The organism is Winogradskyella epiphytica, from assembly GCF_003217215.1.
Lineage (GTDB): Bacteria > Bacteroidota > Bacteroidia > Flavobacteriales > Flavobacteriaceae > Winogradskyella > Winogradskyella epiphytica.
In genome coordinates this window covers 57,672-115,342 of sequence record NZ_QJTD01000007.1, presented here as the reverse complement: position 1 = coordinate 115,342, position 57,671 = coordinate 57,672, and the positions used below count along the sequence as shown (strand labels likewise).

The 57,671-nt window shown below is 34.0% G+C and carries 48 protein-coding genes, 5 tRNA genes and 1 other RNA gene (1 of these 54 only partly in view); 43 read left to right on the top strand and 11 right to left on the bottom strand.

From position 1 onward, the window contains the following. Positions 1–51: 51 nt before the first annotated feature. Both DFQ11_RS13065 and DFQ11_RS13060 read left to right on the top strand, forming a co-directional pair. A complete protein-coding gene (locus DFQ11_RS13065; RefSeq protein ID WP_229791299.1) occupies positions 52–495 on the top strand; it encodes a hypothetical protein in 444 nt (147 codons plus the stop codon). A 97-nt stretch (positions 496–592) separates the two neighbouring features. Then, positions 593–1,546, top strand: a complete 954-nt coding sequence (locus tag DFQ11_RS13060) for a hypothetical protein (protein ID WP_110476323.1) — start codon at positions 593–595, stop codon at positions 1,544–1,546. A gap of 202 nt (positions 1,547–1,748) precedes the next feature. Here the strand turns inward: DFQ11_RS13060 and ssrA are convergent. Continuing rightward, positions 1,749–2,145: a transfer-messenger RNA gene (gene ssrA / locus DFQ11_RS13055) on the bottom strand. Positions 2,146–2,516: 371 nt separating this feature from the next. On the opposite strand from ssrA, the gene DFQ11_RS13050 reads away from it, so the two are divergent. Together DFQ11_RS13050 and DFQ11_RS13045 are read left to right on the top strand one after the other, a co-directional pair. Continuing rightward, entirely contained in the window at positions 2,517–3,386 is an 870-nt protein-coding gene (locus DFQ11_RS13050; RefSeq protein WP_110476322.1) for a DMT family transporter, read from the top strand. Positions 3,387–3,690: 304 nt separating this feature from the next. Further along, positions 3,691–4,893, top strand: a complete 1,203-nt coding sequence (locus DFQ11_RS13045; protein WP_110476321.1) for an NAD(P)-dependent oxidoreductase — start codon at positions 3,691–3,693, stop codon at positions 4,891–4,893. Between the two features lie 58 nt (positions 4,894–4,951). Here the strand turns inward: DFQ11_RS13045 and DFQ11_RS13040 are convergent, their stop codons facing one another. Further along, positions 4,952–6,838: a TlpA disulfide reductase family protein gene (locus tag DFQ11_RS13040; RefSeq protein WP_110476320.1), complete on the bottom strand. Its 1,887-nt coding sequence runs from the start codon at positions 6,836–6,838 to the stop codon at positions 4,952–4,954. Between the two features lie 148 nt (positions 6,839–6,986). On the opposite strand from DFQ11_RS13040, the gene DFQ11_RS13035 reads away from it, so the two are divergent. Next, positions 6,987–7,355: a DUF1801 domain-containing protein gene (locus DFQ11_RS13035; protein ID WP_110476319.1), complete on the top strand. Its 369-nt coding sequence runs from the start codon at positions 6,987–6,989 to the stop codon at positions 7,353–7,355. A 39-nt stretch (positions 7,356–7,394) separates the two neighbouring features. Here the strand turns inward: DFQ11_RS13035 and DFQ11_RS13030 are convergent, their stop codons facing one another. The 3 genes from DFQ11_RS13030 to DFQ11_RS13020 form a co-directional block, all read right to left on the bottom strand. Next, positions 7,395–7,874, bottom strand: a complete 480-nt coding sequence (locus DFQ11_RS13030) for a GNAT family N-acetyltransferase (protein ID WP_110476318.1) — start codon at positions 7,872–7,874, stop codon at positions 7,395–7,397. A 9-nt stretch (positions 7,875–7,883) separates the two neighbouring features. After that, entirely contained in the window at positions 7,884–8,726 is an 843-nt protein-coding gene (kdsA, locus tag DFQ11_RS13025; RefSeq protein ID WP_110476317.1) for a 3-deoxy-8-phosphooctulonate synthase, read from the bottom strand. A gap of 112 nt (positions 8,727–8,838) precedes the next feature. Continuing rightward, positions 8,839–9,198, bottom strand: a complete 360-nt coding sequence (locus DFQ11_RS13020) for a hypothetical protein (protein ID WP_110476316.1) — start codon at positions 9,196–9,198, stop codon at positions 8,839–8,841. Between the two features lie 216 nt (positions 9,199–9,414). Here DFQ11_RS13020 and typA point away from each other — a divergent pair, with 216 nt between their 5' ends. The 5 genes from typA to DFQ11_RS12995 all read left to right on the top strand — a co-directional run bounded on the left by typA (position 9,415) and on the right by DFQ11_RS12995 (position 16,152). After that, the gene (gene typA / locus DFQ11_RS13015) at positions 9,415–11,214 is read left to right on the top strand and encodes a translational GTPase TypA (protein WP_110476315.1); all 1,800 of its coding nucleotides are present in this window, start codon (positions 9,415–9,417) and stop codon (positions 11,212–11,214) included. Between the two features lie 370 nt (positions 11,215–11,584). After that, positions 11,585–12,457 carry a GNAT family N-acetyltransferase gene (locus DFQ11_RS13010; protein WP_229791298.1) on the top strand — a complete coding sequence of 291 codons (873 nt, stop codon included), beginning with the start codon at positions 11,585–11,587 and terminating at the stop codon, positions 12,455–12,457. Further along, entirely contained in the window at positions 12,454–13,548 is a 1,095-nt protein-coding gene (locus DFQ11_RS13005; RefSeq protein ID WP_110476314.1) for a DegT/DnrJ/EryC1/StrS family aminotransferase, read from the top strand. Before DFQ11_RS13010 ends, DFQ11_RS13005 begins: the two co-directional genes overlap by 4 nt. Continuing rightward, the gene (locus DFQ11_RS13000) at positions 13,549–14,853 is read left to right on the top strand and encodes an O-antigen translocase (protein WP_110476313.1); all 1,305 of its coding nucleotides are present in this window, start codon (positions 13,549–13,551) and stop codon (positions 14,851–14,853) included. It abuts the gene before it with no gap. 15 nt (positions 14,854–14,868) lie between these two features. After that, positions 14,869–16,152 carry an O-antigen translocase gene (locus DFQ11_RS12995; protein ID WP_110476312.1) on the top strand — a complete coding sequence of 428 codons (1,284 nt, stop codon included), beginning with the start codon at positions 14,869–14,871 and terminating at the stop codon, positions 16,150–16,152. A 108-nt stretch (positions 16,153–16,260) separates the two neighbouring features. On the opposite strand, the gene DFQ11_RS12990 is transcribed toward DFQ11_RS12995, so the two are convergent. Then, positions 16,261–17,421: a glycosyltransferase gene (locus DFQ11_RS12990; RefSeq protein ID WP_110476311.1), complete on the bottom strand. Its 1,161-nt coding sequence runs from the start codon at positions 17,419–17,421 to the stop codon at positions 16,261–16,263. A 44-nt stretch (positions 17,422–17,465) separates the two neighbouring features. Here DFQ11_RS12990 and DFQ11_RS12985 point away from each other — a divergent pair, with 44 nt between their 5' ends. Together DFQ11_RS12985 and DFQ11_RS12980 are read left to right on the top strand one after the other, a co-directional pair. Beyond that, positions 17,466–18,560, top strand: a complete 1,095-nt coding sequence (locus DFQ11_RS12985; RefSeq protein ID WP_110476310.1) for a glycosyltransferase — start codon at positions 17,466–17,468, stop codon at positions 18,558–18,560. Then, positions 18,560–18,970, top strand: a complete 411-nt coding sequence (locus tag DFQ11_RS12980) for a sugar 3,4-ketoisomerase (protein ID WP_110476380.1) — start codon at positions 18,560–18,562, stop codon at positions 18,968–18,970. The genes DFQ11_RS12985 and DFQ11_RS12980 overlap by 1 nt, the downstream gene beginning before the upstream one ends. Here DFQ11_RS12980 and DFQ11_RS12975 read toward each other — a convergent pair. The 3 genes from DFQ11_RS12975 to DFQ11_RS12965 form a co-directional block, all read right to left on the bottom strand. Further along, positions 18,950–19,888 carry a glycosyltransferase family 2 protein gene (locus DFQ11_RS12975; RefSeq protein ID WP_110476309.1) on the bottom strand — a complete coding sequence of 313 codons (939 nt, stop codon included), beginning with the start codon at positions 19,886–19,888 and terminating at the stop codon, positions 18,950–18,952. The genes DFQ11_RS12980 and DFQ11_RS12975 overlap by 21 nt on opposite strands. Position 19,889: 1 nt before the next feature. Then, the gene (locus DFQ11_RS12970) at positions 19,890–21,023 is read right to left on the bottom strand and encodes a capsular polysaccharide export protein, LipB/KpsS family (protein ID WP_158525006.1); all 1,134 of its coding nucleotides are present in this window, start codon (positions 21,021–21,023) and stop codon (positions 19,890–19,892) included. Between the two features lie 268 nt (positions 21,024–21,291). Beyond that, positions 21,292–21,975 carry a cell division ATP-binding protein FtsE gene (locus tag DFQ11_RS12965; protein ID WP_110476307.1) on the bottom strand — a complete coding sequence of 228 codons (684 nt, stop codon included), beginning with the start codon at positions 21,973–21,975 and terminating at the stop codon, positions 21,292–21,294. A 99-nt stretch (positions 21,976–22,074) separates the two neighbouring features. On the opposite strand from DFQ11_RS12965, the gene DFQ11_RS12960 reads away from it, so the two are divergent. The 4 genes from DFQ11_RS12960 (at position 22,075) to DFQ11_RS12945 (ending at position 30,395) form a co-directional block, all read left to right on the top strand. Beyond that, on the top strand, positions 22,075–23,667 hold the full coding sequence (locus DFQ11_RS12960) for a right-handed parallel beta-helix repeat-containing protein (protein ID WP_110476306.1): 1,593 nt from the start codon (positions 22,075–22,077) through the stop codon (positions 23,665–23,667). Between the two features lie 119 nt (positions 23,668–23,786). Next, positions 23,787–26,810 carry a tetratricopeptide repeat protein gene (locus DFQ11_RS12955; RefSeq protein ID WP_110476305.1) on the top strand — a complete coding sequence of 1,008 codons (3,024 nt, stop codon included), beginning with the start codon at positions 23,787–23,789 and terminating at the stop codon, positions 26,808–26,810. Between the two features lie 81 nt (positions 26,811–26,891). Continuing rightward, positions 26,892–28,616 (top strand): TonB-dependent receptor, encoded by a 1,725-nt coding sequence (locus DFQ11_RS12950; protein WP_110476304.1) that lies wholly within the window; start codon positions 26,892–26,894, stop codon positions 28,614–28,616. 159 nt (positions 28,617–28,775) lie between these two features. Then, positions 28,776–30,395 carry an amidohydrolase gene (locus DFQ11_RS12945; RefSeq protein WP_110476303.1) on the top strand — a complete coding sequence of 540 codons (1,620 nt, stop codon included), beginning with the start codon at positions 28,776–28,778 and terminating at the stop codon, positions 30,393–30,395. 578 nt (positions 30,396–30,973) lie between these two features. Here the strand turns inward: DFQ11_RS12945 and DFQ11_RS12940 are convergent. After that, complete coding sequence (locus DFQ11_RS12940) at positions 30,974–31,675, bottom strand: class I SAM-dependent methyltransferase (RefSeq protein WP_110476302.1); 702 nt, start codon at positions 31,673–31,675, stop codon at positions 30,974–30,976. A gap of 107 nt (positions 31,676–31,782) precedes the next feature. On the opposite strand from DFQ11_RS12940, the gene DFQ11_RS12935 reads away from it, so the two are divergent. From DFQ11_RS12935 to DFQ11_RS12925, 3 genes are read left to right on the top strand one after another with little or no spacing between them, the layout of a single operon-like run. Continuing rightward, a complete protein-coding gene (locus DFQ11_RS12935) occupies positions 31,783–32,277 on the top strand; it encodes a YkgJ family cysteine cluster protein (RefSeq protein WP_110476301.1) in 495 nt (164 codons plus the stop codon). Positions 32,278–32,319: 42 nt separating this feature from the next. After that, complete coding sequence (locus DFQ11_RS12930; protein WP_110476300.1) at positions 32,320–33,219, top strand: hypothetical protein; 900 nt, start codon at positions 32,320–32,322, stop codon at positions 33,217–33,219. A gap of 5 nt (positions 33,220–33,224) precedes the next feature. After that, positions 33,225–34,067 carry a sterol desaturase family protein gene (locus DFQ11_RS12925; RefSeq protein WP_110476299.1) on the top strand — a complete coding sequence of 281 codons (843 nt, stop codon included), beginning with the start codon at positions 33,225–33,227 and terminating at the stop codon, positions 34,065–34,067. A 52-nt stretch (positions 34,068–34,119) separates the two neighbouring features. Here DFQ11_RS12925 and DFQ11_RS12920 read toward each other — a convergent pair whose 3' ends face one another. Beyond that, positions 34,120–35,421, bottom strand: a complete 1,302-nt coding sequence (locus tag DFQ11_RS12920; RefSeq protein WP_110476298.1) for an exo-beta-N-acetylmuramidase NamZ family protein — start codon at positions 35,419–35,421, stop codon at positions 34,120–34,122. 8 nt (positions 35,422–35,429) lie between these two features. Between DFQ11_RS12920 and DFQ11_RS12915 the strand changes: the two genes are divergently transcribed. The 24 genes from DFQ11_RS12915 to rpoC all read left to right on the top strand — a co-directional run. Next, complete coding sequence (locus DFQ11_RS12915) at positions 35,430–36,662, top strand: ABC transporter permease (RefSeq protein ID WP_110476379.1); 1,233 nt, start codon at positions 35,430–35,432, stop codon at positions 36,660–36,662. A gap of 70 nt (positions 36,663–36,732) precedes the next feature. Then, positions 36,733–37,713 (top strand): PLP-dependent cysteine synthase family protein, encoded by a 981-nt coding sequence (locus tag DFQ11_RS12910; protein ID WP_110476297.1) that lies wholly within the window; start codon positions 36,733–36,735, stop codon positions 37,711–37,713. 135 nt (positions 37,714–37,848) lie between these two features. Further along, positions 37,849–39,123 carry a DUF2851 family protein gene (locus DFQ11_RS12905; RefSeq protein ID WP_110476296.1) on the top strand — a complete coding sequence of 425 codons (1,275 nt, stop codon included), beginning with the start codon at positions 37,849–37,851 and terminating at the stop codon, positions 39,121–39,123. A gap of 12 nt (positions 39,124–39,135) precedes the next feature. After that, positions 39,136–39,363: a PspC domain-containing protein gene (locus DFQ11_RS12900; protein ID WP_110476295.1), complete on the top strand. Its 228-nt coding sequence runs from the start codon at positions 39,136–39,138 to the stop codon at positions 39,361–39,363. Between the two features lie 10 nt (positions 39,364–39,373). Continuing rightward, positions 39,374–40,396, top strand: coding sequence for a potassium channel family protein (locus tag DFQ11_RS12895; protein ID WP_110476294.1), 1,023 nt, complete (start codon positions 39,374–39,376; stop codon positions 40,394–40,396). Between the two features lie 96 nt (positions 40,397–40,492). Further along, a complete protein-coding gene (locus DFQ11_RS12890; RefSeq protein WP_110476293.1) occupies positions 40,493–42,118 on the top strand; it encodes an alanine/glycine:cation symporter family protein in 1,626 nt (541 codons plus the stop codon). A 16-nt stretch (positions 42,119–42,134) separates the two neighbouring features. After that, a complete protein-coding gene (locus tag DFQ11_RS12885; RefSeq protein ID WP_110476292.1) occupies positions 42,135–43,022 on the top strand; it encodes a ComEA family DNA-binding protein in 888 nt (295 codons plus the stop codon). Positions 43,023–43,035: 13 nt separating this feature from the next. Further along, a complete protein-coding gene (locus DFQ11_RS12880) occupies positions 43,036–44,202 on the top strand; it encodes an acyl-CoA dehydrogenase family protein (RefSeq protein WP_110476291.1) in 1,167 nt (388 codons plus the stop codon). 118 nt (positions 44,203–44,320) lie between these two features. Then, a complete protein-coding gene (locus tag DFQ11_RS12875; protein ID WP_110476290.1) occupies positions 44,321–45,211 on the top strand; it encodes a tyrosine-type recombinase/integrase in 891 nt (296 codons plus the stop codon). 78 nt (positions 45,212–45,289) lie between these two features. Next, complete coding sequence (gene hpf, locus DFQ11_RS12870; protein ID WP_110476289.1) at positions 45,290–45,592, top strand: ribosome hibernation-promoting factor, HPF/YfiA family; 303 nt, start codon at positions 45,290–45,292, stop codon at positions 45,590–45,592. 126 nt (positions 45,593–45,718) lie between these two features. Next, positions 45,719–45,792 (top strand) — tRNA-Thr (locus DFQ11_RS12865). A gap of 52 nt (positions 45,793–45,844) precedes the next feature. Next, positions 45,845–45,926, top strand: a tRNA-Tyr gene (locus DFQ11_RS12860). A gap of 204 nt (positions 45,927–46,130) precedes the next feature. Further along, positions 46,131–46,203 (top strand) — tRNA-Gly (locus DFQ11_RS12855). 69 nt (positions 46,204–46,272) lie between these two features. Beyond that, positions 46,273–46,344 (top strand) — tRNA-Thr (locus DFQ11_RS12850). Between the two features lie 71 nt (positions 46,345–46,415). Next, positions 46,416–47,603, top strand: coding sequence for an elongation factor Tu (gene tuf, locus DFQ11_RS12845; protein ID WP_110476288.1), 1,188 nt, complete (start codon positions 46,416–46,418; stop codon positions 47,601–47,603). Positions 47,604–47,666: 63 nt separating this feature from the next. After that, a tRNA-Trp gene (locus DFQ11_RS12840) sits at positions 47,667–47,739 on the top strand. A 49-nt stretch (positions 47,740–47,788) separates the two neighbouring features. Further along, positions 47,789–47,983, top strand: a complete 195-nt coding sequence (secE, locus tag DFQ11_RS12835; protein ID WP_110476287.1) for a preprotein translocase subunit SecE — start codon at positions 47,789–47,791, stop codon at positions 47,981–47,983. Positions 47,984–48,001: 18 nt separating this feature from the next. After that, entirely contained in the window at positions 48,002–48,547 is a 546-nt protein-coding gene (gene nusG / locus DFQ11_RS12830) for a transcription termination/antitermination protein NusG (protein ID WP_110476286.1), read from the top strand. A gap of 69 nt (positions 48,548–48,616) precedes the next feature. Further along, positions 48,617–49,057 (top strand): 50S ribosomal protein L11, encoded by a 441-nt coding sequence (gene rplK / locus DFQ11_RS12825; protein ID WP_110476285.1) that lies wholly within the window; start codon positions 48,617–48,619, stop codon positions 49,055–49,057. A 10-nt stretch (positions 49,058–49,067) separates the two neighbouring features. Then, the gene (rplA, locus tag DFQ11_RS12820; protein WP_110476284.1) at positions 49,068–49,757 is read left to right on the top strand and encodes a 50S ribosomal protein L1; all 690 of its coding nucleotides are present in this window, start codon (positions 49,068–49,070) and stop codon (positions 49,755–49,757) included. A 19-nt stretch (positions 49,758–49,776) separates the two neighbouring features. After that, positions 49,777–50,298 carry a 50S ribosomal protein L10 gene (gene rplJ / locus DFQ11_RS12815; RefSeq protein WP_110476283.1) on the top strand — a complete coding sequence of 174 codons (522 nt, stop codon included), beginning with the start codon at positions 49,777–49,779 and terminating at the stop codon, positions 50,296–50,298. A gap of 59 nt (positions 50,299–50,357) precedes the next feature. Next, positions 50,358–50,732 (top strand): 50S ribosomal protein L7/L12, encoded by a 375-nt coding sequence (gene rplL, locus DFQ11_RS12810; protein WP_110476282.1) that lies wholly within the window; start codon positions 50,358–50,360, stop codon positions 50,730–50,732. Positions 50,733–50,853: 121 nt separating this feature from the next. Continuing rightward, entirely contained in the window at positions 50,854–54,666 is a 3,813-nt protein-coding gene (gene rpoB / locus DFQ11_RS12805) for a DNA-directed RNA polymerase subunit beta (RefSeq protein ID WP_110476281.1), read from the top strand. Between the two features lie 44 nt (positions 54,667–54,710). Next, positions 54,711–57,671 carry the 5' portion of a DNA-directed RNA polymerase subunit beta' gene (gene rpoC, locus DFQ11_RS12800; protein WP_110476280.1) on the top strand. The gene runs 1,341 nt beyond the window's last position, so 2,961 of the gene's 4,302 nt are visible here — the first part of the coding sequence; it begins with the start codon at positions 54,711–54,713; its stop codon lies beyond the right edge, outside the window.

Here is a 57,671-nt window from a genome sequence, read left to right as displayed (position 1 = left end):
ATGTCTAATTTAAAACTTATTAATTTTATAATCATTCTTATTATTTCAATTATGATATTGAGCTGTGCATCTGTACAACAGAAGTTGCCAGGTAGCTTATGGGGAAATTGGTCTTTCGAAGAAACGGGTACCGTTGTTAATGGTTCAAATGAGAGACTTCAGAATTATATAAATATATGCCACAACGAAAGTGATAGGATTCATTTCTCTTCAGATAATAAAATGTCCTTACGATGGTATGATCAAAATTGTGTTGTTAACCATTATTTTATAGGTCGTTATAGGGTGGAAGGAAATAAATTAAAAGTTGATTTGGCGGATAGTGACCCTTATCAAGATAGTCCATTTCCACCAATTACTGAATATAGAATTATTTACATTAATAATATGAGTTTGAAATTAGAGGAAATCTCTAACGAGTTTAAACGTGAAAATTATAATGATGAGGGAGCGGGGCCTGTGGTTGAGGTTTTTGTCTTTAGCAAGCTTGAATAATAACAGTTTTTACTTTTTCATTAGGCTAAAAGTAATCAATACATATATAAAAGGGAGCTGTCTCCTTTGTAATATAATCTTTTAAATAAAATAAATTATGAAAAAATCAATCTTAATAATAGGGACAATAGGTTTTCTATTATCAGCGACTCCGTCCTTTGCACAGAAAATTGACGTTACCACTCAAACACGTATTAAAGCAAAAAATACAGAGCTCGCTATCACGTCTCCTAAAGAAAATTCCAATGTAACTTCACCGCTTACTATTGAAGGGGTAGCTCCAATTAACAGTAAAGTTCTAGTTAATATTAAGGCCGTTTTTGATGGAGGTAATGAAAGTTTAGGCTCTTTTGAAATCGTATCTAATAATAAAGGAAAGTGGAAAAGTATACCTATTAACTTGTGGGCTCCAGAAGGTGCAAAAAACTTAAAATACGAGGTTGTTGCTTCTCAATTATTAGCTTTAAAGCAGAAATCAAAGCAGTTGCCACGTAAAGTACAGCGTTCTGGAGAAGTTAAAGTTGTTGTTACAACTAAAGAAAAGATCCGTTTCATTGCTCGTGCTAAAGTGAATGACAAAGTAATTAGAGAAATTAATCCGCAATTAATTATCCAGCCAGAGCAAGTGCAACATTCAACAATAGACCCTATAACCGGAGAAAGAAGAGATAATTCAAACGAATTAAAAGGTAGTTATGTTTCAATTACTTCGCCTGAGAGTAATATTGCTCAGAATCAAGGCGTAAATGGTAAAATTTCTGTGGAAGGGCTCACGAAAAAAAGACATAAAGTAGAAATTAGAGTTCAAAGTGGCACGGTAACAGCTGATAATTATGAGGATAGACCAGTTGAATTTAGTAGGATAATTGAAGACTGGAGGTTTGTAGATGTCAATGCAAACGGAGAATGGAAAACTGTAATAGATGTTGGTAATCTTTCGTATTCTGCAGGTGGTGATTTTAATAATGATGAACATCATTTTTTCACCATTTTAGTTCGCGATACTAATGATAGATCAAAGATTAAAGTATTACACATGTCAAGAATCTAAGTTGTGGAAATAACAGTAGCTCACTGGAGTTGATGTTAAATCTAATCTTGGGATCTTTTTAGGAACTGAGTATTATTTATAATCTCATTAAAAAATGTTAGTTAGATATGGTATTTATTGAGGTGGTAAAATTCGAAAATCTCACTCAAACTGACACTAAATAAAATCAAAACCCCGTATTTATTAAAATACGGGGTTATTGTAGTGGAGTCGGAGAGAATCGAACTCTCGTCCAAACAAGTAACCAAAGAGCTTTCTACACGTTTATTCTTTTCTTGTTTTTTCGACTAAAAGCTGGTTAAAGACAACCCACTTTTAGCTTAGCTTCTTAATCTCGAAAAGGCATCAAAGCTCTACCTTATCTTAGTCAATTTTTACGATGCCTCAAAAAAGAACGCCATTAACCAAGGCTTTCTGGAGACATTTAGCCTTCCTACCTAGTAGGAATGAGCACGAATCTTACTGTAATTCAGATTATGCAGCTAAAGCGTAGTTATTCTCGCCGTTTAAAAAGTTGGTTCAGCCTTTTACGTGTTTCAAAACCATTACACGACGTGCTTACCATTTAATTAATCTCGCTGTCAAAACCAGTCGACCCCATTAAATGATGTTTTTTGGGCGTTACTCTACTTCGCTATCGCTTCGCAGAGTCGGGTCTTCCGCTATATCTTTTGCCAATAAAGCAAAAGGATGCCGCTTCAACCCCTAACGCATCTCCACAAGAAAAACTATTTCTTGTTTCGAGAATTGCAAAGTTACCAAAAAGTTTTGGCTAATTTCACAAATCCATTTAAGATTGTTCAAAAACTGTGCCAGCTCCCTATTTGTCATATGCGGTTTTAATATTGAAATTTTAATGAAATACTGACATAAAAGCCTAATAGAAAATACTTCGTGAATATCTAATTTAATCCAATTAGGTATTAGATTATGTCTTAAATTAGCCGACTTCAAATTAAAGCGTTTAGTTATGACGAAACCAAGAATTGCTTTGGCTGTTGGTATAATCTGTATATCAATTTTCCCAATATTGGTAAAGTTAAATTTATCACCAGGACTAGTTTCGGCATTCTATAGAATGGCTATTGCTTCGGCATTAATTGTGCCTTATGTATTCATAACAAAACAGTTCAAAATTACGTCTAGAAAAGCATTATTTATGTCCATGCTTTGTGGTGTCGTCTTTGGATTAGATGTTGGGGTCTGGAATATCGCTATTCAGCAATCAACCGCTACCCAAGCTACTTTGTTAACTAACCTTTCGCCTGTATGGGTAGGCATTGGTGCTTTCTTTTTCTTAAAAGATAAACCTAGAAGAAACTTTTGGATTGGAACCGTTGTAGCGATTATTGGAATGGTGCTATTAGTAGGTTTCGATTTATTTATAAATTTTGATTTTAACCTGGCTTTCATCTTTGGTATCTTATCAGGAATGCTGTACGCCGTTTATATGTTAACAAGTAAACGAATCTTAGGTGAAATGGAAGTCATGACTTTTATGACCGTTAGTTTATTGTCTTCTGTGGTTGCTTTGGGTTCATTGAGTTATGCTCTCGATGAACCATTTAGTGGATTTTCAGCTGCAGGTTGGTGGTCTTTAGTAGTTCAGGGTTTGGTGTGTCAACTTATGGCCTGGTTACTCATTAGTTATGCGACTAAGCATATGCGTGCAACACGTGTGTCCGTGAGTTTATTAGGTCAGGCTGTTTTAGCTTCTATATTAGCTTGGTGGCTACTTGACGAGCAAGTTTCTCTACAAATGGTAATTGGTGGAATTATACTGCTCTTAGGAATTCGACTTACATTTTATGAAAAGCCAGTTATCGATACTAAGGCTTAGTTAAATTCAATTAAAAACGGAATCATTTCGTTTTAACGATAAATAAAAAGTGGGTGTTAATTAACGAGAGATTGAGCGTAAATCTTGTAGAATGTATTAATAATTGAGGAGCTGATTAATAATGCTACTATTTTAATTTGTAAATGTTTGCTAAAACATGCAAATCCACTTATTTTCGTGACGAACTATATAATTTGTAGTTTTTTATTTTGTTGAATTTCAGTTTGGCAGTGTTAAAGACTTTCATTTTGCTAAACACGATGACAAATCATAATTATTAACACCTCAATTACAAAGTATATCTATGACATTTGCACTTATAAAAGAACGCAAATCACCGCCAGACCGACGTGTGGTTTTTTCACCAGAACATTTAGCAGAAGCACAACTAGCATTTCCAGAAGCCAAATTTATCGTAGAATCGTCAGATATTAGGATTTTCCCTGATGAAGCTTACGAAAAAATGGGATTTGAAGTTACAGATGATGTTTCGGGCGCTGATGTTATGATAGGCGTTAAGGAAGTGCCAGTCGATGCTTTAATTCCAAATAAGAAATATTTCTTTTTCTCTCATACAATTAAAAAGCAGCCATATAATAGAAAGTTATTATTGGCTATGTTGGAGAAAAATATCGAACTCTACGATCACGAGACCATAGTTAGAAAAACAGGTTCAAGACTTATTGGATTTGGACGTTATGCTGGGTTAGTAGGAGCTTATAATGGTTTTAGAGCTTTGGGATTACGTGATAAGCTTTATACCTTACCAAAAGTGGAGACACTTGCCGACTTAAACGAAGTAAAATCTGAATTAGATAAAATTACCATTCCAAATATTAAGATTTTACTTTCTGGAACAGGAAAAGTGGCACATGGAGCAAGGGAAATCTTAGACCATCTAGAAATAAAGGAAGTTAGTGACGCTTTATATTTAACCTCAGAATTTACTGAGCCAGTTTACTGTATGATTGATGTTATGGAATACAATAAGCGTAGCGATGGAAAAGTAGGAGATAAGTATAAATTCTATAAAGACCCAACAGGTTACGAAAGTAACTTTATGCCTTATGCTAAAGTGACTGATTATTTTATAGCTGGTCATTTTTATGGTAATAACGCTCCGTATTTGTTTACTAGAGAAGATGCAAAGCATCCTGATTTTAGAATCAACTTAATTGCTGATGTCTCTTGTGACATCGATGGCCCTGTTGCAAGTACAATTAGACCTTCAACTATTGCCGATCCTTTTTATGGCTACGACCCTAAAACGGAAAAAGAGGTGGCTTTTGATGCTAAAGATGCGATTACCGTGATGGCTGTAGATAATTTACCATGTGAATTGCCTAAAGATGCAAGTGAAGGCTTTGGAGAGGCTTTTATAGAACATGTACTTCCTGCATTTTTTAATAATGATGAAAGAGAAATTCTTAAACGCGCTAAGATTACTCAAGAAGGTAAGCTTACTAGGCGCTTTAGTTATCTACAAGATTATGTAGATGGGAAATAAAAAAAAAGAGGAAAGTCCATTGAGATTTTCCTCTTTTTTTATTTAATAGGTCTTGAATTTACGATTGGGATAGAATTTCTACCATAGCATCAATTTCACTGACTACTTTTTCAGTAGAACCGCTATAGCCAACCGAAATAAAGTTCACTTTTCCGCTTGGACCTATGATTACTTTTGTAGGTATACCTGAAACTTTATATTTATTAGCGACTTCAAACTGACCACTTTCCTCATTCTTAGGGTCGACTAAAACATTAAACGTGTAATTGTTGTCTTTAATAAATTTAGAAACTTTATCTAAACGGTCTTTTCCATCTTCAAAAGTGTCAATAAATAAAAACTCAACCTTGTCATCATCTTTGTATTTTGTTACAACCTCTTGCATTCCAGGGAAGGATGCTTTACAAGGTCCACACCATGTAGCCCAAAAGTCTAAAATAACCGTTTTTCCTTTTAAGGAAGATAATGTAACCTCATTACCATCAAGGTTTTTTAACGTAAAATCAGTAGCTTCATCATCTAACATTGATTTTTTTAACTTCTCTAATTCTTTAGCTTTGGCTTTTTCTTCAAGATTAGCTAATAAAGCGTCAACGTTCTTATTTGGGTCTGCTTTAGTTACGGCTTCTTTAAAATAGGCTTTAAGTTTTGCTGAGCTGTTTCCATCTTCAATGAATTCTGAGGCTTTTTCCATCGCAGTTTCAAACTGTTCGTCTTCCATTAAAAACTGAATATAGCGTTCATTAACTTCTGCATCTTTTCCTTCATCAACAGCCAAAGCTTGGTATTTAATAGCTTCTTTTATATCCCCTTTTTTAAAGGACAGCAAAGCGTATGTATCAGCATACATATTGTAGGTGCGCTCTAAATTGCTATGGTATTGCTTAGGTGTTAAATAATCAGGTTGTTCTTTTGGTGATTGTTGTTCTTCTTTAATAAGGTCTAAGGATTTTTTAGATAATAAAGCGGCTTCTTCTAGATTTTCACCTTTTTCAGCTAGAGGCCAAGCAATAGAATTGTATAGCGAAGCTTCATCCATATTACTGTCCATCAAATTAACATAAGTTTCAAAGTTATCTTGGTCCCCTTTGTTATAATAACCTTGTGCTAAACTTCTAAGAACAAATTTGGCATTCTTAGACTTGAGAAGTCTTTCTTTATGCTCATTAAAAATCTTTTCTTTAGTATTAAGATCTTTAGTTGCAAAGAAATCATCGATAATAGAACTTACAGCTAATTCACTTTCAGGATATTTTTCAGAGACTAGTTTTTTAATACTATCATTTCGATTTGTATCTCTTAAACTAGAGTAAATTGCAGATAAAGATTTAAAATCTTCCAATGTTTCAGCTTTTCTATCGCTAAAATCAGACAGGTACGCATTTGCAACTTCTTTTACTTTTGGAGCACCTACTTGGCGGGCAAGTATTAGATGACTTTCCATCCAATCTTTTTTCAAATTCGGATGCTCTTCAAGAACACTTTCTAATGTGCTTAACGCGCTTTCCGCGTCACCCTCAAGTCCAAATCTATCGCCATACCTAACTTTATAAATATCTTTAGAAGCTTCAACATCTTCTGCAGATTCGCCTTCCTCATTTATAACCTTAAAAAGAAAACCTTTTTTATTGTTGTTAACATAATCGTCTTCAAGCTTAAAATTAAATGCAACAGCCGATATGCTATCAGGAACTGTAATGATTGCCGTATTATCTTCGAATTCTAAATCATATGGGTAAGATTTGTCATTAATTAAATGGTAAAAGAAACTATCATCTAAATCCCCATTTCCGTTGTAGGTAATTTTGAAAGTTTTATTTGCAACAATGTCTTTTGAAGAAAAACTAAAGTCTCCAATATCTATATTTTTGGATTCGGCTTTTTTTTCGTCCTTACAAGACATGAAAATAAGTAGAAGTACTACGATGATATTGATTTTTTTCATAAATAAAATTGGATTTGAAAATTTGATTTTAAATATAGGAATAAGCAATAAGAATTCTGATATATTTATTAGTTCTCTTGTGATGGTACAAAATATTAATCTATAAAGTTATAAATTTAAAACATGTGAATGTTCAATCGAATTAAGAATGAATCCAGCGGAAGAACATATTTTAAAACAAATAGAACCTTATAAATCTATTATGATGCATGTACAGGTCTTAATGAAGCATGTGTTACCAGCTGCGGATTTATTATATAAATGGAGAATGCCATGTTTTTATATAGCTAAGCGCCCAATATGTTATATTCATCAAAGTAAAGATTACGTTGATGTCGGTTTTTGGCATTCTGCACATCTCACAGAAAAATGGGATGCTTATTTGATTACAGAAAAGCGAAAAGTTGTAAAATCTTTACGTTATAAATCTGTAGATGACATCAATGATGCTGTTTTTATTTCCATTCTAAAAGAAATAGAAGGCTTAAAAGAAAAAGGATTTTATAAGAGAAATTAACGCCAAATACGCCATGGATTATTCGTAGGATTTATGTTCTTAATCGTTAAGATTCTTTTCCATCAAATAATTTTCAAACACAACACCTTTAAAACTTTTTTTCTGTTTCTTAATCACTTCGAAATAACGGTTATCAAAAAAAGGTAAAGCAGTTTTACTTACATCTGACTTCATGACTTCATAGTCATTCATCATGACTTGTGATTCTATAATTCGCAATAATTTAGAACCAATCCCTTGACGTAAATGATCTTTATGAACATAAATGCCATCAAAATAATTTCCATTTTTTAGATAGGCAAAACCCACAATGTTAGTGTTCATTTCAGCGACAATAAAATAATAATTTTTAATGCGCTTTTTCCATTCCTCAATATCATCAGCTCCATAAGACCAAACGGAAATTTGTTTTTCGTTATAGTCCTTCGCATTGATATGAGTGATGGTATTCCTGAAAATAGCAGTGATTTCAGGAATGTCATCTAATGTGGCCTGTCGTATTTCAATAGGATGTTTCACTACTAAGTATTATAAACTATTAATTGTTTTTCTAATCGCTACCAAATTAGTTAGTAGGCTCTCCAAATTGTCTAGGTGTAGCATGTTTGCGCCATCACTTTTAGCATTTGCAGGATCAAAATGAGTTTCAATAAAAAGACCATCAACATTATTGACTACTCCAGCACGTGCTATAGTTTCAATCATATCTGGGCGTCCACCAGTAACTCCAATACTTTGGTTAGGTTGTTGTAGTGAGTGCGTTACATCTAACACCGTTGGAGCGTATTCACGCATGGTTGGAATCCCTCTAAAGTCAACAATCATGTCTTGGTAGCCAAACATCGTTCCACGGTCTGTAATCCACGCTTGGTCGTTGCCTGCATCTTTTACTTTTTGGACTGCGTGCTTCATTGCTTCAGGACTCATAAATTGCCCTTTTTTTAAGTTTACCACTTTTCCGGTTTTAGCTGCTGCCACTACCAAATCTGTTTGTCTTACGAGAAAAGCAGGGATTTGCAATACATCAACATATTCTGCAGCCATAGCGGCATCAGATACTTCGTGGATATCAGTTACAGTTGGAACATCAAATGTTTCGGAAACTTTTCTAAGAATTTTTAATGCCTTTTCATCACCGATTCCTGTAAAACTATCAATTCTACTTCTGTTAGCTTTTTTAAAACTGCCTTTAAATACATAAGGAATTTCAAGCTTGTCGGTAATTTTAACAACTCTTTCGGCGATGCGTAAAGCCATATCTTCACCTTCAATAGCACATGGGCCACAAAGTAAAAAGAAGTTGTTGGATTGTGTATGTTTTAATTTTGGAATAGTAATCACAAGTTTTAGACTTAAATTGTTAGTTGACAAAGATACGATTCTCTATGTTTAGTTGAAACTAGAGAAAAAGTTATTTAATTATTGAGTTTAGATGTTTTGCAAGGCGCATGACGAACTTGATTTCAGTGGAATAATTGGTTACTTAAAATACTTTTTTAATGCTATTACGTAATATCCATAATGACATTACAAAGTTGCCAATCACTAAAAGTCCGCCGTAAAATAAAAGTTGCTTAGAGGATTCAGGCCACTGAAGTATATGGAGTAAATCAAAGAGATAGGCTAAAATTACATAGGACGATAGGCATACAAAAACAATTCCTAAGGAGAAATTTAGTTTTTTATTCGGTTTAACTAATTGCCATAAAAATGGAATACCTGCTAAAAGAATAAGGTAAGCAGAAATACCTTTACTTTGATTTAAATAGGTAAACCAATAAACGATCACAGATAAGAAATAGAGGTATGGAATAAACTTTGTGTATTTGCTAATTCTATGCATAAAAATGGTTTTTTAGGGAATTCACTTTTATGGTAAAAAGTTGATGTTAATCGTCTGTTTTGCTTATGTTTATTGTTGTATTATCTTTGTTGAGTATCAGTTGATTAACTAAATATACAACCTTGATGAGCTCGATTCAAAAAAAATAACAAATTATTAACGGATTGAGTAGAATTAGCCGTAACTTTGCACGCTTAAAAAATTTAGCATCATTTTATGACTAAGATTAAAAATATTGCAATTATTGCCCACGTTGACCACGGGAAAACTACTTTGGTTGACAAAATTATGTACCATTGTCAAACGTTTCGTGAATCGGAAAATACAGGAGATTTAATTCTTGATAATAACGATTTAGAACGTGAACGTGGTATTACCATTACTTCAAAGAACGTTTCTGTAATTTACAAAGACACAAAGATTAATGTTATCGATACTCCTGGTCACGCGGATTTTGGAGGAGAAGTTGAACGTGTATTAAACATGGCTGACGGCGTGTTGCTCTTAGTTGATGCTTTTGAGGGACCAATGCCACAGACACGTTTTGTATTACAAAAAGCGCTTGATTTAGGATTAAAACCTTGCGTTGTTATTAACAAAGTTGATAAAGATAACTGTACTCCAGATGAGGTACATGAGAAAGTTTTCGACTTAATGTTTGAATTAGGTGCTGAAGAATGGCAGTTGGATTTTCCAACAGTTTACGGTTCTGCAAAGAACAACTGGATGAGTACAGACTGGAAACAGGAAACAGATAGTTTAGAACCATTATTAGATATGGTTGTTGAACATATTCCTGCTCCAAAAATTGAAGAAGGAACAACTCAGATGTTAATTACATCTTTAGATTTCTCATCGTTTACAGGTCGAATCGCTATTGGGCGTTTAACTCGTGGCGAATTGAAAGTTGGACAACAAATTTCTTTAGTAAAAAGAGATGGTTCAATCGTAAAAAATAAAATTAAAGAATTACATATTTTCGAAGGTGTTGGCCGTAGAAAAGTTGAAGAAGTAGAGACAGGTGATATCTGTGCTATTGTAGGTTTGGAAGGTTTTGATATTGGTGATACAGTTGCTGATTTTGAAAACCCTGAAGGATTAAAGACCATCGCTATCGATGAGCCTACAATGAGTATGTTATTTACTATTAACGATTCACCTTTCTTTGGAAAAGATGGAAAGTTTGTAACTTCTCGTCATATTAAAGACCGTTTAACTAAAGAGCTTGAAAAAAACTTAGCACTACGTGTTGAGGAAACTGATAGTGCAGATAAGTTCATGGTTTTTGGTCGTGGTGTATTACACTTATCTGTTTTAATTGAAACGATGCGTCGTGAAGGTTACGAACTTCAAATTGGACAACCACAAGTTATCATAAGAGAGATTGATGGTGTGAAATGTGAGCCTTTTGAAGAAATGACTATAGATTTACCGGAGAGTGTTTCTGGTAAAGCTATTGAAATGGTAACCATGCGTAAGGGTGAAATGATTAGTATGGAAGCGAAAGGCGACCGTATGGTATGTCAATTTATTGTACCTTCTCGTGGAATTATCGGATTACGTAATCAATTGTTAACAGCAACTGCTGGTGAAGCGATTATGGCTCACCGTTTTGTTGACTATAGACCTTTAAAAGGTGGAATTCCTGAACGTCAAAATGGATCATTAGTATCTATGGAAAACGGACAAGCAATTCCTTATTCTATTGATAAATTACAAGATAGAGGTAAGTTTTTCGTTGATCCAGGGGAAGATATTTACGAAGGCCAAGTTATTGGTGAAAACTCTCGTGGCGATGATATGACCGTTAACGTAACAAAAACTAAAAAGTTAAGTAACGTACGTTCTTCTGGTGCTGATGATAAAGCTAAAATTGTACCGGCTATTAAGTTTTCTTTGGAAGAAGCTTTAGAATATATTCAGAAGGATGAATATGTTGAAGTAACGCCAAATCATTTAAGAATTCGTAAAATTTACTTAAAAGAAGTAGATCGTAAGCGTAATAAAATCACATAAACCTGATTTTATACATATTATAAAAGAGAAACATTTTTAAAGTGTTTCTCTTTTTTTATGGCTTTTATTCAATATTAGCAATTTGATGTTTATGACGCTAAACCACTTGGAGTCACACATCTTTTCACTATAAATTAGTATTATAAATCAATGTATTTTATATTACACCGATTTATATATTAAAGTGATTTTACGATCAGGATGCATAAAGCATTTGAAGAGTGTCTTGGTTAGTAAACGCACAAAGTATTATTAATTAAAATTCACTGTCATTTATACAACTAAGATATACAAGGCTTCAGAAAAAGATAATTGGAATAATTTCGTAAAACAAAGCAACCAAGATACCTTTCTGTTTCAGAGAAATTTTATGGATTATCATAGCCATATATTTCATGATTATTCTTTGATGGTTTATAAAAAGAATAAATTAGTGGGCTTACTTCCGGCGAATTTAGTCGACTCAACATTGTATTCGCATCAAGGGCTTAGCTATGGAAGTTTAATATATTCAAAAACATTAAAGACCACAGAATTTATTCAAATTTGGAGAAGTGTTTTGGAATTTTTGAACACGGAAGAAATTCAAAATATTCAAATTAAAGAATTACCAAATTTCTATTTGTATAATCAAAGCAACAATCCATTGGCTTATATGCTGTTTAAATCTAAAGCGGAATTGTTGCGTACCGATTTACATTCGGTTGTGGATATGAAATATAAAGCCTATTCAAACAGTAGAAAAGAAGGTGTGAAAAGAGCAGTCAGAGCTAATTTAAAAGTTGAGGAATCTCATTCTCTCGAGGGATTTTGGGAGTTGATTTTAACTCCTAATTTAGAATCGAAACACGGTGTGAAGCCGGTTCATTCCTTAAAAGAAATAACACTTTTAAAGTCGAGATTCAATACTAATATTAGGCAGTTTAATGTATATAAGGACAATAAAATTGTTGCTGGAACAACTATTTTTGAAACTGAAAATATTGCACATTGTCAGTATATCTCAGGTAATTCTGAAAAAAACGAACTAGGAAGTTTAGATTTCTTATTTCATCATCTTATCGAAAATGTATTTAATGAAAAAATATATTTCGATTTTGGTACTTCAAATATTAATGAAGGGCAACATATAAATGAAGGCTTATTATTTTGGAAGGAAGGTTTTGGCGCACGCTCAATGCCTCAAGGCTTTTACAATATAGCTACCGAGAATTATAACTTATTAGAAGATGTTTTGATATGATTAAGTTTTTAGATATACATAAAATAAATCATCGCTTTAGGGAGGAGTTTCAAGTAGCTTTTAGTAAGTCTTTAGATAATTCTCACTTTATTTTAGGGGCTAATGTCTCAAAATTTGAAAAAGAATTTTCATATTATTGTGGTACAAAGCACTGTATTGGTACAGCTAATGGCTTAGATGCATTAACGTTAATTCTCAAAGGCTATATTCAACTTGGAAAATTAAAAAAAGGAGATCAAGTAATTGTTCCTGCAAATACGTTTATCGCTACAATTTTATCAATATTACATGCGGATTTAGAGCCGGTCTTAGTAGAGCCTCATCCAGATACTTATACAATTTCCAGTGATTCCGATAAATCAATATATGCCAATGCGAAGGCATTAATAATGGTTCATTTGTACGGACAATTAGCAGACGTTGAAAGTCTCCAACAATTAGCAAAAGATTATAAATTACTTTTAATAGAAGATGCCGCTCAAGCTCATGGAGCCTCTTCTAGTTTTGGTATGGCAGGAAATTTAGGTCATGCCGCTGCATTTAGTTTTTATCCGAGTAAAAATTTAGGAGCCTTAGGCGATGGTGGTGCTGTCACTACAAATGATTCTGAATTAGACAGAAACATTCGCTTATTACGAAATTATGGGAGTGAAGTAAAGTATACTAACGAAATTATTGGCGTAAATAGTCGTTTAGATGATATGCAGGCAGCGTTTCTTAGTATTAAGCTAAAACGATTAGATGAAGATAATGAACGAAGGAGAAATATTGCCAAATTGTATTTAAATGAAATCCGTAATTCTAAAATAAAGTTACCTTTCTACGATGGTTCTAAAAATCATGTTTTTTATGCTTTTGTCGTAGAAGTTGATAATAGAGAAAAATTCACTAATTTTCTAAATGAAAATCAGATAGAATGGTTGATTCATTACCCAATTCCACCACATCGTCAAGAAGCATTAAAAACGTTTGCTCATTTACAACTTCCTATAACAGAGAAAATTCATAATAGGATTATAAGTTTACCAATGAGTCCGTTGCTAAAGGATGAAGAGGTGCAGACCTTGATAAGAGTGCTAAATGCCTACTAATTGAAAAAATTTATCCGATATATAAATAATGAAGTGTTAGTTAAGTCTGCAAATCTTAATACGGCTAATATTAGTCTAAAGATTCTTGCTGGTATTTTAATTTCAAAATTTATTGCCGTTTATATTGGTCCACATGGCATGGCGCTAATTGGTAACTTAAGAAATTTTTTAAGTGTTATTCAATCCTTTGCTATTTCTGGACTTTATAAAGGCTTAGTAAACTCAATTAATGAATTTAAAGATGACTTAATAAAATTAACCAAATTAATTTCTACCGTTTTCTATTTCGGATTCTTTTCTACCATTCTGCTATCACTTTTGTGCTATTATAATGCGGATACAATTAATGAATTTCTTTTCACTTCAAATTATAACTATACCTATGTCATTGAGACCTTAGCTATGGTTTTACCATTTTATGTCTTAAATATGTTTGTGTTTTCCATAATCAATGGATTTGCTAAATATAAACTATTACTCATTATAAATATATTAGGGCAGATTCTAGGACTATTAGTAACTTTAATCTTAATCTATCAAGAAAATATTAATGGCGCTTTAATGTCTATAGTAATAACACCAGCCCTAAATGTATTGATAACTTTTGTTGGGATTGCCTTTAGAAAAAGTTATGTCTCGGCGATAAGGATAAGTAAAATAAATTTATCTGTACTAAATAAATTAAAACCGGAGATGATTATCGCCTTAGTAGGAGCCATTGCCATCCCAATAGTAATGATTCTAATTAGGAATTATATAATTTCTGAAATTGGCATAAAAGCAGCGGGTTATTGGACAGCAATGACAAGAGTGTCCGATTATTATCTCATGTTTTTTAATTCGTTAATGGCTCTATATATTTTACCGCGATTTTCTGAAATAAATTCTAAAATTGAGTTTAGAAAAGAGGTGTTTGGTTTCTATAAAACCATTATGCCAGTGTTTTTAGTAATACTTCTGCTCATTTTTTTAAGCAGATCATTACTAATCAATTTATTGTTTACAGAAGAATTTAGGCCGGTAGAAGACTTATTTGGATATCAAATATTAGGAGATATTATGCGTGTTCTATCTATGGTAATCGCATATCAATTTCTTGCTAAGAAGATGTTTGCACACTTTGTGATTTTATCAGTGTTCTTATTCGTTATGATGTATTTTTCCAGCATTTATCTCATCGATGAGTTTGGTGTAAAAGGTGCTGTAATGGGACATTTTATGAGTTACTTAATGTACTTTGGTATAATTGTGCTGACATTTAGCAGTTCTTTATTTGGCGTACTCAATGAAGATAAGATTGATTAGTAATAAACTGTAATTGTGAAAATCCCAAAATTCCTTTCTAATAATATAGTTTTAAAAATCACCTCGTTAAATGCTGTCGTGATTACCATCAGGTTGGTGCTTTCGGCATTTGTTCAGCGTTTATTAGCAGTCACTGTAGGCGAAGCGGGTTATGCCAGTATAGGACAGATAAGAAACTTACTAGCCATGCTAACAGCGACTTCCACCTTAGGAACTTTTAGCGGCCTAGTAAAATATGTAGCTGAGTTTAAACAAGATCAATCAGAGCTTACTAAAATCTTTTCAACGGTATCATGTTTTTTACTTATGGGGTCCATTGGTTCCGCTGCCGTATTGTTTTTTGGGGCTACTTTTTTATCCGATTATCTTTTTAATTCACAAGACTATATCTATTTATTTCAGCTCTTGGCTGTAATTGTCCCTTTTATAGGAATTGGACGTGTTGTAAATGCAGTAGTTAGCGGATTATCTGATTATAAAAAGTACGCTAAAATTGAATTGATCAGCTACTTATTAGCAACTATAGCTCTTGTTATTGGGCTTTATATATCTGACTTAACCGGCATTCTTATTGCCATTTCTATTGCCCCAGTAATTCAGTTAATTGTATTAGCTGTTGTGTTTGGAAAAACCTTACAAAAGTATGTGCACTTTAAGACGTTGAAACTAAGACTAGTATACAAAAATAAATTACTAGCATTCACTTTAATGTCTTTTGTTTCAACCTTTTTGTTGAATTATGTAGAACTGGATATTAGAACTATGGTTGCTGAAAAGATAAATGTAAATGAAGCAGGGTATTGGACGGCTGTTACATTTATTTCTAAAAACTATATGGTATTTGCAACAGGTTTATTCACCTTATACGTGTTGCCTAAATTTGCAAGCATAAACGGTAAGGTCGAATTTAAGAGCGAAGTCATAAATATCTATAAAACGATACTTCCCATTTTCGCATTAGGAATGCTTATCGTATATCTGTTGCGCGATTATATCATAAAATTTATTTTTCCAGATTTTATAGGTATGGAACCATTATTTAAATGGCAATTAATGGGCGATTTTGTAAGGCTTAGTTCTTTAGTATTGGCCCATCAGTTCTTAGCAAAGCGCTTGGTGAAAAGTTTTATATTTACTGAAATCATTTCGCTGGGTTTATTTTTTGGGTTAACTCAATTGTTTATTCCTTATTTCGGAACAGAAGGGGTAGTTATAGCCCATTTGGTTAGGTACATCCTCTATTTCGTGATTGTGGTTGTTGTGATAAAAGCCTATTTTAATAAAGCGAGTACAGCCTAATAGATTAGTTCTTTGTTAAATGATACGCCTTGAGAAAACAATCCTTCTGTTGAATTTGAGGAGACTTTAGATAATGAAAAATAACCGCTATAATTATATGCTCGCATCTTAAATAGCGGTTGGATTATCAATCTCTTTTCTCCAAATGTCCAAATACATTTTCGCACAATTTATATGATTGTGATGGGCTTCTACAAATTGTCTAGCATTGGCGGAGATTTCAGTGATCTTTTCAGGATTTAGAATTAACCACTCTATTTTTTTTGCAATTTTTTCGGCATCAGGTAAAGCGTTAATGGCGATTGAATCTTCTTTAACCTTGTAGTGCTCTAACCATTCTTGTTCCGCTCCTGTGAAAACTACTTTTCCTTTGGCCATCGCTTCTAAAGCATTAAAACCTTGGTCATAAGCATAAACTTGATCTAATAGAATATGAGCTTTGTCAAAACTTATAATATAGTCTTTGTATGGTAGGTTTTTAGCAATAATAATTTCGATTTTTGAAGGGTATTTTTTAGAAACAAGCTCTAATGCGGTCTTAAAAATATCATTTCCTTTCTTGTAGTAGTTGTAGGTGTTAATTCCATGAAAAATTATGATCTTATCTCCGATAACAGGTGTTTTGTAGGTTAGATTACTAAGGTCGATGGCATGTGGAATTAGTCCTAAGTATTTTGGATGATTAATCAAAGGGATATGGTAATCTAAATCGTTAGAAATTACCCCTCTGATATGATTAAATATATGCTTGTGTAAAGCTAAATGAGCATCAGTCAAATAGCTTAGTGCTGGAGAAAAATCCTTCTGTGACCCCTTATTTTCGAAGTAAGGGGTTAATATGGAATATCTGAATTTTTTATCAAAAGCATAAGAAACACTTGGGTAGTCTAAACCTGCTGAAAGTAAAAACACACTTTTGTTCCAATCTTTAAGCCAATTAAAAATTATAAGTTGGTGTTTTCTATCAAAATCAAAGGGAGCTTCATTAATGAACTGAACAATGTCATGGTTAGATAGTAATTCTTTTTTTGACTTTATTTGCCGCTTTATAGAGACTGCAGAGAGGTCTATTCCTGTTAAATTTTTAACTAATATCCTGAATTTCTTTCTCAAAAAAGAGCGATAAGGATCAATGATATCGATATCAACATCTACTTTTTTAAATCCATCTCTATTGCTCACAAGAATAGCGTCATGCCCTAAAGTTTTAAGCCCATGCTTTATATTCCATTGCGCTCTATTATATTCACCAAAGAGTAAAACTTTCATTTATTGATGTTTCATTTAATATCTTTATCCACTAATTAATCAAGATGCAAAGTAATCATAAAAAAAGAATATGTATTGTATCGCGCTCACTTAGTGAAGGAGGTGCTGATAGGGTGGCAGCTATGCAATCTATTTTTTTGACAAATTTGGGTTATGAGGTTTTCATAATGACCATTCTTAACAGTATAAAATATCCATACAAAGGTGAATTATTCAATTTGGGCGTAATTAAAGAGCAGAATGATTCCGTTTTTGGTCGTTTTAACCGCTTGTTGTTATTCAAGAGGTTTTTAGTAGAAAACAAGGTTGATGTTGTTATTGATCATCGGGTGCGTTGTAAACCATTTTCAGAATATATTATATCAGGATTAATTTATCCAAAAGATACCATCTATATCGTACATAACTTCACCATAAAACGTTATTTTCCACCTATCCAGTGGTTGACAAAGCGTTTGTATAGGAAAGCAAAAAAGATTGTGACAGTTTCTAAAGGCATCGAAAAAGTGGTGCAACGAACCTATAATTTCAATAATTTACAAACAATTTATAATCCCATAGATTTTGAGTATATAAATAGATTGAAGGCACAAGAAATTGATGTTACATGTCCTTTTATCTTTTGGTATGGGCGTTTTGAAGAAGCACAAAAGAATGTGTCATTACTAGTAGATGCCTATTCGAAATCTGATCTTTCAGCCCAAGGGATTAAGCTTATCCTTATGGGAAATGGAAAGGATAAAACCAAAATAGCGAATAAGATTACAGATTTAAATTTAAAGAATTCAATAGAGATATTACCATTTTCAGATAATCCTTTCGCTTATATTAATAAATCAAAATTTACCGTGTTGTCAAGTAATCATGAGGGATTCCCAATGACGGTTTTAGAATCTTTGGCCTGTGGAATACCTGTGGTTAGTGTAGCATATCAAAACTATGAAGATGGCGTGATCATAAATGAAAGTAATGGGTTATTGGTAGAAAATCATAATCCACTAATGTTAGCAAAAGCACTCAATCGTTTTATTGTTGACGAAAAATTATATCTTCGCTGTAAAGCGAATGCTAAAAACAGTGTTGAAACCCTTTCTGTTCAAAATATCTCAAAGCAATGGAAAACTTTAATAGAAAGTTAATGAATACAACAATAGATGACATTTCTATAATAGAAATTCCACGAGTACATGATGAACGCGGACTTTTGGCCGTTATTGAGAAAACAACAATTCCTTTTAAAATTGAACGCGTCTATTATTTGTACGACGTACCATCGGATGCATTTAGAGGTGGGCATGCACACAAGGAACTCTATCAACTTATCATTCCGCTTTCAGGTAGTTTTGATGTGTTGCTTAAAGATGGAGAAAATAGTAAAACTATTAACCTGAATAAGCCACATAAAGGGTTGTTAGTTGTGCCTGGGATTTGGCGAGAAATTGATAATTTTTCTTCCGGTTGTGTCTGCTTGGTATTAGCGTCTTCAGAGTATGACGAATTGGATTATATTCGTGACTTTAATGACTTCCTAAGCTTTAAAGAGTTTTAAATACAAAGTATTATTAATAAGGAAAGGTCTTATTTTGTTCAGTAACCTTAATACCCATGCTGGTAATTTAAGCAATGCCTTCTGTTTGAAATTTAGATTTTTAAAATTTAGGGTTTTAAGAGTTGCTTTATAAATATTTGTTTCTCCATTTATTTTGGTGCGCAATGCTAATCCGTAACGTTTAAGATCTAAATAATGTTTTAAACTAGCGTTATTTATTTCTAAAGATTGGTACGAACTTAATAGTGCAAAACGCACATCATTAATTTCACTTTTAGATAAACTGTCAGTTATCGACTTATTATAGCGCATCGTTATTCTTGGATTAAAAACAATCGCTTGAGATAGTGCTATTCTTATCCACAAATCTAAATCTTGCCCAGTAGAATAGATGCTGTTAAACATTCCCGATGCTAAGAATTTTTCTCTCTGAATAGCCGCTGCGGAAGTCCAGATTACGGTGTCTTTTAAACTAGCTTTAAAAAAATCATCAATGATACAGGGGTGGTCAGAATATTTAAAGTTGAATCGAGCAGGCTTTATATAATCATTATTATAATTAATCTCATAATTATTACCGTAAAGACCAGCATCTGGAAAGCACTCAATACTTTCTTTAAGAGCTTGTAAATGGTTAGGCTTCCAAAGGTCATCCGCATCTAAAAACGCTAGAAAAATACCTTTTGCCCATTTCGAAGCCTGATTTCTGGCCTCGCTAACCCCTGAGTTTTTCTGATGAAATAGATTTATTTTTTCTGATTCAAAACCTTCAACGATTGCGGCACTTTTATCTGTAGAGCCGTCGTTTACAATTATAATTTCATAATCGTTAAAGTTTTGATTTAAGACACTGTTCAGACAATCAGAAATATAATCAGCTTTATTGTATAATGGAATTATGACAGAAAAAAACGGCATATTATTGATGTGTTATAAGGTGATTAGCAATTTTTTTGGAAGCTCTTAATTCTTTGTCTGAAATAGAACCCTCTAATAAGACCTCATTAAATAAAATGCTTTTAAAAGTGTCTATCTCTGCTTTCTTTGTTTTATAATGAATAGCACCCTGTAGTAACGACTTTAATTGGTCTTTGTCATGTAATTTCAAACACACACGTTCATTGTCGTAAAAGGCGTTCCCCAATACCACTACGGTTTTATATTTTAAAATGGCTTCTATGCCCACGGTTGAATTATTTACAACAATAACCTCCGCTGAATCTAATGCTTGGTCTAAGGGTGTGAAATTGTCTATAAGGATATTGTTCTCTATAATATACTTATATAAAGACTCGTCATATTTGTTTATATAAAGCGGGTGCTCTCTAACCACTAGCTGTTTTCCTTCAGGTAAATTTGAGTAAATGTTTGATACTATTTCAGTATGTGTTTTAAAATTTGGACTATGATAAATCATGTTCACATCCCGGGGGACTTGAAGTGCCAACAATATATGTGAATAATGATTACCTGCTGGGTTATTCTTGAGCTTTTCTGTCTTATTTATCGGATTATGGATTACATCCGTATACTTTAAATCTGGTGGATATAATGGTGAATTTTCTAATAGTGCAGCTGTCAGAAAATCCAATCCGCGATAAATTGGTGAGCGGTTGTATTTGGTGGAATTCGGGTTTAGAAGGGGCTCATAATTCGGCTGTGACTTGTCAATCAATTTAGTACTATAATTCCTTCTAATACTTAAATTGGCATTAACTCCTTCTTGGTCAAAAAATGTAGTATTGAAAGGTCCTTGTTCAATATAATAAGTTGTTACCTCATACTTAGCTGCAATGGCAACTGCAATTTCCACGCAAAGTCGAGAATCTCCCAATGTCAACAAATAATTGGGCTGTTCTTTTTTGAATATCTTATCGAAAATATCAATATAAGCTAGAGCTTGTAATTGTAGCGAGTCTTTTGGTATTTCTGTACTTAATGCGGTATGAAATTTTATATACTCCCAATATGGAATCCCTTTAAATGATTCGGTATTCTGAATGATGTCTTTATAGAATTGTTTTTTGTACTGAACTAATAGCCATGCTCTCATGGGTATCCAACTGCTAAATTGTAGTCGGCACAGTGTATATATAAATCCGCTAAGATGTATACTATGGATTTTGAAGTTTAAGCTTGAGACATGTGAGGCCTTCAGCTGTTTTTTAATGTCAAGAAAAAATCTTGAGAACTTATCGTAATAACCAATACATATTACAGTCATATTTTAATGTATACGTCGGAGGTTAGACTTAAGTTTTCATTAGTTTTCTCTCAAAAATAGAGATTCAGTTAGGTTATGAATTAATAGTACAACTAAACTAATTTTTTCTTTGCACCACTTCAAACACCTTATTCTCGTCGCACTTTAAAGTTTTACTCGGATATTTTAAAAGTAAGGCATAGTCATGTGTAGCCATTAAAATGGTATTGCCGTTCTTATTTATGTCTTGTAACACTTCCATGACTTCAATACTCGTTTGTGGATCTAAGTTTCCGGTAGGCTCATCGGCTAAAATAAGCTCAGGATCATTTAATAAAGCTCGAGCAATAGCGATACGCTGCTGTTCACCACCAGAAAGTTCATGAGGATATTTAAATCCTTTAGTTTTCATTCCAACTTTATCTAAAACGGCATCAATTCTATCTTTAATACGTTCTTTTTCTTTCCAACCGGTTGCTTTTAAAACGAATTCTAAATTCCCGTTAATCGTGCGATCTGGTAACAGTTTAAAATCTTGAAAAACAATGCCAAGCTTACGTCTTAAAAATGGAATATCTTTTTCCTTCATGGTTCTTAAGTTGAAATCAACTATAGAACCTTCGCCTTCCGTTAATTCTAAATCGCCATAAAGTGTTTTCATAAAACTACTTTTTCCACTTCCTGTTTTACCAATAAGATAGACAAAGTCGCCTTTTTTCATTTCGAAATTCACCTTAGAAAGCACCATGCTTTCACCTTGATATATTGTAGCATCTTTAAGCTCTAAAACCGTTTCGGACATATTTTTACTTATAATTAAGATATGTGTAAAAGTATTGTTTAAAATTCCAAATGCCAAATTCTAAATCTATATTGGCATAGTAGTTGAAATAATGTAATTATGAAAAATTTTGTCAGTCTTTTAATTATACTTTTTTCTGCTCTGTCATTTGCGCAAAAAGAGTTTCATGTCTTTCCTAGTGATGGTAATAACATCGTAGGATCGCCAAATGGCGATGGTAGTATAAACAATCCATGGGATTTACAAACGGCATTACAACAATCTTCAAAACGTGTAAATGGTGGAGATATTATTTGGATTCACGAAGGGATTTACAATGGGAGATTTAAAAGTGTATTGAAATCTACAAATTCAGATTTCATTACAGTTTCAGCTTATAAGCAAGATAGGGTGGTTTTAAATGGTAACGTTGGCTCCAAAGGTGGAGCGGTGTTAGACGTTAATAGTACGAATGTTATTTTTCGAAATTTCGAAGTCACCTTTTTAGGTGAGTATTCACGGTTGTACTCAGATGAAAATTACTATACCGCTTCAGGAATTAACCATAGAGCAGGAGAGTGTAAATTTCAGAATTTAATCATATACAACATTCCAGGGTTGGGATTTGGTTCATGGAAATTGACAGGAGGTTCAGTTATTGAGGATTGTATTATTTATAACAATGGTACAATGGAAGAACCGAGAGGATCTGGAGAGGGAATGTACGTGCAAAACAAATCTGATGATCTTAGAATAATTAGAAACAATATAATTTTTAATAATTACTATAAGGGCATCGAAGTGTGGTCGGCATCAGCTGGACACGATTATGAGTTTGTTAAAAACGTAGAGCTTTCTGATAATATTTTATTCAATAATGGAATGCCATCAGGTACTCTTAGAGATAATGTCATCATAGCAACTAACGATACAAAAGGAATCAATAAAGCAAGAGATATTCAAGTTAAAAATAATGTCTTTTATCACAACATAGATTTTAGTGATTCTAAAAATTATGGCTACGGGACAGCGTTGGCAATTGGTTTTAAAGCTAGGGCGTTGGTAGAAAATATTACCATAACAGATAATATTCTGTTGGGTAGAAATAATCCACTAAATCTTATGCACTTTAAATCCTTGACATTTAAAAACAACAAAGTGTATGGAAGCTATGTGAATTTTGATAAATCGTCATTGCCAGCATTAAATTCGGGTTTGTTAGATTTTGATAATAATGAATACTACACGAGGAAAAATTCAGGATTTAGAATCGTAAAATATAAAGACTATAATCTTCAAGATTGGCAACAAACCTTTGGGGTTGACAAGAACAGTTCTATGAAAAGATTCAAGGATTTTGAAATCAATCCTGTGTTGAAAGTCACGCCGTTACATACAAATTCAAGTCACTTTAATGTGGCGCTTATAGATAAAAATGGAAATGATGTAGAGGTTGATTTCAGTGCATTTCACATTAAGGAAGGAACACCCTATAAAATCTATGATATCGAAAACAGAAAGGAAATCCTTAAAGCAGGTCGTCTATTGAAAGGTGGTAAAATTAAGTTTCCTCTCAACTCAAAGGCGTTTGAAAAGCCCTTGCATAATACTGTGGCCACTAAGTCGGCTAACAATTTTGGCGTGTTTAGAATTGAGTTTGAAGCGCTTGAAAAGAAAAGTGCTCTAGAACGCTTTTTCGATTGGCTATTTTAGAAGTAAATTCCTTTCAAGCAACCATAACATTTAATAACTCCGTGTATAATTATAAACATTTTCTATCGTTATAGATTTTGTATTGGATTATATTTGACACTAAATAAAATATTTAACAAATGATGTTTCTTAAAAGACCGTTTCTCATCGTTTTTCTTCTGATTTCTTCATTTGGTATGGCACAGAAATCTGCGATTTATACCAATGATTTACAAGACTATCAGAAAGCATTAACTTTATATAATAATAAGCAGTATAAAGCCGCTCAGTCTTTGTTCAATGATATTAAATCAGAGACTAAGGATGTGACTATACAATCTGATTGTGCTTTTTACATCGCAAACTGTGCTGTACGTTTAAATCAGAAAAATGCAGACGATTTAATTACAAGTTTTGTTGAAGAATACCCAACAAGCACGAAACGTAATACGGCGTTTTTAGATGTCGCAGATTATTATTTCAACAATGGAAAATATGCTTATGCTCGTAAGTGGTATGACAGAGTAGATGAAAGAAGTATTGCTGGTAGTGAGAAGGATCGTTTCAATTTCAATTATGGTTATTCATTATATTCTACTAAAGATGAAAAGAAAGCGTCTAAATACCTTAACCGTGTAGTTAATTCAAAAGAATACGGGTCGCAAGCCAAATACTATATAGGTTTTATGGCTTATGAAGGTGATGACTACGATAGAGCAAATGAGTATTTTGAACAAGTTAGCGATAACGAAAAGTATCAAGAAAAGCTGTCTTACTACCAAGCCGATTTAAATTTTAAATTAGGAAAATTTGAAAAAGCTATCGAATTAGCAGAAGCACAATTACCTAAAAGTACGGCCGCTGAAAAATCGGAATTGTCAAAAATTATAGGTGAAAGTTATTTCAATCTTCAACAATATGATAAAGCAATTCCATATTTAAAAGAATACAAAGGCAAAAAACGAAAATGGAATAATACCGATTACTACCAACTGGGTTATGCCTATTACAAGCAGAATGATTTTGAAAAGGCTATTTCTGAATTTAATAAGATTATAGACGGTAAAAATGCTGTGGCTCAAAATGCGTACTATCACTTAGGAGAGAGTTACATCAATTTAGATAAAAAATCAGAAGCCTTGAATGCGTTTAGAAACGCTTCAGAAATGGAATTTGATGCCAAAATTCAAGAAGATGCATGGTTGAATTATGCCAAAATCAGTTACGATATAGGAAACCCTTACCAATCGGTTCCACAGGTGCTTACTAGTTATTTAAATAAATATCCTTCAACCGCGTATAAGGAAGAAATTGAAACCTTGTTGATTGATTCTTATATCACTTCAAAAAACTATAAAGAGGCTTTAGAACTTTTAAAAGGAAAGAATAGTTTCGAGAATAAGGTCGCTTATCAAAAGGTTGCTTTTTTTAGAGCTGTAGAATTGTATAATGAAAACAAATACAATGAAGCCTTAGCCTTATTCAAAGGATCGCTTAAAGAACCAAGAGACCCACGTTTTGTGGCAAAAGCAACATTTTGGAAAGCTGAAACAGAATACAATCTTTCTAATTATAACGACGCCTTAATTGGTTTCAAACAATTTTCTGGATTAAGTGAGTCTTCTGATTTATTAGAAAATGAAAATCTTAATTACAATTTAGCCTATACCTATTTTAAGTTAAAGGATTACGATAATGCTTCAACCTATTTTGAAAAATTCATAAAAAATAAGTCTAACGACCGATTACGTCAGAATGATGCCTATTTAAGATTAGCAGATGGCTATTTTGTGTCTAGCAAGTATAATGACGCTATTGATGCTTATCAAAAAGCAATTCAAATCAACGAAATTGAAACGGATTATGCCGCTTTTCAAAAGGCAATGAGCCAAGGCTATTTAGGAAAGTCTTCAGCTAAGATTTCAGAATTAAATTCATTTATAAACACTTACCCAAGGTCGGCTTTACGTGACGATGCTATGTATGAGTTGGCAAATTCATATGTAAAATCTAATGAAACAGATAAGGCCATGCAGATGTATGATCGTTTAAATTCGGAATACCAAAGAAGTGCTTTTACTTCTAAAGCCTTATTACGTCAGGGCTTAGTGTATTATAATGCAAACGATAACGAACGAGCACTTAATAAATTTAAAAAGGTAGCAAGTGATTTCCCTGGTTCTGGAGAAGCGGTTCAAGCAGTTTCAACAGCGCGTTTAATTTATATCGATCTAGGACGAGTAGATGAATATGCACGTTGGGTAAGAACATTAGATTATGTTGAAGTTAGTGATGTCGATTTAGATAACACCACTTATCTCGCTGCAGAAAAGCCGTATTTAGATGGAGAAACCGATAAGGCGATTCGTCAGTTTAATAATTATTTAAATAAATTCCCAAAGGGTCTTCATAATCTGAAAGCGCATTTTTACCTCGCGCAATTGTATTATCAAAAAGATTTATTTGATAATGCGCAACCTCATTACAAAGCAGTTGCTACAGTTTCTAAGAGTGAATATACAGAGCAAGCTATTGTGAAACTTTCTGAAATTTATTTAAGTAAATCGGATTGGGACAGCGCAGTGCCTATTCTTAAACGATTAGAGGCTGAGGCTGATTACCCGCAGAATGTCGTATACGCACAGTCTAATTTAATGAATGCTTATTACCAAACAGAAGATTATTCTAAAGCGGAATCCTATGCGGAAAAAGTACTGAGCAATTCGAAATTGGATAATAAAGTAAAGAGCGATGCGAAGTTAATTATTGCACGTTCAGCCTTTAAAACAGGAAACGAGGCAAAGGCAAAGACGGCCTACGCCGAAGTTGAGAAATTAGCGACTGGAAGTGTAGCGGCAGAAGCTCTATATTATAATGGTTATTTCAAACATAAAGAAGCAAACTACGAAGCGTCTAATGTTACGATTCAAAAATTGGCGAAGGATTATGGTAGCTATAAATATTATAGTGCAAAAGGCTTAGTTATAATGGCTAAGAACTTTTACGCTTTAGGGGATGCTTTCCAAGCGACTTATATTTTGGAAAGTGTTATTAGCAATTTCCCTGATTTCAAGGATGTTGTAAAAGAAGCTAAAGAAGAATTAAATAAAATAAAAACCGAAGAAGCGAAAACGAATTCATCAATTGAAACGGATGATAATTAATTTCTTTTTAGCCACTGAGCAAAATTATAGTGATAAAAGAAAGAAACAATCATCAACCATTTTTCAATCAAATTAATACACATGAAAATTAAATATATAGTATTATCGATGTTTACTTTGGGTATGGCTTTCTCATATGCCCAGGAACGTACCAAAGACACACTTGCAGATCAAACTGTTAATGTTATTAAACCTTATACACCTACAATTTCAGATGCATTTAAGATTAAAGATAATCCGCAATTAAGCGATTCAAATGCGGTCAAAAAAAAGGAGATAAAATATAATATTTTTTCTATTCCAGTGGCCTCTACATTTACACCAGCTAAAGGTAAGGCAGCTACTGTAGATAAAGCAAAGGCGGTAAAGTTGTACGATAATTACGCGTCTTTAGGTGTTGGTACTTACACTTCTATTTTAGGGGAAGTTTATCTCAATCATGAGTTGAGTAGAGATGAAAATATTGGAGGCTATTTTAGTCATCATTCATCCCAAGGTGGTATAGACGATCTTTTATTAGATGATAATTTTTCTAAGACCAAACTAAACGCGCACTTTACTCAGAACCTTAGAGATTTTTCTTGGAAAGTTGATGGTGGAGCTGATTTACAAACTTATAATTGGTACGGTTTACCACAAGAATTCTTTGGACAAGCTGAAGCGGATGTCATTGACCCAAAACACAGCTACACGAGTTTTAATTTAGGTGGAAACATTAGGTTCGACGATGCTATTGTGAAAGATGCTAGTTTAAGATTTAGAAACTTTAGTGACGATAGAGGTTCAGCCGAAAACCGTTTAGCCGCCAACTCTAATTTTCAAGTTACAATTCAAGATGCCGATATAGAAGCTGAGGTTTTTATCGATTATTTAGGAGGAAGCTTTGATACTGATTACAATAATAATCAGGCTATTGATTATGGAAATATTATGTTTGGCGTGGCGCCTTCATATCAATTAAACCAAGATGATCTATCAATTAACTTAGGAATAAGATTGACCTATTTAAATGATACTGAATTTAGTAAAAGTAAATTCTACATCCATCCTAATATTGATGCGTCATACCGTTTAGTCGATGAAATTTTAATCGCTTATGCTGGATTGACAGGTGAGGTTATTCAGAACAACTATTACGATTTTACAAAGATTAACTCATTTGTGTCGCCTACACTATTTGTCACTCCAACGGACCAACAATTCAAGGGGTTTGTAGGATTAAAAGGAAAGTTAACTAATACTATTAGTTATAACTTAAATGGAAATTACATGTCGGAAGCTAATAAAGCAATGTATAAATCAAATGAAGCATTAGCAACCACAACAGAAGATTATCAATATGGAAACTCATTTGGCGTCGTTTACGATGATGTAACCACTTTTTCTGTGGCAGGAGAGTTAAATGTAGATTTTAATAGAAACTTTACTTTAGGTATAAAAGGTGAATATTTTGCCTATGATACAGATCATGAAAGTCAAGCATGGAACCTACCAGAACTTGAAGCCTCTGTTTTTGTGGATTATCAAATTTCGGAACAATGGTTTGCAGGAGCGAGTGCGTATTTTGTTGGAGAACGTAAAGATGAAAGAGTCGTTCACGACTTATTTGCGCCATCGAATATTTCTACTGTAACCTTAGATAGTTATTTTGATGTGAATGCACATGTAGGTTACAAAATAAATGATCAGTTGTCAGTTTTTGCTAAGGCGAATAATATTGCAAGTCAGAATTATGACAGATGGATAAATTTCCCAGTACAAGGCATACAAGTGTTAGCTGGAGCTACTTATCAATTTGATTTCTAGAAAATTCATCTTATCTAATTTTAAATTAGAGTGTTTTAGATAAAATTGAAAAACTTTAAAAGCGTCCCATTTGGGACGCTTTTCTTATTTTTACGAAGAAATTAACCAATTCCAAGGACTCCATCGTGAGTCGTAGAGTGAATAAATGTCAAGCCAGCCATGATAAAAAGACTACTATCAATTCTATTATTAATTACAATTTTTTCTTGTCAGAATGAAAAACAGAATGCCGATCTAATAGTTAGAAATGCTAACATTTATACGGTTAATGATAATTTTAATAAGGCAGAAGCTTTTGCTGTAAAAGATGGGAAAATAATTGCCATTGGAACCACTTCCGAAATCGAAAAACAATATCAAACTGCTGAGTCCATCGAAGTAGAAGGTAAAACAATTGTTCCAGGATTTATAGACGCCCATTGTCACTTTTTAGGATTAGGATTCAACCAGCAAGCGGTAGATTTAGTCGGCACAAAGAGTTTTGATGAGATGATTAAACGTGTTTTAGATTTTCAAAATGAAAAGAATAACGATTATATCATGGGGCGAGGTTGGGACCAAAATGCGTGGGGAGAAAAGAACTTTCCAAACAAAGCACTTTTAGATAAGTTGTATCCAAATACACCAGTGGCCTTACGACGTATTGATGGTCATGCCACATTATGTAACCAAGCTGCATTAGATTTAGGGAATGTTACTGTAAATAGTACAGTTGAAGGTGGAGAAGTGGAGGTTGTTAATGGCAAACTTACAGGTATCTTAATTGATAATGCCCAAAGTTTAGTCATGAACCGTTGGCCCAAGCCATCAAGGCAAGATCATGTAAATGCATTATTAGAAGCGCAGAGAATTTGCTTTAATTTAGGAATAACAACGGTTGATGACGCAGGCTTAAGTAAAAATGCCATCGAGATTATTGATAGTCTTCAAAATACGGGAGACTTAAAGATGAGAATTTACGCAATGGTATCACATTCTCAAGACAACTTAGATTATTATTTAAATAAAGGTGTCTATAAAACAGAGAGACTTAATGTGCGTTCATTTAAAGTTTATGGCGATGGCGCTTTAGGTTCTAGAGGAGCCATGTTGAAAGAACCATATTCAGACAAGCCTGGACATTTAGGACTATTAGTTACTGATTTAGAAACTATGAAAAAATCAGCCGAACGTATAGCGAATTCTGAATTCCAGATGAATACACATGCTATTGGAGATTCTGCTAATAGAGCGGTTCTAGAAATTTATAACAAAGTACTTAAAGGAAAAAACGATAGACGTTGGAGAGTAGAGCATGCACAAATTGTATCTCCGAAAGATTTTGAATTGTATAAAAATGTAATGCCATCTATTCAGCCAACCCACGCTACAAGTGATATGTATTGGGCAGAAGACCGCCTTGGAGAGGAACGAATTAAGGGCGCCTATGCTAATAAGCAATTATTAGAAGCTTATGGAAAAGTAGCTTTAGGAACTGATTTTCCTGTAGAACGTGTGAGTCCATTCTTAACCTTTTTTGCAGCAGTGTCACGACAAGATTTAGAGCAGTATCCTGAAGGAGGTTTTCAAATGGAAAATGCCTTGAGTAGAGAGGAAGCTTTAAAAGGAATGACTATTTGGGCAGCCTATTCCAATTTTGAAGAAGATGAAAAAGGTAGTATTGAAGTAGGAAAGTTTGCCGATTTCATCATTTTAGATAAAGATATAATGACGGTTGAAGCTAAAGAAATTCCTAATATTAAGGTGTTGAAGACTTTTGTAAATGGGGAGGTTCAATAAGTTCTAGTTACTGAGAGTTTTAGACGCTGAAAAACACAGGGAAGTATAATAAACTCTTTGCGAATCTCCGTGATTCTCTAGGTGAATCTGCGTAATAGTTTTTACTCAGAGAGGCACAGAGAATTAAACACAGAGATACACAGAGAAGTATCATAGAATCTCCACGAATCTCCGTGATCCTCTAATTGACTTTACGTTATAATTTTTTATTATTTCACAGAGAGGCACAGAGTTTTAGATGCTGAGAAACACAGGGAGTTATCATAAACCCTCTGCGAATCTCCGTGATTCTCTAGGCGACTCTGCGTAATAGTTTTTACTCAGAGAGGCACAGAGTTTTAGACGCTGAGAAACACAGGGAAGTATAATAAACCCTCTGCGAATCTCCGGGATTCTCTAGGTGACTCTGCGTAATAGTTTTTACTCAGAGAGGCACATAGAATTAAACGCAGAGATACACAGAGAAGTATCATAAAATCTCCACGAATCTCAGTGATTCTCTAGGTGCCTCTGCGTTATAGTTTTGTGATTATTTCTTAGTGAGTCTCAGTTGAACTCAGCGAAATTTTGTGTACGATTTATAAAGAAATCCGAGCCAAATAATCAAAATGTTCGCCATCTATAACTTTCTCACACTTCAGTCCTGCCGTTAAACAAGCCGTATTTAAAGTGTCGAAATCAAGATACAACCACTTCATTGGTGTTTCTTCTTTACCTTTATAAGACAAGAAATAATCCAATTCACCAGGGTAGCTTTGATTAAGGTCTAACCACATGCCACCATCTTCATCTTCATACATATATGAGATATCAGAAGAATCAATTAATACCTGTCCATTCGGATTTAATAAAGACTTCAGGTGTTTTAGATATTTTGATACTTGAGATAATTCTTGAAAAATTCCCGTGCCATTCATCAATAATAGAATCGTATCAAAGGATTCAGTTTCTTCTAAAAGAGGTTTCAATTCAGCCTGTAAAACGCCACGTTCTTTAGCAACTTGTATAGCTCCTTCAGAATAGTCTATAGCTTTTACTTTAAGGCCTTTGTCTTGTAACCATAAGGAATGACTTCCTGAGCCACAACCAACATCCAAAACTTTTCCTTTTGCTAGCTGTAAAGCTTTTTGTTCTAGTTTTGGCATTTCAGAATAACCTCTAAATAAATAGGGAAGTGGTAGTTCATCTTCATCGGAAATGTTGGTGGAGGTGATAATATCTTCTGAATAATTTCCTGAATGATAATCTAATAACGCCTTTCCAAATAGGTCTTTTTTCATAAGTCTTCGTGAGTATGTCACCTGAATCGGAGTTGAATAGTCTTAGCGATAATTATTTTTAAGATTCTTCGTTTCTCTCTAAATGACAAGTTTAGTATTTTTACACTATGCAAGACCAAATCAATAATCTTCCTAAGCTTGCCAAAGATAAGCATAAGGAGAATAAAACCTTTTTTACCAAGTTAAAAAAGAAACCGCCAAAAAAGTTAGACTATCTTATGCAGGAGTTGCACGAAGAAGAATTTGAACGGACGGATTGTTTAAAATGCGCCAATTGTTGTAAAACTACGGGGCCTTTATTTACCGATAAAGACATTCAGCGGATTGCGAAATTCTTCAAAATGAAAGAAAAGCAATTCATTGACACCTATTTACGACTGGATGAAGAAAATGATTATGTTTTACAATCTGTACCTTGTACGTTTTTGGGTGAGGATAATTATTGTTCAATATATGATGTGAGACCAAAAGCTTGCAGAGAGTTTCCGCATACAGACCGGAAAAAGTTTCAGCAAATCTCAAATCTCACACTAAAAAATGTGGCCATTTGTCCGGCTGCCTATAATATTGTCGAAGAAATGAAAAAGAGAATACCTTTATAGTATTCAAAAAAAAGTTAATGTAAAATTGAAAAATAGATACCTATGAAAACCATTCTTTTAAAAATAGTATTGATTCTATTTTCCATTAATTTATCTAATGCTCAGGCTTGGATGACCAATTTAGAGATAGCTCAAAATTTAGCTTTAGCGCAGAATAAAATGGTTTTAATGGTTTGGGAAGATGCGACTTTATACGACTATCCTGTGTTAGTGGAAAATGATAAAGGTCAGACTCTTTTGGTAGAAAACTTGTTTACAGATGAAGCTATAAGTCCTTTAATTTGGGAAAACTTTGTTCCTGTTATTGTAAGTGAATATGCTTATGCCGATTTATATAATGCTATAAAAGACAATCGATCTCAGCAATATATAGACAAGTTTAATGATGATTCTATTAAAATAATGGATGTTAATGGGAATATTTTGAATGTATCAAGCCAGACTGTAGACTATCAAAATATCACTTCAATAATTTCAAAATACTCTTTAAATACAGAAATTTTAGCTGCTCAATTAGAAGGGTACAAAAAGGAAAAGAATTTTTATTCGGCTTATTATTTAGCGTCTAAGTATTTGGATGTCTCTCTGTATTTAAATGAAGAAACAAGAATTGAAATGGTTGGGTTTTCTAATATTTATTTAGAAGAAGCACGTCAGTTTATTGGCGATCGACCAAATGATGAGCAGCTGGCTTTAACTCAACGTGTAGAATTATTAAAGATTCAAGAAGACTTCATTTACAAACGCCCTAAAAGAGTGCTTCGACAATTAAAACGAATGGATGCTGAAAATTTTGAGACTATTAATTTGCCGGAGGTCGCATTCCTTTATTATACGGCATATCGTATTTTAAATGATAATACAAATATTGCTTTATGGGAGTCTAAGATTTCTTTAGTAAATTTAAAAAAAGCTCAACTTCTTATAAACCTTAATTCATAACAGCATTGGAAAGCATTATCACATACTTTGAAAACATTCCTACCTTACACAGGAGTTTATTGTTGGTGGGAGGCATCACATTTTTTTGGTTGTTGGAAGGAGGGATACCATTATTTCAATTCAATTATAAAAAATGGAAACATGCTATTCCGAATCTGTTTTTTACACTTACCACCATTATTGTAAATTTTGCACTAGCATTTTTACTATTGGGTTCGGCAGATTGGGTAAAGACTAATAACTTCGGTATTATTAATTGGTTACCTGAAATGCCTTTGTGGTTATACGCATTTTTAGGGGTGTTATTACTAGATTTTTTCGGTGCGTATTTGGCGCATTATGTAGAGCATAAAGTAAAACCACTTTGGATGGTGCATTTGGTACATCATACAGATCATAAAGTAGATACCACAACAGGAAATAGACATCACCCTATAGAAAGTTTTATTCGCTTCGGATTTACCTTGTTGGGTGTATTTGTAGTTGGTACGCCAATAGCCTTAGTTATGTTATATCAAGCACTTTCAGTAGTGTTTACGCAGTTGACACATGCTAATATAAGAATGCCAAGACGCTTAGATAAAGTATTAAGTTACTTTATAGTATCGCCAGATATGCATAAAATTCACCACCATTATAGATTACCGTATACAGATTCTAACTATGGAAACATTTTTAGTATTTGGGATAGAATATTTGGAACCTATATGTATTTAGATCGTGAAAAAATAGTGTACGGCGTAGATGTTTTTCCGGATGAAGTAAAGAACAGCAGTATTAAGGAATTGTTGAAGCAACCCTTTCAAAAGTATGATAAATCTACTCTTGCTGCTGAGTTTGAAGACTAAGTTCTTGTGTTTTGTCGAAAACAAATACCTTAATTTATACTATAATCTAGGTTTATTTATATAATAGATAAGGCTGACGCATGTTATCATATTTTTTTAAACCTTCTTTCCAAGTCAATTTAATATCATTCTCAGCCCATCCTGCTTCAATTTGTTCTTGGAGTTTCTTTGTGCCGGCCAACAATGTAAAGAAATCTGTAAAAAAGGATTTTTCCGGAGTACTATTTGTGGAAGCGATGTAGAATTCTTTCAACCAAGTTAGATTGAGTCCATTTAAAGCTTCGTGCTTAGATAGGTCATAGCCATAACAGGTTTTGTTTTCGTGTTTCGGATATTTTGCACCTTCATTTGATTTAGGTGTAAATTCAAAAGGAAAGTTGTTCGATTTAAATAAAGGCGAACCAACCACTTGAAATTGTTTGTCTGTTCCACGACCAATACTTATATCAGTACCTTCAAAAAAGCATAAACTTGGATATAAATTTATAGAAGCATCATTAGGTAAATTGGGAGAAGGCTTAATGGGTAAACTGTATGGTGTTTGATGTGTATAATGTTCTACAGGAATAATATTTAAATCGCACTGAATGCCGTTTTCTAACCATTTTTCACCATTAATCATTTTAGCGTATTCGCCAATGGTCATTCCATGAACTACTGGAATTGGATGCATTCCCACAAAACTTTTGTGCGCCATTTCTAAAATAGGTCCATCGATATAATGACCATTTGGATTCGGCCTATCTAAAATGAGAACAGGAATATTTTGTTCAGCACAAGCTTCCATCACATAATGTAAACTTGAAATATAAGTATAGAAACGAGCGCCTACGTCTTGAATGTCAAATATAACAAGGTCCAATTCTTTCAACTGTTCTGCATGTGGTTTTTTATTTTTTCCATAAAGAGAAATAATAGGTAATCCAGTTCTGGTATCAACGCCATCTTTTACAACTTCACCAGCATCTGCAGTTCCTCTAAATCCGTGCTCTGGAGCAAATACTCTTTTTACATCTACATTTAGTGATAGTAATGAATCTACGATATGCGTACTGTAATTTGAATTATGTTTTGCTTGGTCTTTGAAAATAACACTTGTTTGATTAGCAACAATGCCCACACGTTTACCTTGTAATAATGGTAAATATAAAGCAGTTCTATTAGCTCCAACACTGATGGTTTTCTGACGATTTAACGTTGAATTTATTGATTGAGATGTGTTTTCATTCATTAAAACCTTATCCTTTGAGCTTCCTGCTTCGGACTTCACTTTATTTCCACATGAAAACGTAAGTAAGTTTAACCCGATAATTATCGAGAATAAAACTGTATTTTTGACAACCTTTAAAAGCATATTTGAATTTGAATTTCGAGTTATTTATAGCTAAACGTATAATTGGCAATAAAACGTATAAAAGTAGTGTTTCGGCACCAATAATTAAAATTGGTATCGCAGCAATTGCTATAGGAATTATTGTAATGCTTATTGCGATTGCAACCGGACTGGGTCTGCAACAGAAAATTAGAGATAAAGTCGCCGCCTTTAATGGCCATATTGAAATCACTAATTATGACACCAATGCGTCAGACGAATCGCAAGTGCCAATTTCTAGAAATCAAGAATTTTATCCAGATTTTAATGAGGTTCAAGGGGTAAAACATGTTCAAGGTGTGGCCCAGAAATTTGCAGTCATTAGAACGGAAACTGATTTTGAAGGTGTAGTTGTTAAAGGTGTTGGTGCAGATTATAATTGGGAGTATTTTGAAGAATTTCTCGTTGATGGTCGGTTACCTGACTTCACAAAAGAACGTAATGAAGAAATTCTAATTTCAAGTTATTTAGCGAATCGTTTAGGATTCAAGGTAGGCGATAAATTTCAAACTGCTTTTGGTGAAGACCTCGTGAAGTTACCACGAATTATAAATTACGAAGTAGTTGGTATTTATAATTCAGGCTTTCAGGAATTAGATGAGAAATTTTGCATCGCAGATTTAAGACATATTCAACGCCTTAATAAATGGAATGAGGATCAAATAGGAAGTTTTGAAGTGTTTATTGACGATTTTGCAAAGATAGATCAGAAAACAAATGAAATATATAGAGCGATTCCGTCTTTAATGAACGCCACCTCAATAACTAGAAAGCATTACGCCATTTTTGAATGGATAAAGATTTTTGATAATAATACCTATGGAATAATCGCAATAATGATTGTGGTTGCTGGAATAAATATGATTACAGCTTTGTTAGTTTTAATTCTTGAGCGTACTCAAATGATCGGGATTCTGAAGGCACTAGGTAGTTCTAATTGGACGATTAGAAAGGTATTTTTATATAATGCAGCTTATTTAATTGGATTGGGTTTGCTTTGGGGAAATGCAATAGGTTTAGGTTTATTGTTTATTCAAAAGTATTTCAAATTGTTTCCTTTGAATCCAGATACCTATTACGTTACTAATGCACCAGTTTACATAAGTATGGACTATATACTTTTGCTCAATATAGGAACATTTATAGCTTGTTTATTGATGTTATTAATTCCTTCAATAATTATTTCTAAGATATCGCCAGTGAAGTCGATTCGATTTGATTGATTTTATTCTCAGGCTTCAATTTTCATTACACAACATTTAACGTACCTTTGCAATCTTGAAAATTAAATTTATGGATTACGCAGAAAATATATTAGGTACAATTGGAAATACACCATTAGTTAAAATGAATAAACTAGTGGAGGACTTACCATGTTTGGTCCTTGCTAAATACGAAACATTTAACCCTGGGAATTCAGTTAAAGACCGTATGGCTTTGCAAATGATAGAAGATGCAGAAGCAGACGGAAGACTAAAGCCAGGAGGAACTATAATTGAAGGCACCTCAGGTAATACAGGAATGGGGTTAGCATTGGCAGCCATTGTAAAAGGATACAAGTGTATTTTTGTAATGGCCGATAAGCAGTCTAAGGAAAAGGTTGATATGCTTAAAGCTGTCGGTGCCGAGGTCGTTGTTTGTCCAACTGCAGTAGAACCAGATGATCCTCGTAGTTATTATTCTGTATCAAAACGATTAGGAGAAGAAACTCCAAATTCTTGGTATGTTAATCAATATGATAATCCAAGTAATACGAAAGCACATTATCAAAGTACTGGTCCGGAAATTTGGAAACAAACGGATGGAAAAGTTACTCATTTTGTTGTTGGTGTTGGAACAGGTGGTACGATTTCAGGAATTGGAAAATACTTAAAAGAACAAAATCCAAATGTCAAAATTTGGGGCGTTGATACCTACGGATCGGTATTTAAAAAATATCACGAAACGGGAATTTTCGATGAAAACGAAATTTATCCATATGTAACAGAAGGTATAGGCGAAGATATTCTTCCAAAAAATGTTGACTTCGATATAATTGATGGTTTTACTAAAGTAACAGATAAAGACGCGGCGGTATACACTCAGAAATTAGCTAAAGAAGAAGGTATGTTTTTAGGGAATTCAGCAGGAGCTGCCATAAAAGGAGTGTTGCAGTTGAAAGAGCATTTTAAACCTGAAGATGTAGTGGTCGTATTATTCCATGACCATGGAAGCCGTTATGTTGGAAAAATGTTTAATGACGATTGGATGAGAGAGATGGGCTATATCGAATAGATTTCTCCTGTATAAAATATGACTATTATATAATTTAAAATCCTGATGTAACAATCAGGGTTTTTTATTTGTGATATATACTTGAATGTTAGTATATTAAGTTCGTTTAAGAAATGAAACTTATAATTTAGTAGCATGCAAGAAGATGTTCTACATTATATATGGAAACACAAAGCTTTTGAGTCGTCAAATTTAAAAACTACGGATGGCGAAGATGTAGCAATTGTTCAGTTAGGACAACATAACCATAATGCAGGTCCAGATTTTTTTAATGCCCGAATACGAATAGGAGAGCAGTTATGGGCTGGAAATGTAGAGATCCATATAAAATCTTCAGATTGGTACGTTCATAATCATGAAATTGATAAAGCTTATGATAATGTCATATTACATGTGGTCTGGGAACATGATACCGAAATTTTCAGAAAAGATAATTCCGTATTGCCAACACTCGAGTTAAAGGATTATGTGAGCTATAATTTAATAAGCAAGTACAGGCAATTAATGAGATCCAAATCTTGGATAAATTGTGAGGCCCATTTTTCGGAAGTGGATGATTTTCTACTCAATAATTGGTTGGAACGCTTATATATTGAAAGACTAGAGCGAAAATCTGATATTATAAGTCAATTATTAAAATCCTCAAATAACGATTGGGAAGCCGTTTTGTTTAAAATGCTATTAAAGAACTTTGGACTAAAAGTTAATGGGGAAGCTTTTTTTAGCTTAGCGACTTCTATCGATTTTGCAGTTTTCAGGAAACTACAAGGTGATGTGTTGGATATGGAAGCTTTATTATTCGGGCAAGCAAGATTATTAACAAGCGAAACTATTGAAGAAAACCACTTTTATGATTTAAGAAGAAGGTATGAATTTCAAAAAAAGAAATTCAATCTTGAAAATAATGGAGTTCTACCATTGCAGTTTTTCAGGCTAAGGCCACCTAATTTTCCAACCATTCGTCTATCTCAATTTGCTAATTTATATGCTTTAGAGCCCAATTTGTTTTCAAAAATTTTAGATTTAAATAGGGTTGAGGAATTTTATGATTTCTTCAATAAAGGAGTTTCTGAATTTTGGATGACGCATTATACTTTTGGTAAAACTTCAAAAATTTCAAAAAAAATGCTTACAAAGACTTTTATAGACTTATTGATAATCAATACTATAATCCCATTGAAATTTAGTTATGCTAAGGCACAAGAAAAGACAATTGTTGATGTACTATTTCAGCTTATAAAAAGTATTAAGATGGAAAAGAATAGTGTTGTTTCTAAATTTTTAGATTTAAAACCAATTGAAAAACATGCTTTAAGTTCGCAGGCTTTATTGCAATTAAAGAATAATTACTGTGATAATAATAAATGCTTGCATTGTGCTATTGGTAATAGTCTAATCGTGAAAAATTAAGTAAATTGCGGTATGAAATGGTTTTACTCACTATTATTATACTTCCAAAAACGAGGTTATTACGTTTGTCAACGTATAGCAGATCGTCTTGGTATTAGGGCTAAAATTGTAAGAACATCTTTTATATATCTAACCTTTGTAACCGTAGGTTTTGGTTTTGCGCTATATTTATTTTTAGCGTTTTGGATGCGAATAAAAGATATTGTCTATACAAAGCGCTCATCGGTTTTCGATTTATAATACCAACATAATGTATAACCCTCTTATTCGCCTATATAGGTCCAAGATTTACACAGCAGTGCTAATGTTGGTTCTACTATTATGTATTGGGGTTATCGGCTATAGATATATTTCTGGTTATGAATGGCTAGATGCACTATATATGACGGTTATAACCGTAACTACAGTAGGTTTTGCCGAGGTTAATCCATTAGACTCACAGTCAAAAATTTTTACGATATTCTTAATCCTTGCCAGTGTTGTTATTGTTGGGTACGCCATATCAATCATCACTGAATTTATTCTGAATAGAAATAATATCATAGATTTAAAACAACGAAAGATGCAAAAGAGAATAGATAATATGACCAACCATGTTATTATATGTGGCTATGGTAGAAACGGAAAACAGGCTGCGAAAAAATTATTGGATTACAAAAAGCCTTTTGTTGTAATAGAAAGTGATAAAGAAGTTATAGAAAGATTTCAAGACGAAGACATTTCATTTGTTTTTGGTAATGCCAATGAAGATGAATCACTTATAGCAGCAGGAATAGACAAAGCAAATACATTAATTAGTGCATTACCTAATGATGCGGATAATCTTTTCGTAGTCTTATCCGCGCGACAGATTAATGCCAAACTTACTATTATAAGTAGAGCATCAGCAGAAACCTCTTATAATAAGCTCAAATTAGCAGGTGCAGATAAAGTGATACTTCCAGATAAAATAGGTGGTGATCATATGGCTTCCTTAGTTGTAATTCCTGATTTAATCGAGTTTATAGATAATTTAGGCGTTGTAGGTACAAGAAATATAAATATTGAAGAAGTTAAAGTTGAGCAGCTCTATGATACGTCAAAAGTAAAAACTATTAAAGACCTAGATTTACGAAAAAAAACGGGCTGTACAGTTATAGGATTTAAAGATGGAAAAGGTGATTATCTTGTTAACCCAGAAGCTGATACAAAATTAGTTCCAGGCTCAAAGGTCATAGTATTAGGTCGACCTGAACAAATTAGAAGGTTGAACTCCGAGTTTAATATTGAATAGTTAATATATTCATTTTATAAGTCGATTCTTTAAAGGGTCAATTTTTTTTTGCATATTGTCATCATTAAACCAAAAAATTAACAAATAAATAAACTAATGAAGAAATTTCTTCTATCGATTTTTGCGATATCATTACCGCTTTTAAACTTTGCACAACAAACAACTTCGGAAAAAATTGATACAATTTTCAAAGATTATACCGGTTGGTTTGTAGAAGCTATTTTTTATGAAATTCCATTTTCGGAAACATATCAAATCCCTTGGGTACTTATCGTATTAATTGGTGGAGCCTTATTCTTTACAATTTATTTTAAATTTATTAATGTTACTGGTTTCAGAATGGCTATTAGAGTTGTTAGAGGGCAGTATGAAGATATTGAAAAGCACGGAGCAGATAAGTTATATGGAGATAATACCCGAGATGAAGGCGAAGATATTATCAAAACTATTAGAGACGATAGTGCCGATGGGGAGGTTTCACATTTCCAAGCATTAACAGCAGCGTTATCTGCAACAGTAGGTCTAGGAAATATTGCAGGTGTTGCAGTTGCTTTATCTATTGGTGGTCCAGGAGCAACATTTTGGATGATTGTAGCCGGACTTTTAGGAATGGCATCGAAATTTGCTGAATGTACCCTTGGAGTAAAATATAGAGATGTTGGTGAAGATGGGACCGTTTATGGAGGGCCAATGTATTACCTTTCAAAAGGGTTGAAATCTAAAGGTATGGGTAAATTCGGGAAAGTTTTAGCTTTTCTATTTGCTGTATTTGTTATAGGTGGTTCTTTTGGTGGAGGAAATATGTTCCAAGCGAATCAAGCCGCCGCTCAATTTGTGAAACTATTTAACTTTGATGAAGCCTCTAACGCAGGACTATATTTTGGCCTAGTTATGGCTTGTCTTGTTGCAGTTGTTATAATAGGTGGTATTAAACGTATCGCAAAAGTAACTGAAAAGGTGGTGCCGTTTATGGCAGGAATTTATGTTTTAGCCGCGGTAATTATTTTAATTGCTAATTTCAGTTTAATCGATGATGCTTTTATGTTAATTTATGAAGGTGCTTTTTCTGGACTAGGAATAGCAGGTGGATTAGTTGGTGTGATGATTCAAGGTATTAGAAGAGGTGCGTTTTCAAATGAAGCAGGGGTTGGTTCAGCCGCAATTGCGCACTCCGCTGTGAGAACTAAGTATCCCGCATCAGAAGGTATAGTCGCACTTTTAGAGCCATTCGTAGATACCGTAGTCATTTGTACAATGACGGCTTTAGTTATTGTGATTACTAATTTTGATGGGCAATTCATGGAATATGGAGTTGAAATTAAAGAAGGTGTTGAGTTAACAGCAACAGCTTTTGATTCGGTAATCCCGCATTTCTCTATAATTCTAACTATCGCAGTAATCTTATTCGCTTTTTCAACAATGATATCATGGTCTTATTACGGAATGCAAGGTTGGGTGTACTTATTCGGAAAAGGAAAAGTTTCTGATTTAACTTATAAAGTGTTATTCTTATTCTTTGTGGTTGTTGGAGCTACAATTAGTTTAGGTGCCGTAATCAACTTCTCTGATGCTATGATCTTTGCTATGGTTGTGCCTAATATAATTGGTGTTGTTTTATTATCACCGATTATCAGACAGGAGTTAACTAGGTATTATAAGGCTATAAGTGTTAAAGACGAAGCTATAGAAGATGGGGCAGATGACCTCAATGAAATGTTATAAACTAATCTAACCACATATGAAATCCCATTTCCAGTTTTCTAATCAACAACGAAATGGGATTTTTTTATTAATAATCCTCATCATAATAGCGCAGTGCGTGTATTGGTTTGCTCCAATTAATTTTGGAGATTCTAATGATCAAAATATTCTTGATCATGAACAGCTCGATGCCTTCAGAAGTGAAGTCGACTCTCTTCGTTTGATTGAAATAGAAAATAATAAACCTAAAATATATCCTTTCAACCCAAATTATATAACCGATTATAAAGGTTATACCTTGGGAATGACTAATGAAGAAATAGATAGGCTTCATAAGTTTAGAGATCAAGATCAATGGGTGAATTCTGCATCGCAGTTTCAACAGGTTACCAAAATTTCCGATTCTTTATTAGAAGTTATTTCACCATATTTTAAATTTCCAGAATGGGTCACTAATCCAAAACCCAAACAGCAAGTCTATACAGCAACGTATTCAGAAAGTTCAACACCAAAAACCTATGAACAAAAAATAGATTTAAATCTAGCTACAGAGATTCAATTGAGAAAGGTATATGGAGTAGGCGAGAAGCTTTCCAAGAGAATTATAGCATATAGAAATAAGTTTAATGGTGGATTTATAGCAGATATAGAACTTAGTGAAATTTACGGTTTATCGCCAGAGGTGATTGATCGAATTAAAGAACAATTTACGGTTAAAACGCCGAGAAAAATTAAAAAGCTTAATTTGAATTCGGCTACAAGAGACGAGTTGGTCACTATTCAATATATCGATTACGAGGTGGCCCATCATATTATTGAAGAACGCACTTTAAGAGATGGCTTTAAATCTTTAGATGAATTGACAAAAGTTCAGGATTTCCCGCTTCAAAAAATCGAGATAATTAAGTTATATTTGCATTTATAACAAAAACACTCATATGTCTAATTTATATTTCACAGAAGAACATAATTTATTTAGAGAAAGCCTTAGAGATTTCTTACAAAAGGAAGTTGTACCACACATTGATAAATGGGAGGAAACAGGCCAAATTGAACGTTTCATTTGGAAGAAGTTCGGTGATATGGGCTACTTTGGTCTTGCTTACCCGGAAAAATATGGTGGTTTAGATTTAGATTTATTCTACACTGTAATTTGGTTAGAAGAATTACAACGTATTAATTCTGGTGGATTTGCCGCTGCAATGTGGGCTCATGCTTACTTAGCAATGACACATCTTAATAAAGAAGGTGACGAAGCAATTAAAGAAAAGTATTTAGCAGGAAGTATTTCCGGAGATTTAATAGGTTGCTTGTGTATTACTGAACCTTTTGGTGGGTCTGATGTTGCAGGTATGAGAACTACCGCAGTTAAAAAAGGAGATACCTATGTGATTAATGGCTCAAAAACCTTTATAACAAATGGAGTTTATAGTGACTATCTAGTAGTTGCGGCAAAAACAAACCCAGAACTAGGGCATAAAGGGATGAGTATTTTTGTAATGGATAGAGATACGCCAGGAATTTCTGCTACGAAATTAGATAAGTTAGGATGGAGAGCTTCAGATACTGGAGAAATTGCTTTTGATAATGTGGTAATACCGGCTTCAAATCTAATGGGAGAAGAAGGTCAAGGCTTCCCATATATTATGCAGCATTTTTCCTTAGAACGATTAATTATGGGGGTAAACGCACACGCTAGAGCAGAGTTTGCTTTAGAGTACGCTAAACAATATATGTCTGAGAGAACAGCTTTTGGAAAGACAATAGATAAATTTCAGGCGCTAAGACATACTTATGCCGACTGCGTGACACAGATGGAAATCTGCAAGCAATTTAATTATTATGTCGCTAAGCGTTTAGATATGGGAGAGTATGTGGTTAAAGAGGCCACTATGTCTAAACTACAATCTACAAAAATGGCCGACGATGTTATTTACCAATGTTTACAGTTTTTAGGTGGATATGGTTATATGGAAGAATATCCGTTAGCACGTATGGCTAGAGATAGTCGATTAGGCCCAATTGGAGGTGGTACCTCTGAAATATTGAAAGAAATTATAGCCAAGATGGTTATTGATGATAAAAATTATAAACCTGCGACTTAGTACTTAGACTAAGTTATAAGAAATTAAAATCCTGCCATAGCGCAGGATTTTTTTATTCAAAAAGGGCAATAAATCAATATCAAATAACTATATTTAATAGTCTTCCAAAATAATATATATGAGTCTCAAATCATTTTCCGATTACCTTTTATTGGAGAAAACCTATTCTAAGCATACTGTTGTTGCTTATATAAGAGATTTAGAAATGTTCAAAGAGTTTTTGAACGATAATCATAATCATGAAGATATATCTATTGTAGGATATTCAGAAATAAGACAATGGATCGTGGTTTTAGTGGATAGTGGCATTTCTAATAGAACCATTAATAGAAAAATTTCTTCGCTTAATACTTACTTTAAATTTCTCCAAAAAATTGAAGCTATTGATGTCAACCCTCTAAAAATACATAAGGCATTAAAAGTAGGTAAGAAAGTGCAATTACCTTTTTCCGAAGCCGAATTAAAAAGCGTTTTAGAAAATTCTATTGAGGTTGTAGATTTTGAATCTGCTAGAGATCAATTGATTATTGAGTTGTTTTATGCTACTGGAATTCGACGAATAGAATTAGTAAACATTAAGTTGACAGATATTGATTACGGAAATAATCAAGTGAAAGTATTAGGTAAAAGAAATAAAGAACGTTATATCCCGTTAATAGAAACTGTGATGGTGTCACTTAATCGTTATTTAGGCTATAGAAATGAGCTACAGATAATTGAAGATAAAGAGTTTTTGTTTTTAACACAAAATGGTCTTAAAGTCTATGAAAAACTTGTTTACAGAATAATAAATAGGTATTTTAGTGAAGCATCTTCAAAGGCAAAATGTAGTCCTCATGTTTTGAGGCATTCGTTTGCAACGCACTTATTAAATCAAGGTGCCAATTTGAATGCGGTTAAAGAACTTCTTGGTCATACCAGCTTGGCAGCAACACAAGTCTATACACATAATAGTATAGCAGAATTGAAGAAAGTATATGCTGAAGCTCACCCAAGAAATCAAAATTAAGTTGTTGACCCAATAATTATTAATCAGTGCAAGATCGATTTTGATTTTAGCACTATTGTTTAACTTAAAATAAAATATATGAAAGTAAACACTCAGTCCGTCAATTTTACAGCAGATGCTAAGCTGATAGATTTTATTCAGAAGCGAATGGATAAGTTAGATTTGTTCTATGATAAAATAATTCAATCCGATGTATATTTAAAAGTTGAAAATACTAGCGATAAAGAAAATAAAATTTTTGAAGCTAAAGTCAGTGTTCCTGGTGATAGTTTTATTGTAAAAAAACAGTGTAAAACGTTCGAAGAGGCCGTAGATTCTGCTGTTGCGTCTCTAGAACGAAAAATAAAAAAGCGCAAAGAGAAATTGAGATCACACATTTAATTAAAAAAAAGTGAAATTTTTTTTGAAAAATGTTTTGATTAAAAAAATATTATCTTACATTTGCAGTCCGTTAGAAATAGCGGGCTTTTTTATGGCAAGTAAACGGCGCTAAAAAAGTAACAAAAAGCCGATGTAGCTCAGCTGGCTAGAGCAGCTGATTTGTAATCAGCAGGTCGTGGGTTCGAGTCCCTCCATCGGCTCTTTAAGAGTTTAAAAATTGACTCTTAAATTTGAAATATTGAAATAAGTTTTGGGGAGATACTCAAGCGGCCAACGAGGGCAGACTGTAAATCTGCTGACTACGTCTTCGCAGGTTCGAATCCTGCTCTCCCCACTATTGTTTTTTAGAAAAAAAGTATTACTTTTGTGACCTTATTTCTAAAAAGAGATTAGGATTGTCTCATCAATCCTTGAATACGAATCTAAAAAAAACGTATTCTGAACAGAATATGAGATTTGAAATATTGATTACCTTTCAAATGTTGTAAAACAGATTAGATTCTATAAAGGGATTTTAGTTTTAGAATTTTTGATAAATGCGGGAGTAGCTCAGTTGGTAGAGCGTCAGCCTTCCAAGCTGAATGTCGCCGGTTCGAACCCGGTCTCCCGCTCTAAATATTTGCGAGTTAAGATTAAGACTTTATATCGTAATTCGAATAATCGGCAATCGTAAATGAAATGCCGGTGTAGCTCAGGGGTAGAGCGTTTCCTTGGTAAGGAAGAGGTCACGAGTTCAAATCTCGTCATTGGCTCTTTATTAGGTTAATAAAATCAGAATACACTAATATATTATTATATAACTAAGATTAAAATTTTTTAAAACATGGCAAAGGCAACTTTCGATCGTTCAAAACCACACTTAAATATTGGTACAATTGGACACGTAGATCACGGAAAAACAACCACGACTGCAGCTATTACAAAAGTACTAGCTGATGCAGGTTATTCAGAAGCAAGATCATTTGATCAAATTGATAATGCTCCAGAAGAAAAAGAACGTGGTATTACTATTAATACATCACACGTAGAATACGCAACAAAGAATCGTCACTACGCGCACGTTGACTGTCCAGGTCACGCGGATTACGTAAAGAACATGGTTACTGGTGCTGCTCAAATGGACGGTGCTATTCTTGTAGTTGCTGCTACTGATGGTCCTATGCCTCAAACACGTGAGCACATCCTTTTAGGTCGCCAAGTAGGTATTCCTAGAATTGTTGTGTTTATGAATAAAGTGGATTTAGTAGACGACCCTGAATTATTAGAGTTGGTTGAAATGGAAATCCGTGACTTATTATCATTCTACGAATACGATGGAGATAATGGTCCTGTAGTTGCAGGTTCTGCTTTAGGTGCACTTAACGGTGAGCAAAAGTGGGTAGATGCATTACTTGAATTAATGGATGCTGTTGATGCTTGGATTGAAGAGCCAGTTCGTGATATGGACAAGCCTTTCTTAATGCCAATTGAAGATGTATTTTCTATTACAGGTCGTGGTACTGTTGCAACTGGTCGTATCGAAACAGGTGTAGCTAAAACAGGAGATCCTGTTGAAATCATCGGTATGGGTGCTGAGAAATTAACATCTACTATTACTGGTATTGAAATGTTCCGTCAAATCTTAGATAGAGGTGAAGCTGGAGATAACGCAGGTATCTTATTAAGAGGTATTGAGAAAACTCAAATCTCTAGAGGTATGGTAATCACTAAGCCTGGTTCTGTAACTCCACACGCTAAGTTCAAAGCTGAGGTTTATATCCTTAAAAAAGAAGAAGGTGGACGTCATACTCCATTCCATAATAACTACCGTCCACAGTTCTACGTACGTACAACTGACGTAACTGGAAACATCGCGCTTCCTGATGGAGTTGAAATGGTAATGCCTGGTGACAACTTAACAATTACTGTTGAGTTAATTCAACCAATTGCAATGAACGTAGGTTTACGTTTCGCTATCCGTGAAGGTGGTAGAACAGTTGGTGCTGGTCAGGTAACTGAAATATTAGACTAATCAAAATAGTACAATATATAATTAAGGTGTCTCGATAAATTCGGGACGCCTTGATTATTGTTTACGGGTTTAGCTCAGTTGGTAGAGCACTGGTCTCCAAAACCAGGTGTCGTGAGTTCGAGTCTCTCAACCCGTGCAAAATACAAAATAGGTTAAGTTTCGACCTTAAAAAATATAGATATCAAATGGCAGGATTAACAACATATATAAAAGAATCGTTTGAAGAGTTGAAAAACAACGTGTCATGGACACCGTGGCCAGAAGCTCAAAAATTGACGATTATTGTAGCTGTGTTTTCAATTATATTTTCATTAGCTATTTGGGGAGTCGATACTGTGTTTAGTAGAGCAGTTAAGGCTTATTTCGATATGATTCACTAATAAATATACACGAAGAAGATGTCTGATAAAAAATGGTATGTTGTTAGAGCGGTAAGCGGTCAAGAAAATAAAATCAAGACTTATATTGAAAATGAAATTTCGAGATTAGGTTTAGAGGATTATGTTGATCAGGTATTAGTACCTACCGAAAAAGTAATACAAATCCGTAACGGAAAAAAAATAAACAAAGAAAAAGTTTACTTTCCTGGATATATAATGATTCAAGCCAATTTAAGTGGTGAGATTCCTCATATTATTAAATCAATTACAAATGTTATTGGTTTCTTAGGAGAAACAAAAGGTGGTGATCCTGTGCCGTTAAGACAATCTGAGGTAAACAGAATGTTAGGTAAAGTGGATGAATTATCTGTGGAGGCAGATGCTAATATAGCTATTCCATTTACAAAAGGTGAAACCGTAAAAGTTATCGATGGACCATTCAATGGTTTTGATGGAACTATCGAAAAGATAAATGAAGAAAAACGTAAGCTTGAGGTAATGGTGAAGATTTTTGGAAGAAAAACACCATTGGAATTAAGCTATATGCAAGTAGAAAAAATTTAATAATTGTTACAATAAAGAGAGCGTAAGATCTAGCTTCCAAATTTAGATTAACGCATTAAACATTCAAAAATGGCAAAAGAAATAGACAAAGTAGTTAAGCTACAAGTTCGGGGAGGTGCTGCGAATCCATCGCCACCGGTAGGACCCGCTTTAGGTGCCGCTGGAGTTAATATCATGGAGTTCTGTAAGCAATTTAATGCTAGGACCCAAGATAAAGCAGGTAAAGTATTACCTGTGGTTATCTCTGTTTATAAAGACAAATCATTTGACTTTGTAATCAAGACCCCACCAGCAGCAGTACAATTATTAGAAGCGGCCAAAGTAAAGAAAGGATCTGGAGAACCTAACCGACGTAAAGTAGCAAAAGTAACTTGGGATCAAGTTAAAGCGATTGCTGAAGATAAAATGCAAGATTTAAATGCATTTGAAATCGGATCAGCTATGAAAATGGTAGCTGGTACAGCAAGATCGATGGGTATCACTGTTAAAGGAGGTGAAGCTCCAAACTAAATTTTTAGAAATGGCAAGATTAACAAAGAAGCAAAAAGAAGCAAGAGCAAAGGTTGATAAAAACAAACTTTACTCTTTAGAAGAAGCTTCAGCTTTACTAAAAGAAATTACATACACAAAGTTTGACGCTTCAGTAGATTTAGCAGTTAGATTAGGTGTAGATCCACGAAAAGCCAATCAAATGGTGCGTGGTGTAGTTTCATTACCTCACGGTACTGGTAAAGACATGAAGGTTCTTGCGCTAGTAACTCCAGATAAAGAAGCAGAAGCTAAAGAAGCAGGTGCTGATTATGTAGGGTTAGATGAATACTTACAAAAAATTAAAGATGGTTGGACAGATGTTGACGTTATCGTTACTATGCCAAGTATCATGGGTAAGTTAGGACCATTAGGTAGAGTATTAGGCCCAAGAGGTTTAATGCCAAACCCAAAAACCGGAACTGTTACTATGGACGTAGCGAAAGCTGTGGCAGAAGTAAAAGCTGGTAAAATTGATTTTAAAGTAGATAAAACAGGTATTGTACATGCACCAATAGGTAAAGCATCGTTTAGTACTGATAAATTAGTGGGTAACGCTCAAGAATTATTAACTACTCTAATGAAATTGAAGCCAACTGCTGCTAAAGGTACTTATGTAAAGAGTATTTACATGTCAAGTACTATGAGTCCAAGTATCTCAATAGACACAAAAATAGGATAGTAGTTAAACTTAGAATATTATGACAAGAGAAGAAAAATCCCAAGTAATTGAAGAGTTGACTGCTCAATTAGCAGATAATACAAATATCTATTTAACAGATATTTCTGGATTATCAGCATCAGCGACTTCAAATTTAAGAAGAGCATGTTACAAAGCTAATATTAAATTAGCTGTAGTTAAGAATACACTTTTAGAGAAGGCAATGAATGCATCGGATAAAGATTTCGGTGATTTGCCAACGATCCTTAAAGGTAATACATCAGTAATGTATTCTGAAACTGGTAACGCGCCTGCTAAAGTAATTAAAGAGTTTCGTAAAAAGTCAGACAAACCTTTATTAAAAGGAGCGTTCATTGAGGAATCAATTTACATAGGTGACGATTTACTAGACGCATTAGTAGACATCAAGTCTAGAGAAGAACTTATCGGCGAAATCGTAGGTTTACTACAATCTCCTGCTAAGAATGTTATCTCAGCACTTAAGTCTGGTGGTGGTACAATCGCAGGTTTAGTTAAGACATTATCTGAAAGAGAAGGATAAGATATTACAAAACACAATAGAAAATTAAATTATAACACACATTATTAAACAATAGAAAAATGGCAGATTTAAAAGATTTCGCAGAACAATTAGTTAACTTAACAGTTAAAGAAGTTAACGAATTAGCAACAATATTAAAAGATGAGTACGGTATTGAGCCTGCTGCTGCTGCTGTAGCAATGGCTGGTCCTGCTGCAGGTGGTGGTGACGCTGCTGAAGAGCAATCAGAATTCGACGTAATCTTAAAAGCGGCAGGTGCATCTAAACTTGCAGTTGTAAAATTAGTAAAAGAATTAACTGGTTTAGGCTTAAAAGAAGCTAAAGGATTAGTTGATGACGCACCAAGTGCTATCAAAGAAGCTGTTTCTAAAGATGAAGCTGAAGCATTAAAAGCTCAATTAGAAGAAGCTGGAGCTGAGGTTGAGCTTAAGTAAGCTTACCTTAATACAACACATGGTTTAGGTCTTGAGTCGTACTCTAAGACCTAAACCCTTTTGTGTATATAAACGTTATATACATTTTTTAGTTTTTATTTAATAAAAATCTCGTTCATCAATGTTAGCAAAAAAGGCTGAAAGAATTAATTTCTCTTCTATTGTAAATAGGACAGATTACCCAGACTTTTTGGATATCCAAATTAAATCCTTCCAGGATTTTTTCCAATTAGAAACAAAGTCAGAAGAAAGAGGTAATGAAGGTTTGTACAACACCTTCATGGAAAACTTCCCCATAACAGACACACGTAATCAATTCGTACTAGAATTTTTAGATTACTTTATAGATCCACCAAGATACTCTATCGAAGAATGTATCGAAAGAGGTCTTACTTATAGTGTGCCTTTAAAAGCAAGATTGAAGTTGTACTGTACAGATCCAGAACATGAGGATTTCGAGACTATTGTTCAAGATGTGTATTTAGGTACTATTCCTTACATGACACCAAGTGGTACATTCTGTGTTAATGGAGCAGAACGTGTGGTTGTTTCTCAATTACATAGATCACCAGGTGTATTCTTTAGCCAGTCGTTCCATGCTAATGGAACTAAGTTATATTCTGCCAGAGTAATTCCTTTTAAAGGTTCTTGGATAGAATTTGCTACTGATATTAATCAGGTAATGTATGCATACATTGATAGAAAGAAAAAGTTACCTGTTACAACATTATTCAGAGCTATCGGTTTTGAACGTGATAAAGATATTTTAGAGATTTTTGACCTTGCTGAAGAAGTAAAGGTTTCAAAATCTGGATTAAAGAAAGTTATTGGACGCAAATTAGCAGCACGTGTATTAAATACATGGCATGAGGATTTTGTGGACGAAGATACAGGTGAAGTAGTATCTATTGAACGTAACGAGATTGTACTTGATCGTGATACGGAAATAGATAAAGATAATATTGAAGAAATTCTTGAAGCAGAAGTAAAAACTATTCTTTTGCATAAAGAAAGTGCGCAACAAGGAGATTACGCAATTATTCACAATACTTTACAAAAAGACCCAACAAACTCTGAAAAGGAAGCTGTTGAGCACATCTACCGTCAACTACGTAATGCTGAGCCGCCAGATGAGGAAACAGCACGTGGTATTATTGACAAATTATTCTTCTCTGACCAACGTTACTCTTTAGGTGAAGTAGGTCGTTACAGAATGAACAAGAAACTACAGTTAGATATCGGAATGGATAAGCAAGTGCTTACTAAAGAAGATATCATTACTATAATAAAATATTTAATTGAGTTAATTAACTCTAAAGCAGAGATTGATGATATCGATCACTTATCTAACCGTCGTGTACGTACAGTAGGTGAACAATTATCTTCTCAGTTTGGTGTTGGTTTAGCTCGTATGGCACGTACTATTCGTGAGCGTATGAATGTACGTGACAACGAAGTATTTACACCGATTGATTTAATTAACGCTAAGACTTTATCGTCTGTTATTAATTCATTCTTTGGTACGAACCAACTTTCTCAATTTATGGATCAAACGAATCCTCTTGCAGAGATTACGCATAAGCGTCGTCTATCAGCATTAGGACCAGGAGGTTTATCAAGAGAAAGAGCTGGTTTCGAGGTACGTGACGTTCACTATACACATTACGGACGTTTATGTCCAATTGAAACACCAGAAGGACCAAACATTGGTTTAATTTCTTCTCTATCTGTTTTCGCGAAAGTGAATGCTATGGGATTCATTGAAACGCCTTATAGAAAAGTTACAGATGGTGTAGTAGATATTAAAAATGAACCAACGTATCTAAGTGCCGAAGAGGAAGAGGATATGTTAATTGCACAAGCAACTATTGAGGTTGATAAAGAAGGAAAAATTCTTCCAGAGAAAATTATTTCTCGTCAAGAAGGTGATTTCCCAGTTATCGATCCTATAAATGTGAATTATACAGACGTTGCGCCAAACCAAATTGCATCGATTTCAGCATCTTTAATTCCATTCTTGGAACATGATGATGCCAACCGTGCATTAATGGGATCTAACATGATGCGTCAGGCAGTTCCTTTATTACGACCTGAAGCACCAATTGTTGGAACAGGTTTAGAACGTCAAGTAGCATCAGATTCAAGAGTATTAATAAATGCTGAAGGAGATGGTGTTGTAGAATATGTTGACGCACAAAAAATCATCATTAAGTACGAGCGTACCGAAGAAGAGGCAATGGTTAGTTTTGATAGTGATACTAAAGAATATCCTTTAGTTAAATTTAGAAAAACAAATCAAGGCACTTCTATTAACTTAAAACCAATCGTTGAGAAAGGGACTAAAGTTAAAAAAGGACAAGTACTTTGTGAGGGTTATGCAACTGAAAACGGTGAATTAGCACTTGGTAGAAATATGAAAGTAGCCTTTATGCCTTGGAAAGGGTATAACTTTGAGGATGCAATCGTAATTTCTGAAAAAGTGGTTAGAGAAGATGTATTTACATCTATTCATATCGATGAGTATTCTTTAGAAGTTAGAGACACTAAATTAGGTAACGAAGAGTTAACTAATGATATTCCTAACGTATCTGAAGAAGCCACTAAAGATTTAGATGAAAATGGTATGATTCGTATTGGTGCTGAAATCAAACCAGGTGACATCTTAATTGGTAAGATTACTCCAAAAGGAGAGTCTGATCCAACACCAGAAGAAAAACTTCTTAGAGCGATCTTTGGTGATAAAGCAGGTGATGTTAAAGATGCATCTTTAAAAGCATCTCCATCACTTAATGGTGTTGTAATCGATAAGAAATTATTCGCTAGAGCAGTAAAAGATAAACGTAAAAGAGCTCAAGATAAGGAAGATATCGAGGCATTAGAAAATGCATACGATAACAGATTTGATGATCTTAAGAATGTTTTAGTTGAAAAATTATTTACAATCGTAAATGGTAAAACAGCTCAAGGTATTTATAATGATTTAGGAGAAGAAATTATTCCTAAAGGTAAGAAGTACACTCTTAAAATGTTAAACGCTGTAGATGACTATACGCATTTAACATCAGGAAGATGGACGACTGACGATCATACAAACGAACTAGTTGCAGATTTAATTCACAACTATAAGATTAAAGAAAATGACCTTCAAGGATCATTAAGACGTGAGAAATTTACAATCTCCGTTGGTGATGAACTTCCTGCAGGTATCATTAAATTAGCGAAAGTTTATATTGCTAAGAAACGTAAATTGAAAGTTGGTGATAAAATGGCAGGACGTCACGGTAACAAAGGTATTGTCGCTCGTATCGTTCGTCAAGAAGATATGCCTTTCTTAGAGGACGGAACTCCAGTTGATATTGTATTAAACCCACTTGGTGTACCTTCTCGTATGAATATTGGTCAGATTTATGAAACCGTTTTAGGATGGGCTGGTCAAAAATTAGGAAAGAAGTATGCTACTCCAATTTTCGATGGTGCTACTTTAGATCATATTAACGGTTATACAGATGAAGCTGGTATCCCAAGATTTGGTCATACTTATCTATATGATGGTGGAACAGGAGATCGTTTTGATCAACCGGCAACAGTTGGTGTGATTTACATGATTAAACTTGGCCATATGATTGACGATAAGATGCACGCACGTTCAATTGGACCATACTCATTAATTACGCAACAGCCATTAGGAGGTAAAGCACAATTTGGTGGACAGCGTTTTGGTGAGATGGAGGTTTGGGCACTTGAAGCTTATGGAGCATCAAGTACACTACGTGAAATCTTAACTGTAAAATCAGATGATGTTATTGGTAGAGCTAAAACTTACGAAGCAATCGTTAAAGGTGAGCCAATGCCAGAACCAGGACTACCAGAATCGTTCAACGTACTTATGCACGAATTGAAAGGTTTAGGATTAGATATTAGATTAGAAGAATAATGTAAGGGCAGTTTTCGGACTGCCCATACATAACACAAAATAACATGGCAAGAAAACAAGATAAGAATACAGTACAGAAATTTAACAAGATTTCTATTGGTTTAGCATCGCCTGAGTCTGTTTTAGCAGCGTCTCGTGGAGAGGTATTAAAGCCAGAAACTATTAATTATCGAACACACAAACCGGAGAGAGATGGTTTGTTCTGTGAGCGTATTTTTGGTCCTGTAAAGGATTTTGAATGTGCTTGTGGTAAGTATAAAAGAATACGTTACAAAGGTATTGTTTGTGACCGTTGTGGTGTAGAAGTTACAGAAAAGAAAGTACGTAGAGACAGAGTAGGGCATATTAATTTAGTTGTGCCTGTTGCGCATATCTGGTATTTCCGCTCATTACCAAACAAAATTGGATACCTTCTTGGATTACCATCTAAGAAATTAGATATGATTATCTATTACGAACGTTATGTGGTTATCCAACCAGGTAACGCTATGAATGCTGAAGGTGAACCAGTTCAAAAAATGGATTTCCTTACAGAAGAAGAGTATTTAAATATTCTTGAAACTCTTCCTCAAGATAATCAATATTTAGAAGATACAGACCCTAACAAATTCATCGCTAAGATGGGGGCGGAGTGTCTTATCGATTTATTAGCTAGAATTGACTTAGATCAATTATCTTATGACTTAAGACATAAAGCTAATAACGAAACCTCTAAACAACGTAAAACTGAAGCGTTAAAACGTTTACAAGTTGTTGAAGCGTTTAGAGATTCTAACGAAAATAGAGAGAACAGACCAGAATGGATGATTATGAAGGCTGTTCCAGTAATTCCACCAGAATTAAGACCTTTAGTGCCTTTAGATGGTGGACGTTTTGCTACTTCAGATTTAAATGACCTTTATCGTCGTGTAATTATCCGTAACAACCGTTTAAAGCGTTTGGTTGAGATAAAAGCACCAGAAGTGATTTTACGTAATGAAAAGCGTATGTTACAAGAATCAGTAGATTCATTATTTGATAACACACGTAAATCATCTGCAGTAAAAACAGATTCTAACAGACCATTAAAGTCGTTATCAGATTCACTTAAAGGTAAGCAAGGACGTTTCCGTCAAAACTTACTTGGTAAGCGTGTCGATTATTCTGCACGTTCTGTAATTGTTGTTGGACCAGAATTAAGATTATTCGAATGTGGATTGCCAAAAGATATGGCAGCAGAACTTTACAAGCCGTTTATTATCAGAAAACTGATAGAAAGAGGTATCGTAAAAACTGTAAAATCTGCAAAGAAAATTATAGATAGAAAAGAGCCTGTTGTTTGGGATATCTTAGAGAATGTTCTTAAAGGACATCCTGTATTACTAAACCGTGCGCCTACTTTACACAGACTTGGTATTCAAGCATTCCAACCAAAGCTTATCGAAGGTAAAGCAATTCAGCTACACCCACTAGTGTGTACTGCATTTAACGCCGATTTCGATGGTGACCAGATGGCTGTGCATTTACCATTAGGACCTGAAGCAATTTTAGAAGCTCAACTTTTAATGTTAGCATCACATAATATCTTGAACCCAGCAAACGGTTCTCCCGTTACTGTACCTTCTCAGGATATGGTTCTTGGTTTATATTATATGACGAAGTTGCGTAAGTCTACACCTGAAGTAAAAGTAAAAGGTGAAGGCTTAACGTTCTACTCTCCAGAAGAAGTAACAATTGCTTACAATGAGAAGCAAGTTGATCTTAACGCTGGTATTAAAGTAAGAACAAAAGCATTTAATGAAGAAGGAGAGTTAACTACTCAAATTATAGAAACTACTGTGGGTCGTGTACTTTTCAACGAAAAAGTTCCTGAAGCAGCTGGTTATGTAAACGAAGTATTAACAAAGAAGTCTTTAAGAGAAATTATTCATGAAATTCTTAAAAAGACAAGTGTTCCTGAAACTGCAGATTTCCTTGATGAAATTAAAACATTAGGTTATAAATTCGCTTTCCAAGGTGGTTTATCATTTAGTTTAGGTGATATTATTATTCCTAAGGAAAAGCAATCTATGATTGATGCTGCTAATAAGCAGGTTGATGGTATCATGGGTAACTATAACATGGGACTTATTACTAATAACGAACGTTATAACCAAGTTATTGATATTTGGACGTCTACGAATGCTGAATTGACAGAACTGTCTATGAAGCGTATCCGTGAAGACCAACAAGGATTCAACTCAGTATACATGATGCTTGACTCTGGTGCTCGTGGATCTAAAGAACAGATTCGTCAGTTAACTGGTATGCGTGGATTAATGGCTAAGCCTAAAAAATCTAACGCAGGTGGTGGTGAGATTATTGAAAACCCTATTCTTTCTAACTTTAAGGAAGGTCTTTCAATCTTAGAGTACTTTATCTCTACTCACGGTGCTCGTAAAGGTCTTGCCGATACAGCTCTTAAAACTGCCGATGCTGGTTACTTAACACGTCGTTTAGTAGATGTATCTCAAGATGTAATTGTATATGAAGAAGATTGTGGTACACTAAGAGGTATAGAAGTTTCTGCACTTAAGAAGAACGAAGAAATTGTAGAAAGCTTAGAAGGTAGAATCGTTGGTAGAACGTCACTTAATGATGTTTACCATCCTTTAACTGAAGAGTTACTTGTTGAAGCAGGTGGTCATATTCATGATGATATTGCTAAAAAGATTGGTAATTCTCCAATTGATGCTATCGAAGTGCGTTCACCATTAACATGTGAGGCCAAAAAAGGTATCTGTGTGAAATGTTACGGTCGTAACTTAGCAACAGGTAAAATGGTACAACGTGGTGAAGCTGTTGGTGTGGTTGCTGCTCAGTCTATTGGTGAACCAGGTACACAGTTAACATTACGTACATTCCACGTAGGTGGTATTGCAGGAAACATTTCTGAAGACAATAAATTAACGGTTAAGTTTGATGGTATCGCGGAAATCGATGACCTTAAAACTGTAAAAACTAAGAATAGTGAAGGAGCTGAGGTT

Coding starts and splice junctions, on each gene's coding strand:
- DFQ11_RS13065 (WP_229791299.1), top strand. CDS start 52: ATGATATTGAGCTGTGCATCTGTACAACAGAAGTTGCCAGGTAGCTTA.
- DFQ11_RS13060 (WP_110476323.1), top strand. CDS start 593: ATGAAAAAATCAATCTTAATAATAGGGACAATAGGTTTTCTATTATCA.
- DFQ11_RS13050 (WP_110476322.1), top strand. CDS start 2,517: ATGACGAAACCAAGAATTGCTTTGGCTGTTGGTATAATCTGTATATCA.
- DFQ11_RS13045 (WP_110476321.1), top strand. CDS start 3,691: ATGACATTTGCACTTATAAAAGAACGCAAATCACCGCCAGACCGACGT.
- DFQ11_RS13040 (WP_110476320.1), bottom strand. CDS start 6,838: ATGAAAAAAATCAATATCATCGTAGTACTTCTACTTATTTTCATGTCT.
- DFQ11_RS13035 (WP_110476319.1), top strand. CDS start 6,987: ATGAATCCAGCGGAAGAACATATTTTAAAACAAATAGAACCTTATAAA.
- DFQ11_RS13020 (WP_110476316.1), bottom strand. CDS start 9,198: ATGCATAGAATTAGCAAATACACAAAGTTTATTCCATACCTCTATTTC.
- typA (WP_110476315.1), top strand. CDS start 9,415: ATGACTAAGATTAAAAATATTGCAATTATTGCCCACGTTGACCACGGG.
- DFQ11_RS13010 (WP_229791298.1), top strand. CDS start 11,585: ATGGATTATCATAGCCATATATTTCATGATTATTCTTTGATGGTTTAT.
- DFQ11_RS13005 (WP_110476314.1), top strand. CDS start 12,454: ATGATTAAGTTTTTAGATATACATAAAATAAATCATCGCTTTAGGGAG.
- DFQ11_RS12990 (WP_110476311.1), bottom strand. CDS start 17,421: ATGAAAGTTTTACTCTTTGGTGAATATAATAGAGCGCAATGGAATATA.
- DFQ11_RS12985 (WP_110476310.1), top strand. CDS start 17,466: ATGCAAAGTAATCATAAAAAAAGAATATGTATTGTATCGCGCTCACTT.
- DFQ11_RS12980 (WP_110476380.1), top strand. CDS start 18,560: ATGAATACAACAATAGATGACATTTCTATAATAGAAATTCCACGAGTA.
- DFQ11_RS12975 (WP_110476309.1), bottom strand. CDS start 19,888: ATGCCGTTTTTTTCTGTCATAATTCCATTATACAATAAAGCTGATTAT.
- DFQ11_RS12970 (WP_158525006.1), bottom strand. CDS start 21,023: ATGAGAGCATGGCTATTAGTTCAGTACAAAAAACAATTCTATAAAGAC.
- DFQ11_RS12965 (WP_110476307.1), bottom strand. CDS start 21,975: ATGTCCGAAACGGTTTTAGAGCTTAAAGATGCTACAATATATCAAGGT.
- DFQ11_RS12960 (WP_110476306.1), top strand. CDS start 22,075: ATGAAAAATTTTGTCAGTCTTTTAATTATACTTTTTTCTGCTCTGTCA.
- DFQ11_RS12955 (WP_110476305.1), top strand. CDS start 23,787: ATGATGTTTCTTAAAAGACCGTTTCTCATCGTTTTTCTTCTGATTTCT.
- DFQ11_RS12950 (WP_110476304.1), top strand. CDS start 26,892: ATGAAAATTAAATATATAGTATTATCGATGTTTACTTTGGGTATGGCT.
- DFQ11_RS12945 (WP_110476303.1), top strand. CDS start 28,776: ATGATAAAAAGACTACTATCAATTCTATTATTAATTACAATTTTTTCT.
- DFQ11_RS12940 (WP_110476302.1), bottom strand. CDS start 31,675: ATGAAAAAAGACCTATTTGGAAAGGCGTTATTAGATTATCATTCAGGA.
- DFQ11_RS12935 (WP_110476301.1), top strand. CDS start 31,783: ATGCAAGACCAAATCAATAATCTTCCTAAGCTTGCCAAAGATAAGCAT.
- DFQ11_RS12930 (WP_110476300.1), top strand. CDS start 32,320: ATGAAAACCATTCTTTTAAAAATAGTATTGATTCTATTTTCCATTAAT.
- DFQ11_RS12920 (WP_110476298.1), bottom strand. CDS start 35,421: ATGCTTTTAAAGGTTGTCAAAAATACAGTTTTATTCTCGATAATTATC.
- DFQ11_RS12910 (WP_110476297.1), top strand. CDS start 36,733: ATGGATTACGCAGAAAATATATTAGGTACAATTGGAAATACACCATTA.
- DFQ11_RS12905 (WP_110476296.1), top strand. CDS start 37,849: ATGCAAGAAGATGTTCTACATTATATATGGAAACACAAAGCTTTTGAG.
- DFQ11_RS12900 (WP_110476295.1), top strand. CDS start 39,136: ATGAAATGGTTTTACTCACTATTATTATACTTCCAAAAACGAGGTTAT.
- DFQ11_RS12895 (WP_110476294.1), top strand. CDS start 39,374: ATGTATAACCCTCTTATTCGCCTATATAGGTCCAAGATTTACACAGCA.
- DFQ11_RS12890 (WP_110476293.1), top strand. CDS start 40,493: ATGAAGAAATTTCTTCTATCGATTTTTGCGATATCATTACCGCTTTTA.
- DFQ11_RS12885 (WP_110476292.1), top strand. CDS start 42,135: ATGAAATCCCATTTCCAGTTTTCTAATCAACAACGAAATGGGATTTTT.
- DFQ11_RS12880 (WP_110476291.1), top strand. CDS start 43,036: ATGTCTAATTTATATTTCACAGAAGAACATAATTTATTTAGAGAAAGC.
- DFQ11_RS12875 (WP_110476290.1), top strand. CDS start 44,321: ATGAGTCTCAAATCATTTTCCGATTACCTTTTATTGGAGAAAACCTAT.
- hpf (WP_110476289.1), top strand. CDS start 45,290: ATGAAAGTAAACACTCAGTCCGTCAATTTTACAGCAGATGCTAAGCTG.
- tuf (WP_110476288.1), top strand. CDS start 46,416: ATGGCAAAGGCAACTTTCGATCGTTCAAAACCACACTTAAATATTGGT.
- secE (WP_110476287.1), top strand. CDS start 47,789: ATGGCAGGATTAACAACATATATAAAAGAATCGTTTGAAGAGTTGAAA.
- nusG (WP_110476286.1), top strand. CDS start 48,002: ATGTCTGATAAAAAATGGTATGTTGTTAGAGCGGTAAGCGGTCAAGAA.
- rplK (WP_110476285.1), top strand. CDS start 48,617: ATGGCAAAAGAAATAGACAAAGTAGTTAAGCTACAAGTTCGGGGAGGT.
- rplA (WP_110476284.1), top strand. CDS start 49,068: ATGGCAAGATTAACAAAGAAGCAAAAAGAAGCAAGAGCAAAGGTTGAT.
- rplJ (WP_110476283.1), top strand. CDS start 49,777: ATGACAAGAGAAGAAAAATCCCAAGTAATTGAAGAGTTGACTGCTCAA.
- rplL (WP_110476282.1), top strand. CDS start 50,358: ATGGCAGATTTAAAAGATTTCGCAGAACAATTAGTTAACTTAACAGTT.
- rpoB (WP_110476281.1), top strand. CDS start 50,854: ATGTTAGCAAAAAAGGCTGAAAGAATTAATTTCTCTTCTATTGTAAAT.